This is a genomic window from Paenibacillus sp. FSL K6-3182 (assembly GCF_037976325.1).
GTDB lineage: Bacteria > Bacillota > Bacilli > Paenibacillales > Paenibacillaceae > Pristimantibacillus.
Genome location: NZ_CP150265.1, coordinates 3,970,861 through 4,028,531 on the forward strand (window position 1 = coordinate 3,970,861; position 57,671 = coordinate 4,028,531).

51 protein-coding genes (2 of these 51 only partly in view) are annotated in these 57,671 nt (G+C 44.7%); 14 read left to right on the plus strand and 37 right to left on the minus strand.

Annotated features, from left to right (window positions below; all coding sequences use genetic code 11):
- Both araA and MHH56_RS17475 read right to left on the minus strand, forming a co-directional pair.
- Positions 1–1,343, minus strand: the 5' portion of a protein-coding gene (araA, locus tag MHH56_RS17470; RefSeq protein WP_339202805.1) for an L-arabinose isomerase. Its footprint begins 148 nt before the window's first position; only the first 1,343 of its 1,491 coding nucleotides appear in the window; the start codon lies at positions 1,341–1,343; its stop codon lies beyond the left edge, outside the window.
- A 308-nt stretch (positions 1,344–1,651) separates the two neighbouring features.
- Positions 1,652–1,837 carry a hypothetical protein gene (locus MHH56_RS17475; protein ID WP_339202807.1) on the minus strand — a complete coding sequence of 62 codons (186 nt, stop codon included), beginning with the start codon at positions 1,835–1,837 and terminating at the stop codon, positions 1,652–1,654.
- A gap of 241 nt (positions 1,838–2,078) precedes the next feature.
- Here MHH56_RS17475 and MHH56_RS17480 point away from each other — a divergent pair, with 241 nt between their 5' ends.
- Both MHH56_RS17480 and MHH56_RS17485 read left to right on the plus strand, forming a co-directional pair.
- Entirely contained in the window at positions 2,079–2,945 is an 867-nt protein-coding gene (locus tag MHH56_RS17480) for a class I SAM-dependent methyltransferase (protein ID WP_339202809.1), read from the plus strand.
- The gene (locus tag MHH56_RS17485; RefSeq protein WP_339202810.1) at positions 2,945–3,658 is read left to right on the plus strand and encodes an RluA family pseudouridine synthase; all 714 of its coding nucleotides are present in this window, start codon (positions 2,945–2,947) and stop codon (positions 3,656–3,658) included. Before MHH56_RS17480 ends, MHH56_RS17485 begins: the two co-directional genes overlap by 1 nt.
- A 109-nt stretch (positions 3,659–3,767) precedes the next feature.
- On the opposite strand, the gene MHH56_RS17490 is transcribed toward MHH56_RS17485, so the two are convergent.
- Complete coding sequence (locus MHH56_RS17490) at positions 3,768–3,929, minus strand: hypothetical protein (RefSeq protein WP_339202812.1); 162 nt, start codon at positions 3,927–3,929, stop codon at positions 3,768–3,770.
- Between MHH56_RS17490 and MHH56_RS17495 the strand changes: the two genes are divergently transcribed.
- A complete protein-coding gene (locus MHH56_RS17495) occupies positions 3,928–4,926 on the plus strand; it encodes a CapA family protein (RefSeq protein WP_339202814.1) in 999 nt (332 codons plus the stop codon). The genes MHH56_RS17490 and MHH56_RS17495 overlap by 2 nt on opposite strands.
- Before the next feature lie 21 nt (positions 4,927–4,947).
- Here MHH56_RS17495 and MHH56_RS17500 read toward each other — a convergent pair whose 3' ends face one another.
- Positions 4,948–5,352, minus strand: coding sequence for a MarR family transcriptional regulator (locus tag MHH56_RS17500; RefSeq protein WP_076265740.1), 405 nt, complete (start codon positions 5,350–5,352; stop codon positions 4,948–4,950).
- Positions 5,353–5,556: 204 nt separating this feature from the next.
- Here MHH56_RS17500 and MHH56_RS17505 point away from each other — a divergent pair, with 204 nt between their 5' ends.
- A complete protein-coding gene (locus tag MHH56_RS17505) occupies positions 5,557–5,724 on the plus strand; it encodes a hypothetical protein (protein ID WP_179089723.1) in 168 nt (55 codons plus the stop codon).
- Here MHH56_RS17505 and gyrA read toward each other — a convergent pair.
- The 14 genes from gyrA to leuC form a co-directional block, all read right to left on the minus strand.
- Complete coding sequence (gene gyrA / locus MHH56_RS17510; RefSeq protein ID WP_339202815.1) at positions 5,705–8,167, minus strand: DNA gyrase subunit A; 2,463 nt, start codon at positions 8,165–8,167, stop codon at positions 5,705–5,707. The two genes, MHH56_RS17505 and gyrA, sit on opposite strands and share 20 nt — an antisense overlap.
- A 12-nt stretch (positions 8,168–8,179) precedes the next feature.
- Positions 8,180–10,150: a DNA topoisomerase IV subunit B gene (parE, locus tag MHH56_RS17515; RefSeq protein ID WP_076265738.1), complete on the minus strand. Its 1,971-nt coding sequence runs from the start codon at positions 10,148–10,150 to the stop codon at positions 8,180–8,182.
- 995 nt (positions 10,151–11,145) lie between these two features.
- Positions 11,146–11,433: a YqkE family protein gene (locus MHH56_RS17520; RefSeq protein ID WP_339202817.1), complete on the minus strand. Its 288-nt coding sequence runs from the start codon at positions 11,431–11,433 to the stop codon at positions 11,146–11,148.
- Positions 11,434–11,463: 30 nt separating this feature from the next.
- A complete protein-coding gene (gene purT / locus MHH56_RS17525; protein ID WP_339202818.1) occupies positions 11,464–12,648 on the minus strand; it encodes a formate-dependent phosphoribosylglycinamide formyltransferase in 1,185 nt (394 codons plus the stop codon).
- A 156-nt stretch (positions 12,649–12,804) separates the two neighbouring features.
- Positions 12,805–14,628 (minus strand): ABC transporter ATP-binding protein, encoded by a 1,824-nt coding sequence (locus MHH56_RS17530; protein ID WP_339202820.1) that lies wholly within the window; start codon positions 14,626–14,628, stop codon positions 12,805–12,807.
- The gene (locus MHH56_RS17535; RefSeq protein WP_339209637.1) at positions 14,628–16,415 is read right to left on the minus strand and encodes an ABC transporter ATP-binding protein; all 1,788 of its coding nucleotides are present in this window, start codon (positions 16,413–16,415) and stop codon (positions 14,628–14,630) included. The genes MHH56_RS17530 and MHH56_RS17535 overlap by 1 nt, the downstream gene beginning before the upstream one ends.
- A gap of 295 nt (positions 16,416–16,710) precedes the next feature.
- Positions 16,711–20,430, minus strand: a complete 3,720-nt coding sequence (locus MHH56_RS17540) for a dynamin family protein (RefSeq protein ID WP_339202823.1) — start codon at positions 20,428–20,430, stop codon at positions 16,711–16,713.
- Positions 20,378–20,650 (minus strand): NAD/NADP transhydrogenase alpha subunit, encoded by a 273-nt coding sequence (locus tag MHH56_RS17545; protein ID WP_076265731.1) that lies wholly within the window; start codon positions 20,648–20,650, stop codon positions 20,378–20,380. The genes MHH56_RS17540 and MHH56_RS17545 overlap by 53 nt, the downstream gene beginning before the upstream one ends.
- A 5-nt stretch (positions 20,651–20,655) precedes the next feature.
- Positions 20,656–21,351 carry an endonuclease III gene (nth, locus tag MHH56_RS17550; protein WP_076265730.1) on the minus strand — a complete coding sequence of 232 codons (696 nt, stop codon included), beginning with the start codon at positions 21,349–21,351 and terminating at the stop codon, positions 20,656–20,658.
- Between the two features lie 163 nt (positions 21,352–21,514).
- Entirely contained in the window at positions 21,515–23,998 is a 2,484-nt protein-coding gene (locus MHH56_RS17555; RefSeq protein WP_339202826.1) for an S-layer homology domain-containing protein, read from the minus strand.
- A gap of 96 nt (positions 23,999–24,094) precedes the next feature.
- Positions 24,095–24,640 carry a GerMN domain-containing protein gene (locus tag MHH56_RS17560; protein WP_339202827.1) on the minus strand — a complete coding sequence of 182 codons (546 nt, stop codon included), beginning with the start codon at positions 24,638–24,640 and terminating at the stop codon, positions 24,095–24,097.
- Positions 24,641–24,659: 19 nt separating this feature from the next.
- Complete coding sequence (locus MHH56_RS17565; RefSeq protein WP_339202828.1) at positions 24,660–26,045, minus strand: N-acetylmuramoyl-L-alanine amidase; 1,386 nt, start codon at positions 26,043–26,045, stop codon at positions 24,660–24,662.
- 188 nt (positions 26,046–26,233) lie between these two features.
- A complete protein-coding gene (leuD, locus tag MHH56_RS17570; protein WP_339202830.1) occupies positions 26,234–26,833 on the minus strand; it encodes a 3-isopropylmalate dehydratase small subunit in 600 nt (199 codons plus the stop codon).
- A gap of 32 nt (positions 26,834–26,865) precedes the next feature.
- On the minus strand, positions 26,866–28,275 hold the full coding sequence (gene leuC, locus MHH56_RS17575; RefSeq protein WP_339202832.1) for a 3-isopropylmalate dehydratase large subunit: 1,410 nt from the start codon (positions 28,273–28,275) through the stop codon (positions 26,866–26,868).
- A 162-nt stretch (positions 28,276–28,437) separates the two neighbouring features.
- On the opposite strand from leuC, the gene MHH56_RS17580 reads away from it, so the two are divergent.
- Entirely contained in the window at positions 28,438–29,331 is an 894-nt protein-coding gene (locus MHH56_RS17580) for a LysR family transcriptional regulator (protein WP_076265724.1), read from the plus strand.
- Here the strand turns inward: MHH56_RS17580 and MHH56_RS17585 are convergent, their stop codons facing one another.
- Entirely contained in the window at positions 29,332–30,132 is an 801-nt protein-coding gene (locus tag MHH56_RS17585) for a carbon-nitrogen family hydrolase (RefSeq protein ID WP_339202834.1), read from the minus strand.
- Between the two features lie 122 nt (positions 30,133–30,254).
- Here MHH56_RS17585 and MHH56_RS17590 point away from each other — a divergent pair, with 122 nt between their 5' ends.
- The 8 genes from MHH56_RS17590 (at position 30,255) to mtnB (ending at position 38,182) form a co-directional block, all read left to right on the plus strand.
- Positions 30,255–30,719, plus strand: coding sequence for a hypothetical protein (locus MHH56_RS17590; protein WP_339202835.1), 465 nt, complete (start codon positions 30,255–30,257; stop codon positions 30,717–30,719).
- An 86-nt stretch (positions 30,720–30,805) separates the two neighbouring features.
- A complete protein-coding gene (locus MHH56_RS17595) occupies positions 30,806–31,996 on the plus strand; it encodes a pyridoxal phosphate-dependent aminotransferase (protein WP_339202836.1) in 1,191 nt (396 codons plus the stop codon).
- Positions 31,997–32,332: 336 nt separating this feature from the next.
- Positions 32,333–33,439, plus strand: coding sequence for a glutamate 5-kinase (proB, locus tag MHH56_RS17600; RefSeq protein WP_339209638.1), 1,107 nt, complete (start codon positions 32,333–32,335; stop codon positions 33,437–33,439).
- 16 nt (positions 33,440–33,455) lie between these two features.
- Complete coding sequence (locus MHH56_RS17605; RefSeq protein WP_339202837.1) at positions 33,456–34,706, plus strand: glutamate-5-semialdehyde dehydrogenase; 1,251 nt, start codon at positions 33,456–33,458, stop codon at positions 34,704–34,706.
- A gap of 47 nt (positions 34,707–34,753) precedes the next feature.
- A complete protein-coding gene (proC, locus tag MHH56_RS17610; RefSeq protein ID WP_339202838.1) occupies positions 34,754–35,623 on the plus strand; it encodes a pyrroline-5-carboxylate reductase in 870 nt (289 codons plus the stop codon).
- Positions 35,620–36,849, plus strand: a complete 1,230-nt coding sequence (locus tag MHH56_RS17615; protein ID WP_339202839.1) for a 2,3-diketo-5-methylthiopentyl-1-phosphate enolase — start codon at positions 35,620–35,622, stop codon at positions 36,847–36,849. The genes proC and MHH56_RS17615 overlap by 4 nt, the downstream gene beginning before the upstream one ends.
- 8 nt (positions 36,850–36,857) lie before the next feature.
- Entirely contained in the window at positions 36,858–37,532 is a 675-nt protein-coding gene (locus tag MHH56_RS17620; protein ID WP_339209639.1) for a 2-hydroxy-3-keto-5-methylthiopentenyl-1-phosphate phosphatase, read from the plus strand.
- The gene (gene mtnB / locus MHH56_RS17625; protein ID WP_339202841.1) at positions 37,529–38,182 is read left to right on the plus strand and encodes a methylthioribulose 1-phosphate dehydratase; all 654 of its coding nucleotides are present in this window, start codon (positions 37,529–37,531) and stop codon (positions 38,180–38,182) included. The genes MHH56_RS17620 and mtnB overlap by 4 nt, the downstream gene beginning before the upstream one ends.
- Positions 38,183–38,372: 190 nt before the next feature.
- Here the strand turns inward: mtnB and MHH56_RS17630 are convergent, their stop codons facing one another.
- Entirely contained in the window at positions 38,373–38,723 is a 351-nt protein-coding gene (locus MHH56_RS17630) for a helix-turn-helix domain-containing protein (protein ID WP_339202842.1), read from the minus strand.
- A gap of 57 nt (positions 38,724–38,780) precedes the next feature.
- A complete protein-coding gene (locus MHH56_RS17635; protein WP_339202843.1) occupies positions 38,781–39,416 on the minus strand; it encodes a Type 1 glutamine amidotransferase-like domain-containing protein in 636 nt (211 codons plus the stop codon).
- A gap of 246 nt (positions 39,417–39,662) precedes the next feature.
- On the opposite strand from MHH56_RS17635, the gene MHH56_RS17640 reads away from it, so the two are divergent.
- Positions 39,663–40,694 carry a MerR family transcriptional regulator gene (locus MHH56_RS17640; protein ID WP_339209640.1) on the plus strand — a complete coding sequence of 344 codons (1,032 nt, stop codon included), beginning with the start codon at positions 39,663–39,665 and terminating at the stop codon, positions 40,692–40,694.
- Between the two features lie 54 nt (positions 40,695–40,748).
- Here MHH56_RS17640 and MHH56_RS17645 read toward each other — a convergent pair whose 3' ends face one another.
- The 16 genes from MHH56_RS17645 to bshA all read right to left on the minus strand — a co-directional run.
- Positions 40,749–41,429 carry a DnaD domain protein gene (locus MHH56_RS17645; protein WP_339202845.1) on the minus strand — a complete coding sequence of 227 codons (681 nt, stop codon included), beginning with the start codon at positions 41,427–41,429 and terminating at the stop codon, positions 40,749–40,751.
- Between the two features lie 21 nt (positions 41,430–41,450).
- The gene (locus MHH56_RS17650) at positions 41,451–42,671 is read right to left on the minus strand and encodes an acetate kinase (RefSeq protein WP_339202846.1); all 1,221 of its coding nucleotides are present in this window, start codon (positions 42,669–42,671) and stop codon (positions 41,451–41,453) included.
- Entirely contained in the window at positions 42,672–43,607 is a 936-nt protein-coding gene (locus tag MHH56_RS17655) for a 3-hydroxyacyl-CoA dehydrogenase NAD-binding domain-containing protein (protein ID WP_339202848.1), read from the minus strand. It abuts the gene before it with no gap.
- Between the two features lie 87 nt (positions 43,608–43,694).
- The gene (locus tag MHH56_RS17660; protein WP_339202850.1) at positions 43,695–45,188 is read right to left on the minus strand and encodes an AAA family ATPase; all 1,494 of its coding nucleotides are present in this window, start codon (positions 45,186–45,188) and stop codon (positions 43,695–43,697) included.
- A 1-nt stretch (position 45,189) separates the two neighbouring features.
- Positions 45,190–45,720, minus strand: a complete 531-nt coding sequence (locus tag MHH56_RS17665) for a hypothetical protein (RefSeq protein ID WP_339202852.1) — start codon at positions 45,718–45,720, stop codon at positions 45,190–45,192.
- Positions 45,721–45,834: 114 nt separating this feature from the next.
- Positions 45,835–46,332 carry a DUF5590 domain-containing protein gene (locus MHH56_RS17670; RefSeq protein ID WP_339202853.1) on the minus strand — a complete coding sequence of 166 codons (498 nt, stop codon included), beginning with the start codon at positions 46,330–46,332 and terminating at the stop codon, positions 45,835–45,837.
- A gap of 32 nt (positions 46,333–46,364) precedes the next feature.
- Positions 46,365–47,627 (minus strand): amidohydrolase, encoded by a 1,263-nt coding sequence (locus MHH56_RS17675; protein ID WP_339209642.1) that lies wholly within the window; start codon positions 47,625–47,627, stop codon positions 46,365–46,367.
- 19 nt (positions 47,628–47,646) lie between these two features.
- On the minus strand, positions 47,647–48,303 hold the full coding sequence (locus tag MHH56_RS17680; protein WP_076265706.1) for a redox-sensing transcriptional repressor Rex: 657 nt from the start codon (positions 48,301–48,303) through the stop codon (positions 47,647–47,649).
- On the minus strand, positions 48,300–51,206 hold the full coding sequence (gene dinG / locus MHH56_RS17685; RefSeq protein WP_339202854.1) for an ATP-dependent DNA helicase DinG: 2,907 nt from the start codon (positions 51,204–51,206) through the stop codon (positions 48,300–48,302). The genes MHH56_RS17680 and dinG overlap by 4 nt, the downstream gene beginning before the upstream one ends.
- Before the next feature lie 16 nt (positions 51,207–51,222).
- Positions 51,223–51,981: a hypothetical protein gene (locus MHH56_RS17690; RefSeq protein WP_339202855.1), complete on the minus strand. Its 759-nt coding sequence runs from the start codon at positions 51,979–51,981 to the stop codon at positions 51,223–51,225.
- A 77-nt stretch (positions 51,982–52,058) separates the two neighbouring features.
- On the minus strand, positions 52,059–52,442 hold the full coding sequence (gene panD / locus MHH56_RS17695; RefSeq protein ID WP_339202856.1) for an aspartate 1-decarboxylase: 384 nt from the start codon (positions 52,440–52,442) through the stop codon (positions 52,059–52,061).
- Positions 52,369–53,319, minus strand: a complete 951-nt coding sequence (gene panC / locus MHH56_RS17700) for a pantoate--beta-alanine ligase (RefSeq protein ID WP_339202857.1) — start codon at positions 53,317–53,319, stop codon at positions 52,369–52,371. Before panC ends, panD begins: the two co-directional genes overlap by 74 nt.
- Complete coding sequence (panB, locus tag MHH56_RS17705; RefSeq protein WP_339202859.1) at positions 53,316–54,227, minus strand: 3-methyl-2-oxobutanoate hydroxymethyltransferase; 912 nt, start codon at positions 54,225–54,227, stop codon at positions 53,316–53,318. The genes panC and panB overlap by 4 nt, the downstream gene beginning before the upstream one ends.
- A 255-nt stretch (positions 54,228–54,482) precedes the next feature.
- Entirely contained in the window at positions 54,483–55,457 is a 975-nt protein-coding gene (locus tag MHH56_RS17710) for a biotin--[acetyl-CoA-carboxylase] ligase (protein ID WP_339202860.1), read from the minus strand.
- Between the two features lie 52 nt (positions 55,458–55,509).
- On the minus strand, positions 55,510–56,787 hold the full coding sequence (locus MHH56_RS17715; protein ID WP_339202862.1) for a CCA tRNA nucleotidyltransferase: 1,278 nt from the start codon (positions 56,785–56,787) through the stop codon (positions 55,510–55,512).
- 30 nt (positions 56,788–56,817) lie between these two features.
- Positions 56,818–57,671: the 3' portion of an N-acetyl-alpha-D-glucosaminyl L-malate synthase BshA gene (bshA, locus tag MHH56_RS17720; RefSeq protein ID WP_339202863.1), read on the minus strand. 313 nt of this gene lie beyond the right edge of the window; 854 of the gene's 1,167 nt are visible here — the last part of the coding sequence; its start codon lies off the right edge, out of view; it ends in the stop codon at positions 56,818–56,820.

Below are 57,671 nucleotides of genomic sequence, written 5' to 3' on the forward strand. Positions count from 1 at the left end.
GTGTGATGAGCGCCGCCAGCGTAAATCCAGCTCTCTGCTGCATCTCGAAGCGATGGTTCTGGTTTCCACAACACACGAGCTACTGGAAGCTTCGGCATTTCATGAGTAGGCTTCACTGCATCCACTTGGTTAATGATCAAGCGGAAACGATTGCCTAGATCGATGAGTGAAGCATTAAGCGCAGCACCAGAGCGTCCATCGAATACAATCCGTGCTGGATCCGCTTTGCCGCCGATGCCAAGCGGATGAACTTCGATTTTTGGACGGCTATCCGCTATTGTAGGACATACCTCAAGCATATGTGATCCAAGTACGAGCTCGTTGCCTTCTTCTAGATGATAAGTATAGTCCTCCATAAATGAAGTACCTTTGTTATTGGCAATCAGCTTCATCATGCGAGTAAGTGCAGATGTTTTCCAGTCGCCCTCGCCACCAAAGCCGTATCCTTGCTCCATCAAGCGCTGAACTGCAAGACCTGGAAGCTGCTTCATGCCATGCAAATCTTCAAATGACGTAGTAAATGCGGAGAAACCGCCCTCTTGTAAAAATGCTTTTAGGCCAAGCTCAATACGAGCCTGCTCGCCAATGGAAGCCCATGAAGCTGCATTGCCGCGTGTCTCGGACGAAATATCGTACTGCTCGTTGTATTCCTCAAGCAGCTGTTTTACTTCTGAATCTGAAACCTCATTCATACGAGCAACAAGATCACCAATGCCATAACCATTAATCGACCATCCGAATTTGATTTGCGCTTCAACTTTGTCGCCTTCCGTAACCGAAACTTGACGCATATTGTCTCCGAAGCGAGCAACCTTAAGATGACGGCCTTCATTAACTGCAATTGCCGTTCCCATCCAGCTGGCAATGCGGGAACGAGTAACGCCATCCTCCCAGTGACCCGTAACGACTTTGCGCTCAAGGCCTAGTCGGGCGAAAATATGGCCGTATTCTCGGTCGCCATGCGCGGATTGATTCGTATTCATAAAGTCCATATCAATCGTTTCCCAAGGAATATCACGGTTGAATTGAGTATGAAGGTGTAGTAATGGCTTACGCAGCTCAGACAACCCATGAATCCACATTTTTGCAGGTGAGAAGGTATGCATCCAAGTGATGATGCCTGCACAGTTCTCATCCGCTTTCGCTTCTAAGCAAAGCTTGTAAATTTCTTCTGGAGTTGTTACTACAGGTTTAAATACAATTTCGGATGAAATAACAGAATCATCATTCAACGCCGCAGCAATAATACGTGAATGCTGTGCAACCTCTTCTAATGTTTCTGGTCCGTACAAGTGCTGGCTTCCGGTAACAAACCAAAATTGATAGGGCTTAACTTGTAACATGGAATGGTTCCTCCTCAAGTTTTGCGAATGCAAAACAGCTTCGTAAGCATTCGCTTCAAGTTTTGCGAATGCAAAACAGCTTCGTAAGCATTCGCTTTAAGTTTTGCGAATGCAAAACAGCTATGTAAGCATTCACCGAGTATTAAACGTATTTTTAGAAATAACGCCTCTTCTCAACTTGTACGGACATTAGTGCTAGTTATCACTGGTATGACGATGCACTTGTACATACAACTTGACTCACGTTTATCATACTCCGAACCATTAATGTTTTCAATATGCAGCTCCTATAAAATTTCTTAAGTGATTCAAATTTGTTCCAGTCGGTATGTATAGCCGCAAAATGAACAACGAAATAATACGCTTTTATCGCCAACTTTGATAGTAAGCCTCTCATCGTCCTCTATTTCAATAAACTCTCTGCCCTGCTCGTCCCGATCTCCCGTAGCAAACATTACTGTTTTATTCCCGCACTCGCACTCAAAACTCATCATGATATTGTTGCTCCTCTATTATTGTAGATTTACTAAATTATGCTCTTTTTTACACTGATTTTTGCTCTGTCAGCAACAGCATTTACTTATTTGCTGTAATAAACAGCCATTTTCATAACTTACGAATAAATACCAGCCTCTAAATGCGTCGGTTTCATTGCTTCATTGTGTTAGCTTCGATATAATTATCGTTGACATTATTATATTACAAAAACAAGGTCAAGGAAGGGTTACGAATAACATGTACATAGCAGATAAATGGGTAGACTACGAGGTTATAGATACAGGAGACGGAGATAAGCTCGAACGTTGGGGCAATTATACACTCCGCCGTCCAGATCCACAAATTATTTGGCCGATCACAAATGAAACAGGTCTTTGGAAAAAAGCCGATGGCCATTACCATAGAAGCAATTCCGGTGGCGGTCAATGGTCGATGAGCGAATCATTGCCTGAACGCTGGACAATTTCTTATGGCGAACTAAACTTCCATATCAAGCCGACAAACTTCAAGCATACAGGATTATTTCCTGAGCAAGCCGTTAACTGGAGCTGGATGATGGACAAAATCCGTAATGCTGGACGTCCTATTCGTGTCTTGAATCTCTTTGCCTATTCGGGCGGTGCCACTGTTGCAGCCGCAGCAGCAGGTGCTGAAGTATGCCACGTTGACGCAGCTAAGGGTATGGTCCAATGGGCAAAAGATAACGCCCAGCTGTCTGGACTTGAGTCCGCTCCAATTCGCTATATTACGGATGACGTGTTCAAATTCGTTCAACGCGAGCAGCGCCGCGGCAAGCAGTATGATGCGATTATTATGGATCCACCTTCTTATGGACGTGGCACGAATGGTGAAACATGGAAGCTCGAAGAAAATTTGTTTCCATTCTTACAATCCTGTACATCGATTTTGTCTGACAATCCATTGTTCCTACTCATCAACTCCTATACAACTGGATTATCGCAATCTGTTCTGCACAACCTGCTGCATATGACAATGAATGCCAAATACGGTGGCGAAATCAATTGTGGAGAAATCGGATTGCCGATTACGAAGTCCGGCCTTAATTTGCCGTGCGGAATACTGGGACGTTGGGAGTCTAAGTAATGTCGATCAAGGTTCTGTTCGAGGACAATCATGTAATAGCTGTCGTTAAGCCGCCTGGCGTCCTCTCACAAGAGGATGACACCGGCGATGCTGATATGCTTACCCTGCTTAAGCAGGATATAAAGGAACGATATAACAAGCCGGGAAACGTCTTTCTCGGCCTCGTTCACCGTCTTGACCGTATGGTTGGCGGCGTTATGATTTTTGCCAAAACCTCAAAAGCTGCGTCCAGATTATCCGAATCGGTTCGCAGTAGACATTTTGGCAAAACTTATGTTTGTGTTGTACAAGGTACGCCAAAACAATCTCAAGCGCGTTTAACTCATTTTATTGTTAAGAACAGTAAACAAAATCAAGTAACCGTCTATAACAAACCCACGAATGAGGCGAAAGAAGCGATTTTGGATTACGAGGTAGCAGCTGTATCTGGCCGTTATTCATTGATTGCGGTGAAGCTGCATACCGGAAGACCTCATCAAATCCGTGCACAGCTGGCTCATATCGGCTGTCCGCTCGTAGGCGACCTGAAATACGGCGCGAAACCAACAAGCGGCATATCCGAAATTGCGTTATGGTCAACCTCGGTTTCAGCCCCTCATCCTATAACAAAGGAATGGATGAGTTTTCGTTCCGTTCCAACAGGCTCTGATGTTTGGAATTGGTGGACTAGTTCGCAGCTTGAAGACGCCTCCAGTATGCTGAGCAATACGTAACAAGGAAGGACGAAATACTAATGCGCCGTAAAAGGCACCGAAAAACAAATTCAATACTATTATTACTAAGTTTACTTGGCTTACTGGTTATATTTTTAATGCCCTCCATTTACGAGAGGGCTTCTGCACCTGCCAGCTCGCTTCCTACAGCTTCAATTGACCCCACTCCTACTGAGCAAGCAGTCGTAACCCCATCACCATCTCCTGAACCGACAGCACCACCAGAGCCTGTTTTTGCCGATGCCGTATGGATGGCCGTAGGCGACATCATGATGCATACGCCCCAGCTGCCCGGAGCTTTTGACAAGAAAACGAATCGATATGACTTCAAGCCGTTTTTTGCAGAGGTTAAACCGATTTTGGAGCAAGGAGATTGGGTTATTGCCAACCTAGAAACACCAATTGCTGGTGTGGAATATGGCTATACTGGATATCCAACGTTTAATGCGCCAACCGAACTTGGAGAGGCGATCAAGGATGCTGGATTTAACTTAATAACAAATGCCAACAATCATTCACTTGATAAAGGTGAGTCAGGTGTGCTTCGCACTCTCGAGAACTTAAAGAAGCTTGGTCTTCCAAGCAAGGGAACAGCCGCATCGCAAGAAGAAGCAGACCAAGCTGTCCTATCCGAGAAAAATGGCATCGTTATGGGATTGTTAGCTTACACCTATGGAACAAATGGCATTCCAATTCCAGAAGGCAAACCTTACCTCGTTTCGCTTATTGATGAAGAGAAGATTAAAGCAGACATCATTCGGCTGCGTGAAGCAGGTGCTGACTTTATTACCGTTTCTCTGCATTTCGGAACTGAATATCAGATTATACCAAATGAAGAACAAAAACGTCTCGCTCGTTCGCTTGTCGCTGCGGGAGCTGATATTATTGCCGGTTCGCATCCCCATGTTGTCCAGCCCTATGAAGTGCTTGAAACAACCGATGAGAAAGGTCATGTAAAAAAGGGACTTATTATTTATTCTATGGGAAATTTTATTTCTAATCAGCGGGGCGAATCGAAGGATTACGGAGTTATTTTTAAAGTTAATGTTCGTAAAAATATGACAGACGGCACAGTTACTATAACTGATGTTGAATCCATTCCGACATGGGTGCATCGCTACAAGCCTGATCGTTCCTTTCGCTATCGCATCTTGCCAATCGAAGAAACATTAGCTGCTTCAAATGATACCTTGCTAACGCAAGCCGACTACGAGGTGCTCCAAAAAAATTACGATATGCTGCGCAATCGGCTCGATTCTATGAAATAAGCGTTGAATGGCGAAATCAGATTACAAATTTGCTACTTTACCCAACAAGTAAACCAGCAGCTGCTGGTTATGAGAGGAAATGCGGTCCAGCGATTGTTCGATCATTTGAGTCCGAATCGTTGTACCGCGCTCCGCCTCAGCTTTGCCCTTCTCCGATACAGAAACCCAAACAATTCTTCGATCATGATCATCTCTTGTACGTTCAATGAGCTCATTTCTTTCCATTCGATCCAACAGTGTTGTAATTGCAGCAGGTGTAGTCGCTAAATATTGGAGCAGATCAGATGGCTTCATCGGTTGGTGCTGAAGCATCAGCTCTAATACATTCAGCTGCCCTTCTGTCAAAGGAGCAAGCGATTGTTCCAAGTTGTTTTTCCATTCACGCGAAAGCTTCGTCCATAATCGAGTAAATTCTCCAGACACCATACTCCCACACTCGCTCTCTGTCAATTTCCATCTATTTGCTATTTATTATAGCAGTCTTTATTGTCGAATAAAAGATTAACCCAATTAATAATTTGCGCTATTAATCGATATATTGTTGAACATTATGACAGCGTTAGACATACAATAAGGCGAAAGCCCAGCGCTATGTCTATTCATGCTTAAATAGTAAGGAGCGTGCACCCAGTGGAAGAAAGAAAAGCTGTAATCATTCAAAAAATTAAAAATTATGGCATTATAAAAGACCCACAATGGCTGGACCGCCCGGATGAGCTGGTACCATTGTGGGTCATGCTTGAAGCTATTTTGGAAGTCATTGAACGGTTTGATCCGCCTAATCGACCTTTTGATTAGTGTCTGTTATGGAACGTGCAAGCGTGCTCGTAATAACGTCGGTTTTCTCTACTGGGAATATGAGTTTGCCTATCGATTTACGATCTTCAATTGGTGCTTTCTCCGATGTAGCAGAAAGCTTCGCTCCAGATGAGGTAATCGCTACGATCTCTTTGGCTGCCTTACAATAATAAGCCCCAATCAGTGACGAACCATTTGGACGCACTCGTTTGCCTTCTTTAAATTCGAACGTTTGTACACCCTTGCCGCCTCTGCCCTGAATTGGATAATCCAGCAGCAATGTACGTTTGGCGTAACCGATATCGGTAATGACGAGTAATTCGCCTTCATCCTCAGCAACCCATTCCGCGGTGACAAGCTCGTCTCCATCCTTAAGCTGAATACCTCTTACGCCTGTTGCAACTCTACCCATCGAATTAACTTCGGATTCTGTAAACCGAATGCTCATTCCCTGCTTAGTTATAAGCATGATTTGTTTCGAACCATCACTCAAAACAACCCGAATGACTTCGTCGCCCTCTGAAACCTTGCAGGCTGCAACCGCAGTGGATCTTGTAGTTGCGTATTCCTTAAGCTCCGTACGCTTGACTTGGCCACGTTTCGTTACGAAAACAAGTGATGCTGTAGATGCCAAAATATCTTTAATTGGAATGACGCTTACGATCGAATCATCCTTCGGAATAGGTACAACATTCACTATCGCTGTTCCGGTATCCTTCCATTTGAATTCTGGAATCTGATGGACCGGCAGCAAATAATATTGACCTTTGCGTGTAAAGAGCAGCAAATTGTCAATCGTATTGACTTCAAGCAACTCTCGTACGAAGTCACCTTCCTTGACACCTGCGTTTTGCAGCTCGCCTCCCGATCTCGTAAACGAGAGCATGCTTGTCCGTTTTACATAACCATCCTGGCTTAATGTAACTAGAACATCCTCCGGTGTAACAAGAACTTCGAGGTTAACTTTCAGCTCTTCGATTTCACCGCGCAGAACAGAACGGCGATCAATGCCATATTTGGTTTGAATCTCAAGCAGTTCATCCCTAATAACACCAATCAGCTTCTTCTCGCTAGCCAAGATCGATTTCAAGTAAGCAATCTTCTTCATCGCTTCCTTAAGCTCTTTCTCAAGTGTCGTAATTTCCAAGTTCGTTAAGCGATAAAGCTGCAAAGTAAGGATGGCATCTGCTTGACGAGCGGAGAAATCGAACTTCGCAACCAAGTTGTCTTGTGCATCCCCGCGATTTTTGGATGCTTTGATCGTCGCTATAACTTCGTCTAATATGTTGAGCGCTTTTACAAGCCCTTCTACAACATGAGCGCGATCTTCCGCCTTCTCAAGATCATATTTCGTGCGGAAAGTTACTACTTCCTTCTGGTGATCGATATACGCCGACAATATTTGTTTAAGACCAAGCTGCATCGGTGTTTTGTTCACGATTGCGACCATATTGAAGCTGTAAGCTACCTGCAGATCCGTTTTCTTGAACAAATAAGCCAAAATACCTTGTGCATCGGCATCCTTCTTAAACTCAATGACGATGCGCAGACCATTGCGTCCGCTCTCATCACGCACCTCCGCAATGCCTTCGACCTTCTTCTCTAGCCGAATGTTTTCCATTGCGGTAACCAACCGTGATTTAACGACCTGATATGGAATTTCAGTAATGACAAGCTGCTGCTTGCCTCCGCGCATATCCTCGATAGCCGTCTTAGCACGAATGTATATGCGGCCTTTACCTGTAGCATATGCGTCTCGAATGCCTTCTTCGCCCATAATAATGCCGCCAGTAGGGAAATCCGGACCTTTCACATAAGTCATAAGTTCTTCTTGCGTCAGCTCTGGGCTTCCCATAAGGGCGATACACGCATCAATAACCTCACGCAGGTTATGAGGCGGGATTTCCGTGGCAAAGCCGGCAGAGATGCCGCTGGTCCCGTTTACGAGCAAGTTGGGGTACCGCGACGGCAGCACAACCGGCTCCTTCGTTGTATTATCGAAATTATCCTTGAATTGTACCGTTCTTTTCTCTATGTCACGAAGCAGCTCCATCGCAATTGGCGATAGACGCGCTTCCGTATAACGCATAGCTGCTGCTGGATCATCATCCTGAGAACCCCAGTTTCCGTGTCCATCAACGAGCGGATGTCCCATTTTCCAAGGCTGTGCCATCCGAACCATACCCTCATAAATGGATGAGTCACCATGCGGATGGTAATTACCCATAACGTCACCGACAGTTTTGGCCGATTTGCGATATTGCTTGTCCGGTGTGTTTCCTGAATCATACATCGCATATAGAATACGACGCTGCACGGGCTTCAAACCATCGCGAACGTCAGGAATGGCACGGTCCTGAATTATATACTTTGAATAGCGTCCGAAGCGGTCGCCTACCACTTCCTCCAAAAACGCCGGTAAAAACTGTTCCAGCATACTCATGCAGAAATCCCCCTATTCCTCATATTCCATAAAATCGACATTCTCGACAATCCAACGTTTACGCGGATCTACCTTATCACCCATAAGCGTCGATACTCTGCGTTCTGCTTTGGCTGCATCCTCGATTTGAACCTGAAGAAGCGTTCTTTTCTCTGGATCCATCGTCGTTTCCCACAATTGATCAGGATTCATCTCACCAAGCCCTTTATAACGCTGAAGCTCATAATTTTTACCGTATTCCTTCAAATAGTTTTGAAGCTGCTCATCTGTCCACGCATATCGAATCGTTTCCAGCTTGCCAGATTTACGTGTAATTTTGTAAAGCGGCGGCTGAGCGATATAAACGCGTCCCAAATCGATTAACGGCTTCATATAGCGATAGAAAAAAGTAAGAAGCAGCACTTGAATATGAGCGCCGTCTGTATCCGCATCGGTCATAATAATAATTTTATTATAGTTGCATTCCTCAGCGACAAACTCAGAACCCACACCTGCCCCTATTGCAGAAATGATGGCCTTGTACTCGTCGTTTTTCAAAATATCGATGAGCTTGGCTTTCTCCGGATTCATTGGTTTTCCCTTAAGTGGCAGCAGCGCTTGATATTTCGAGTCACGGCCCTGCTTAGCTGAACCTCCTGCTGAATCCCCTTCCACAATAAACAATTCCGTGCGAGTAATATCTTTTGACTGCGCAGGAGTTAGTTTGCCATTTAGATTGGAGCTCTCGCTCCGCTTCTTGCCGCTGCGGATTTCCTCACGCGCTTTGCGCGCTGCTTCTCTCGCTTTCGAGGCTTGAAGTGATTTTTTTAACAGCATTTGTGCGATTTGAGGGTTTTCCTCAAGAAACACCTGCATCTTCTCCGAAACAATTGCGTCAACAGCGCTTCGCGCGGACGAGCTTCCGAGCTGGTCTTTTGTTTGTCCGACAAACTCAACCTCAGACATTTTGATATTAATAACGACCATCATGCCTTCGCGCAAATCGTTGCCTTCAAGGTTTTTGTCTTTCTCCTTAAGCATCGCTGCTTTACGGGCATAGTCGTTCATGACGCGAGTATAAGCGGTTTTAAAACCGGTTTCATGCGTACCGCCGCCGCGTGTTGGAATGGAATTGACGAAGGAAGCGATCGTCTCCGTGTATCCGTCATTATATTGGAGGGCTACCTCCACCTCAATATCATCGCGCTCACTAGCAAAGTGAATAACATCGTGCAGTACGGTCTTTTCTTCATTCAAAAACTGAACGAATTGACGAGCTCCGCCTTCATAATGAAACACATCCTGCTTGCCGCTGCGGTCGTCTTTAATTGTTACCTTTAATCCAGAGTTTAGAAAAGCAATCTCTTGCAAACGCTCTGCCAGCGTATCATAACTTAATGTTGTGCCATTCTGGAACACGCGGCCATCCGGCTTAAAAGTAACCTTAGTGCCTGTCCGATTCGTAGTGCCAATAATCTCAAGTCCGCGTACGGGCTCACCAACATGCTCACGTCCCGCTTCATCGATCCAATATTCAAAGCGTTGTCTGTGAATTTTGCCGTCTCGGTAAATATCAACCTCAAGCCATTCTGACAAAGCATTTGTAACAGATGCGCCAACGCCGTGCAGACCGCCGGATTTCTTATATCCGCCGCCGCCAAATTTACCGCCCGCATGCAAAATCGTAAATACGACCTGCGGTGTAGGAATACCGGTCTTATGCATGCCGGTAGGAATACCACGCCCGTTATCGTGTACCGTTACTGCTCCGTTCTTGTGCAGCGTCACTTCAATGGCCGAACAAAATTTAGCCAAATGCTCATCGACTGCATTATCGACAATTTCCCAAACGAGATGATGCAAACCCGAACTGCTTGTACTTCCTATGTACATGCCCGGTCTTTTACGAACTGCTGTTAACCCTTCAAGCACCTGTATATCATCGGCCTCATAATTTCGGTCTGCGGCCGCTGTATTTGCGAAGAGATCTGTTTGCTCAGACATGAGCGTCCCCCTATCTTTAATCACGTTTCCGTATCTTCAAGCTATTTTAATTCAATTTGTCATGTTTCGTAAAGTCTCCAAAAAAAAACGATTAGTGCAATTACACGATCTTCAAGCCTTATTTTGCTAATGGTCATAAGAGATACATATAAGGATAACACACTATCCTTGCTTAACAGAACCTTCCATCGATTAGTTTGGAGGGGTTCTATAGTTTCCTGTCTTGTTTCAACAGCAGCACTACTTATTCATAACCTACAGCTCAGCGTATGTAATAATCGGAATAAGCGCAAGCATAATTAACACAATAACAAAAAAACTTTTTTTGTTCCACAAATTCTACAACTCATTTTCAATAAAACGCTTAAAGTTATTCGTGTGTATCCACTGTTCGAGCGTTTCTACCAGCTTCGACCACTAAACATTGCGTTATACGCTTGTCGTACATGTAGAATTTACTGCAATGACATTAGCTAAATCCTTCGAAAATAAAATGGAATGCACACATCGCTTTAATAACTGTTGTTAGCATGTTTTGCAGAATCAATAGATTTATGTATGCGTGGTAACAATTTGTATTAAAAAAAGCGATTGTGAGGCTCAGCCTTGCCTAATTAATCGATTAGGATTGACTTTAATGCTCAACCTTCGTAATATGGTTTACGATTCAAATCTACACCCAAAATCATATTCGAGGTAGCAGAATGAATACGAATGAACGCATTGATTGTTTGAAATGCAAACATTATTTTATTACATGGGAGCCAAGTGCACCTAAAGGCTGCAGAGCTTTTGGATTTAAAACAAGCGTACTGCCGAGCATAATGGTTTTTCGCTCATCTGGCAAACCCTGCATGCATTTTGAAACAAAAGAAAATCATAAAAAATAAGATTATATCAAAAGTTTTGAAATTAGTGTATTAGGGATATCCCGAACAAAAAAAGCACCCTAAGGTGCTTTTTTGAGAACAATGCGAACTACGACTTTCTTCCTATTACTTATGCTTCGACCAGTTAGGGTCGCTATTCTCAAGCAAATAAGAAAAATCGTTTTCCAAACGCTTTTGCTCCTGCTTCTTCTTTTCTTCTTCCTGTTTGCGAAGTTCTTCTTTACGTGATGCTTCAGCCTGCTTCATATCATCCGCTTGTGCTTTTAGCTTGCCAAGCACCTCATTGCTTAATAAATCCTTGAGCGTCAAGCCGTTTTCCGACTCATTTTTTGGAGCATTTTTTGATGATGATCTAGGAGCTGAAGACGTTATTTTTTTCTGTTTTTTACCCATAGCTGCTGCACCTGCCTTAAAATAAACTTTCTATTCGTTAGTATACGATACGTAAAGAGCTTCTGCAGCTTTTCGAGCTAAATCTCGTGCTTGCTCTACATCAGGAGCAGTGCTCAGCGCAACGGCCATCCTTCGTCCAACCTTCGTTTCTGGTTTTCCAAAAACGCGAACCTGTGTATTAGGAACCGACAAAGCCTCTTCAATACCGCCAATGCGGAAATCGGAAGATTCACGGTCTGCTTTCAACGTATGTGATGCACCATGTGACAGCAACCGAATTGTTGGAATTGGAAATCCTAAAATAGCTCTTACATGCAGGGCAAACTCTGAAAGATCCTGAGTCGCCATCGTTACCATGCCTGTATCATGTGGACGCGGCGATACTTCACTAAACAAGACGCCATCCTTTGTAATGAATAGCTCCACTCCGTAAATACCAAAACCGCCCAGCTCATCGGTGATGCGTTGCGCTATGGACTCCGCTTGAGCAATTTGTGCCTCAGTCATATGATGCGGCTGCCAGGACTCGATATAATCGCCATCCTTCTGCACATGACCAATTGGCGGACAATAGCTTGTACCCGAAACTGATCGTACAGTAAGCAATGTAATTTCAGATTCAAATGTTACAAAGCCCTCCACGATAACACGCTGCTTCTTGGCACGTCCACCTTCCATCGCATAGCTCCAGCATGCTTCAAGCTCCGCTTCAGATCGGCAAACGCTTTGTCCTTTGCCTGAGGAGCTCATAATTGGTTTGATGACACATGGGAAACCAAGCGTTTCGGCCGCAAGAGCAAGCTCTTCAAACGTATCTGCAAATCGATATGGCGCGGTAGGCAGCTCCAATGTCTCAGCAGCTAAGCGGCGAATGCCTTCGCGGTCCATCGTCAGCCAAGCTGCGCGTGCTGTAGGAATAACGCGATGTCCTTCCTTCTCAAGTTCAAGCAGCGTTTCTGTAGCTATTGCTTCAATTTCCGGAACAATATAGTCAGGCTGCTCCTTCTCAATAATACGGCGAAGCTCAGCCCCATCCAGCATATCCGTTGTATAACTGCGATGTGCAACCTGCATAGCTGGTGCTTGATCATAGCGATCTACTGCAATGGTCTCGATGCCAAGCCGCTGAGCCTCCAATACAACCTCTTTACCAAGCTCACCAGAGCCTAGCAGGAGCAACTTGCGAGCATTCGTTGTTAAGGGTGATCCATACATAAAGAAAAAGAACCTCCTGGAAGCAAATCGAATCGTCAGCTCTGTCCTAAAGGCAGAGACTAGCGTTTCGGTTCGTTTTTTCTTCCATTGTGGAGGTTCTAAGCTTAAAAATCAACTATTTTATAAGCATTTGCTGAAATGAATGATGCTCACGTTTTAAAGAAAACGGTACTGTGCTTCGATCAAGCCGTTGTAAACGCCGCGCTTTGCAAGCAACGCTTCGTGATTGCCTTGTTCAACGATTTCACCGTGGTCTAGCACGATAATTTCATCCGCGTGACGAATCGTCGACAATCGGTGAGCAATCATAAAGGATGTACGTCCTGCTAGAAGAATTTTAAGAGCTTCTTGAATTTTCAGCTCCGTTTCAGTGTCAATGCTGGCTGTTGCTTCATCCAAAATTAGAATTTGCGGATCAGCTAGCAATGCTCTGGCGAACGATAGCAGCTGACGCTGACCCATGGAAAGTACATTGCCTCGCTCCTCAACCTGCGTATCATAGCCATCTGGCAGCCCCATAATGAAATCATGCGCGTTAACGGCTTGAGCTGCTGTTACGATCTCCGCATCGGTTGCATCCAAGCGTCCATAACGAATATTGTCACGAATCGTGCCTGCAAAAATAAACGTATCCTGGAGCACAATGCCAACCTGTGAGCGCAGGCTTTCAATCGTCACATCACGAATATCGATGCCGTCAATAAGGACACGGCCTTCAACCGGATCATAGAAACGGCATAATAGATTGATGATTGTACTTTTTCCTGAACCCGTATGCCCTACGAGCGCTATCGATTGGCCTGCTTTTACATCGATGGTGATGCCTTTGAGTGCTGGCCTTCCCTGCTCGTATTCGAACACGATATTGTCGAACTTTACGGCGCCAACAATTTTCGGAAGTGGCTTTGCAACCTTTAGTTCCGCTACCGTCGGTTCTTCATCAATAAATTCAAAAATCCGTTCTGATGAAGCCATCGCAATAAGCAGCTGGGAGTACATTTGTCCTAGTCGGTTGATCGGGTCCCAGAAGTTGCCGATATAGTTGGCATAACCAACAAGCAATCCAACGGTAATCGCACCTACTTGAATGAGGTGGGAGCCATACCAGAATAGAATAAAAGTACCGATTGCTGAAGTGATCTCGATCACAGGGCCGAACGTTTGGTTAAGCGATGACGCTCGGTTCCATGATTTATTGTTGATCGTATTCATATGATCGAAGAAGCTCATATTGTCTTTCTCTTGCACGTATGCTTGCGTTACCTTCATCCCTTGAATACTCTCATTTAAATGTGAGTTAATACGGGATTGCTTAATGCGCACATCCTGCCATGCAAAACGAATCTTTTTGCGCAGAGTCGTTGATACAATAAACATTAACGGTACGGTTATCATTACCGCAAGGCCAAGCTTAAAGTTCCATACGAGCAAAATAATGACGATACCGAACAATTGCACACAGTCCATCAATAAGTTGACGACACCGTTTGTAAACAAATCCTGCAGTGCATTTACGTCATTCGTGACACGAACGAGTACTGAGCCTGCTGGGCGCTTGTCGTAAAAACGGAAGCTTAGCTTTTGAATATGCTGGAATAAATGATTTCTGAGATCATAAATAACTTTTTGCCCAATGATATTCGTATATTTGATCCGGTACGTATTGGATGCCCATTGAATAACATATAAGACCAGCATGATGCTTGCGATTGTAATCAACTTCGGAACACTTGTTTCACCTTGCTCAGGAGCAATCGCTTCGTCAATTGCCAGAATGACGAGCGCCGGCACGCCTAGGCGTGTCAATGTACCAAGAATCATCATAACGATGACAGGCATTAATTGTTTTGTGTAAGGCTTCATATATCCGAATAGGCGGCGCAATTGGCCCCAGTTAAAGGGTTTTTCAATCAGCTCATCGTCTTGGTATATGAATCGTTCATTTTTATTGCTAGCTTTTGCTTTGGCACTCGTACTCATTATACGGTACTCCCTTTCCGCTCATTCGCTTGCGCAGCTATAGCAGCATCATCAAGCGGATAGTCAGCATATTGAATGTTGTAGGTGTCGCGGTATGGTCCTTGCTGCTTAATCAGCTCTGCGTGTTTACCACGCTGAACGACATGGCCCTTGTCTAACACGATGATTTCATCGGCATGTCTAAGCGAAGAAATCCGATGTGCAATAATAAAGGTCGTGCGGCCAGCCATCAGCTCCTTGAAGCCCGCTTGAATTTCATGCTCGGTTTCCATATCTACCGCGCTTGTTGCGTCATCCAAAATTAAAATTCTAGGATTTTTTATAAGTGCTCTAGCAATGGCAATCCGTTGTTTTTGTCCACCGGACAAGCCCATTCCTCTTTCGCCGACAATCGTATCGTAGCCTAGCGGCAGCTCCAAAATGAAGTCATGCGCTTTAGCCAGCTTAGCTGCGTGCTCGATTTGCTCTGGTGTTACATCCCGCACGCCATAAGCGATATTATCGCGAATCGATGCCGAGAATAAGAACGTTTCTTGAAACACGGGAGCTATTAATGAACGAAGGCTTGCGACATCCAAATTTTTAATATCGATGCCGTCTAACGTAATTGAACCTGTTTTTACATTATAGGCTCTCATTAACAATTGAATAATCGTTGATTTCCCTGAGCCTGTCGCACCAAGAAACCCAATGACAGAGCCTGCTGGCGCATCAATGACCAAATCGGTTACCGCCGGCGTTTTGTCAGGATAACTGAACGTAACATGATCGAAGCGTACATGACCTTTTACAGTATCGCTGCTAACCTCAATCGCGTGCTCAATATTTTTTACATGAACATGTTCATTCAGCAGTCCTAGTACACGCTCGCCTGAAGCTTTGAACTGCGTGTAGTTGTTAATATGGAACCCTAGGCCCCACATCGGACCGATAATGTACCAAATCAAGCTGAAAAATGCGACAAATTCACCGAGCTGCAGTGATCCGTTAATGACAAGAATACCGCCTGTTACAAGCAGGATTACTGCGCTTAAGTTCGCTACAAGCTCCATTACAGGGAAAAATTTCGCCCAAATCTTTGCTGCGCCAACCTGATTCGTTTGATAGGCTTCACTGCGTATGGAAAATTTAGATACCTCATGCGATTCACGTGCAAAAGATTTAACCGTGCGTACGCCCGTAATATTCTCTTGAACCGCTGTCGTTAAATTACTCATCGCTTGACGCATTTCGCGGAACGCTGGATGAATATTGCGTTCAAAACGAATGGCTGCGAAGCCTAGCAGCGGTATCGTTACTAATGTAATCAAAGTTAGCTGCCAATGAATAGAGAGCATCATTGCGCCGCCGAACAAGATCATCAACACCATATTCAAGATTTGTGCAAAGCCGAAACCGATAAAGTTGCGAATCGCCTCTAAATCAGCCGTTAAACGTGACATCAAATCGCCTGTTTTCGCTTTGTCATAATATTGAAATGACAGCGTCTGCAGCTTGTCGTACAGAGCATTCCGCATGTGGAACGCCACTTTGTTACCAAGTCGTGCACCAAAAAAACCATGTAAATACTGCATGCATCCTTTAATGATAATGACTCCGACTACTGTAAAAGCAAGCGTCGGCACTAACTCGAATTTTTTTGGCGTAATGACATCATCAATCAAGTATCTCAGTAAATTCGGATAGACAAGTCCGAGCGCCGTAGCGCACATTAAGCAAAATATCGAGGTGAACATAAACTTTCGTTCCGCCCAATAAAATGCTTTCAACTGCCTTAGTACGTCCAAGTAAATCCATCTCCCCGTATCTATTTTGTAAGCATGAATGAATATTATCAGCATCATCAAATGCGAGCAAACAGTATAAATATGCATATACCTGTTATAAACCGCTTATTGACTCGTTATCTAAATTGGAAACGGTTAATACTCCCAATTGGTCGCAAATCATGACAAATATGTGCCTATTACTCAATTTTTGCACAAAAACACACTAAATAAAAAAAAGCTTTTGCAAGCGTTTTACACGCTCGCAAAAGCATTCAGCTGTTAATGCGATAGAACAATCCGTATTCATTGACAATTAGATATGAATCAATTGATTATACAGCTGCTTCAGCTCAGCCGTGTCCGCACTGCCGGACAACGAGATTCGTTTGCCGCTTTCATAAGCAAGCATATCGTCTTGCAGCTGTTTACCAGCTTGATCAGCCGCTTTCTGCCAAATTTGCTCGTAAAGCGATGTCCACAAGAGCGTTTGCTCGGACATCCAACCATTTAATGAAGGAGCAAGTAGCGCATCAAGCTCTTTGCGAAGAATCGACTTGCCCTCGCCTTCAAAAAATTGACGCGGTGATTTGAAACGGCTCCAAAGCAGCTTCGCATCAACGTTATCCGCTTCCCAAGCGGCCGGCTCATCTGGCGTTGGCAAAGAAGCTGGCGCATAAGGAACAGCACTATATGCGGAAATTGAATTTTCTAAACGCTGCGCAGTATGAATATATTGCTTTTGCAGCTGAGTATGAATGCCTCGTTCCATTCGAAGCGAGGTTGCCAGCATCTCCTGTGACAGCTCCAGTTGGACGAGCCGCTGCAGCTCCAGCCAAGATGTCCAAATGGCTTTGCGCAAGTCACGTCCATCATCCTGCAAGGAGGCCGGATTAAAGGCTAAGTTATAAAACTCACCAAAACGGTATTGGATACGCTGAACGACATAATACAATAGCTCACTAAGCTCCTGCTTTAGCTGCTCAGGGATCGTTCCGGTTTGAAGTGCTGATATTTCGATCTTCGCTTCGTTCACCGCTTGCAGCAGTGCTATAAGCTCAGCTTCACGCCCAGCTGCGTCGCCCTCTGCACTTTGAAGCCAGCCTGCAACTGTCGCTGCCGCTCGTTTCAAGTCCTGCTCTGCGGCATCAATAGCTAGCCGTCCGAGATCGTTCTGAATAAAGGAAAGGAATGATTGCTCGAAAGCTTCAATGCCGGAGCGTTGCAGCAGCTCTGCATTTTCATCTAATTTACCATCCAGTGCCTGCAAGCTCGATACAGGAAATAAACGAGGCGAGCGAATCGCATGCTGCAGCAGATTCGTCTCAACATGCTTTAACACACCTGTAAGCTCCTCCTGATCTGCCGCCAAATCGGCAGCGTTAACAAGGAAAAACATTTTATCAAGCTCAAACTGATCCTTCACCCTACCAAGCTGCATCAGAAATTGACGATCAGCTTGCGAGAAGGCGTGGTTGTAATACGTGACAAACAAAACAGCATCAGCGTTTTTAATATAATTGAAGGCTACGCCCGTATGTCTAGCATTTACAGAATCCGCTCCTGGCGTGTCAACGAGCACGATACCCTGCGCCGTCAACGCGCAGTCATAATGCAGCTCGATTTCACTCACGAAACAGGAACGAGATTCCTCAGCGACGTACTTTTCATATTCCGCTTGATCGACCGACAGCTGTTGACCGAGCAGTGGTTCATGCTCTGCCCAGCCTGCGCGGGCTGCGCGCAGGAAGCTGAAATGCGGGCGTCCGCCAGCTCCGATGGAATCCGGAGATAGGCGATCGATCGCCCGCATGAGAGCAGCGTCATCAGACTGCTGCTCTTTTTCACCGAGGAGCGCTAGGGAATAGCGCACATCATCAATAATGGCAGCGCGCGTCTTCATGACAATGCGCGCTGTACCATGACCGTGCTCTGCCGTAGGGGGCACGAGTCGGTTGATCGCTGCCGTCGTCGGATTAGGAGAAACCGGCAGCACCGGTTCTCCGATCAGCGCGTTCGCAAGCGATGATTTGCCGGCGCTGAAGGCGCCGAATAATGCGATGGTGAAGCGGCTGTCCTGCAGCCGCTTCGCCTTATCGCTCATCGCTTGCGCAGCAGCCGCAAGCGCAGCATGCGGCGCCAGCAGCTCCGCGGCGCTGGCTAAGCGCGCTGCAGCGCTGTGCTGCTGCGCCAAAGCTGCTCCGCCAGCTAGGGCGCTTCGCCCCGCTGCCGCATGATGCTGCCCCTCTCGCGCGCTTCGCCCGCCCTCGCTCGCAAGCACGCCCCGCGCTTCAGCAGCGTCGCCGCCAGCTTGCGCGGAAGTGCCACCACCAGCCACAGCTATACGCGGTGCTGGCAATGCCGGCCTTGCCGGCGCCTCAGGCAGCGCTGTAGTTAGCCGCGCCTTATGCTCCTCGGCGCGCTTCGCCAGCGCCGTGAGCGCATGAAGTGCACCAGCCTGCGCGCGAAGCGCAGCAAGCTGTGACTCTGCCTCAGCGGCGGCGGCTTCGCCTACCGCCGCTGCATGGTCTGCCAGCGCATCGATGATCTCAAGCGCGCGCTGGCGATAAACGGCCTTCACATCCGCGGCTAGATCGCGGCTAAACGTCATCGTATATTCGTTGCTGATGACGGCGCCGGGTTTCACCCTCGCGATAAGCCACTCCGAATCCGGCAGCCAAGCCAAGTTCCGCGCGAGCTCCGATTCCAGCAGCTCGCCATCGTATGATATACGCTCTGCTTCCGTACGGAGCAAATGCTTCACATGCCAGTCGATCGAAGCGCTGATTAAACTGTTTAATTCCATGCTGAACGCCAGCAAGCGCCGTTCCTGCTCAGCAGCAGTCTTAGCTGCCGCAAAAAGCAGCCCCGCTTTAAAACCAGGCTTACGGCTCTCCAGAAACGTTTGAGCCAAATCACGCAGTCCCGCTGGCGTAATATTCGCATTATCCAGAAGCGTTTGCAGTTCTTTGCGAAGCTGCGCCCGGTAAACCTCTTTCTGCTCCGAAACTTGCCTGATCTTCTGTTTCAGCTGATCCATTTGTGTTGTGACAAGGGCAACAGCCTCAACGCCGCCTGCCTCAGCAAGAAGCCGTTCACGCTCAGGCTCCGCTTGCTGCTCACTCCATTTCAAATGTCCATCAGCTACATGGCGCAATGACGCATCTACACTGTACACACAAAGCGGCTTGCGGATCGTTTGTAGTTTATCTAGCAGCTCAAGCAGCTGCTCCCACTCTTGATGCGGGTGCTCTGGCTCGCGCAACGACAAATAAACGATCCCCGCCGGCTCCAAGTGCCAAGCGTGAAACGCATCCTCAACGCTTTGACGATAGCTTGCGAAAGAAAGCTCGCGATCACGATGCTTATCAATCTGATTCACAATAAAATATAAGGGCTTTCCCCAATCCTTCAATTGCTTCGCAAAAGAAAAATTGATTTCAGACTGCACATGATTATAATCCATAACATAAAAAACAACATCTGCAAGATGCAATGCGGATTCGGTTGCCATCCGGTGCGCATCATCAGTTGAATCAATGCCAGGCGTATCGAGGAGCACGGTATGATCTCCTAAAAGCTCGGACGGATACACGATCGATACAGAAGTAAATTGCTCGCCATCGACACAATAGCGGTCAAGCTGGTCGATCGGAACTTCCGCTTTGGAAGCAACACCATTCTTTACGGTTTCAACAGCTGCATAAGCCCGATCCCCGCCGCGAATAGACACAACGTTCGCGCTTGTTGGAATTGGACTTGATGGAAGCAGCTTAGTCCCGCATAAACGATTAATGAGAGTTGATTTGCCAGCTGAAAAATGTCCACAAAAAGCGACAGTAAGCCGACCATCGGTCAGCTTACTGTTTAGCTCCTGTGCTTGCTTGGCATGTAATGTATCTCCTGCAGCTGACATTAAACCAGCTGCTTCGGATATAGCTCCTGCTATGCTTTGCACGGTTGTTTCTGTCATTTGCTTCTCCTTAAACGGCTTGCTCTTCTTCAGACGGCAAACAAATTTCAAATACGTTGCCATGTTGCAAGATCATAATGTTGCGCTCTTTATCTCTCATCACAACTACCTCAGGTTTAATGCGCATACGCTCGATGTATTGATCAGGCACATCGCCTGAGCCGCTAACTGTAATGCCTTCTACAAGGATATCCTCGTGCTCCTCTGGCGGAGACTCAAGCACTTGCTCATAAATATCAGAAAAAAGCTCAAAATTGTTTGTGTACACGGAAATACAGTTCATGTTCATCATCCTTCACTGGCTATTTTAGGTTTTATACTCTTATTTTTGGTTTTAAAACCTGGCTTCATACGTTGTTTACCTTCTTTGCACAAATCAAGCAGCGGACAAATGGGACACTGCGGGCTTTGCGCTTTACAGTGATAGCGGCCGAAAAAGATGAGTCTGTGGTGGGTTAATGTCCACTCCTCGCGCGGAACGAGTTTCATCAGCTTCTTCTCTACCTCTAGGACACTGTCTTCGGCCTTAGCGAATCCCAGTCGCTTCGTTACACGATCCACATGCGTATCGACAGCGATGGCAGGCACACCAAATGCATTAGACATAACGACGTTAGCCGTCTTCCGCCCTACGCCTGGCAGCTCGGTCAGACCTTCATGACTTTCAGGCACTTTCCCGTCATATTTATCTATGACAATACGGCAAAGCTTTTGTATATTTGATGCTTTACTTCGAAACAAGCCGATGCGGCGAATGTCCTGCTCTAGTTCTTCCAGCGGTACGCTCAAATAATCCTCGGGGCACTTATACTTTTGAAATAAGTTTACCGTTACCTTATTGACCGTCTCATCCGTACATTGCGCAGACAGCAGTACTGCTATTGTAAGCTCAAACGGATTGCTGTGATTAAGCTCACAGTGTGCATCTGGAAACATGTCCGCAATAATGTCTAGCACATGACGCATTTTTTGTTTCGCAACCATCGTCCTCTCCCCTAATCAAACACTATCGTTCAAAGTGTAGCGAAATTTGTCACGCTTCGCAACCGTAAACAAGCATATTCTATAAAAAAACTGCCCCTAAGGGCAGTTTTTTCACAAAAAATGAATATCTCAGCCTATAATTGATGAAAATTTCGTTAAAAAGCTACTTGACGATTGCAATTGCATAGTTTCTAAAGCCATAGATTGTAATTGTGTCGCCTGACTTGAAAGCTGTAACTGAAACCGAATTTCCATTTAAAATGTATTTGGTCTGGCTGTTTACATTAAAATAATTCCGGTTATCCGCATCTGTTGTTTTTTCCGTCCACACTTGTGATGCAGTCGCATTGAAGTTCGTAAATACGCGGCTCTCGCCAACAGCTACAGTCAGTTGTGTTTTGTTGCCTTCCAGCTTCTGAACCTCAACATAGTCCCCCACAGTAAGCAGGCTCGTTGCTGTTCCTTGCGTGGCTCCTTTTACGATTACGAACCCAGCATCGCCATTATAAGCAACAGTTTGACCTACAAGGTCTACAATAGTGACACTATTTGCTGATATGGATTGTACCTTGCCATAAGTAACAGCTAAAGTACGGGCTCCCACTACTTGTCTACCTATATAACTTACGCTTATAAGGGAACCTGGTGTAATTTGATCAATTGAAATCTTAGCCCCAGCTTCGTTTGTAAGCTCTGTGTCCATCATGTTTATTTCAAGTGGGGATGTCATTGCATTTTTAACTCGAATTTTTTTGCTGTTTACATCAACAGAAATTACTTCATATTGTGCATTCGAATGCACCTTGATCGTCGAAACTCGATCTTGGTTAGCATTTAAATCCAACGTAAGCTTATCGCCTGTCCTAAGATCGCTTGTTGTTGCATTCGCAATCGTGGAGTGCTCTACAGATGCAGTATTATAAGGCAGTGACAATGTAGCTCCGTTATCTAGTCGAATGTTCATCAAATTGCCAGATGAGTTCATTGATACGAGCGTACCCGTATATTTAGTTAGGAACTGCAAAGATACGATAGTATTACCAGTATAACTAATTACTATTTTTCGGTTTGCTGTCAAAAGGTTAGTAGCAGACGCAAGTGATAATGTGTTACCGCTGAATTCAATGCGAGTTTTATCCGTAAAATAAAGTGCCTCGCCATTGTTGCCATTGGCATCAACAATAGTCAACAGCTTTTTGTCGTAAACGTAGCCGACTATCTGTGCACCAGCTAACATTTTGACATTTCGGTTAACCACTTTCACTTTTGTTACAACATCTTCAGCATTAAGTGTCAATTCTACTTGGTCAGCTTCTTTAATCAATTCATTAACTGTAGCACCGACAAAGCCATCAATTTCCACGTTTACCGTTTCTGACATTAATTTAGTAACAAGACTTGTTCCTTCTTTAATTGTGATCAAATCACCGCTCGCACCATAAAACGTACCCTTTAAGCTCGTTGCCGACGCCTGCGTCGATGCAATAATTTTTAATGTTGCCGGCGCATCACGGAAGCTGTCTTGTACGATGCTTATTTGGCTGTCTCTCTTAATTGAGGTTAATGCTAGCGGTTTGCCATCCGTATCAACGACTACTACTGAATCATTATAGAAAAATTCTACAGGCTTATTGTTAATCCATACATATAACTTCTTCTCATCTGCGATAACACGATCCAACGTTCCAGACGTCGTTTTAGTGTAAGTCTTATCGCCTTTCACTTCAACGTAAAGCGCCTTTCCATCCTTCGCAATGACCGTTACATCTCCATATTCAAGAAGCTGCTGTCTCGTAATCGGTGTTTCTGTATTGTAGTGATAAAATAAAGTATCTGAATTAATGGTATAGTTGATTTCCTTCTTGTCGCTGTAAACAGTAATTTGAGTATCTGTTATTTTAGTTGCAATCCCGTTTACTTGACCTTCGTATGCAACCGGGAACAGCTTCTCGGCACGGCTGAACATCGTAGCAAGACTCGCACGATCCACATTCGCTTTAGGAACAAATTTGTCAGCCGTTACACCCTTTACGAGCTCAAGCTTGGAAGCGGCATTCACATAACCTTTATAAATAGAAGTGATTTGCGCTGCATCCGCGAAAGTCGAGGCTGTATTTTGCAAACGTACCGCTTCTTCCTCTTGCTGAATTGCACGAACCATAAGCTTCGTTACCCATTCACGGGTAGCTGGCTTAGTCCCCCAAGCGATTTTAGGATCTTTAGCTGCGAGTCCGAACTCTTCCACCTGATCAAGCAAGCCTTCTTGGAAAGCCAACGTTACATAAGGTTTAAAATAAGTGCTTACGGAAAAAGAATTAGGAAAACCGATAATTGCATCTTTATCTGCTTTTTTATCCAATCCAGCGAATCGAAGAGCCATAAGCACAGCCTCTTGCTGACTCACATTTTCTTTCGGACGGAATATTGCAGCTCCGCTTGATGTCTTATTTCCTTCAATAATTCCTTGCAATGCAAGCTTAGCTATATGCTTCTCTGCCCAATGACCACTGCTTACATCGGTAAATGGTGTTGTATATCCGGAGGCTGCTGAGGCATATGAAGCAGGTATGATTACACCGCTTCCTGCAACCAGTGAAAACGCTAGCGCTCCAATCAAAATCTTTTTGCTCGCAAATTGCATTGTCATAAGTAGATATTCCCCCTGATTAGTATGTAATAACTCATGCAGAACGGCTTCGTCAACCTATTGCTAGGATGGAACGAAGCCATTCATAATTTTTGCTTATTGCTTGTTCATTGGATATTCGAGCTCGACATGACCCATTAGCGTTTCAACCTTTTGTCCATCGACAAGCAGATCGATTGATTTTACAGCATCGAATTGAAACAATGTTTTTTGAAGCGTCTGAATGACAAACGTCTCGCCTGGCGCGCCAAGCCGCGCTTCATCAGGCAAATGAATATCCAGTGTAACAAGCCCGTCTGATAGTTGTACGGATTTAACCTCAATTCGTTTCCATAAAGATAATTTATTCTCGTCAGCATCTTTTTGCAGTTCAGCAATTGCTGCTTTGACCAGATCAATATCCGTTTCATAGGTTAGCTTGACTGGATGCTCTACTGTTTCAGTTAGCTCAGCATCGGTTAAATAAATAATAGCATCTAGTTCGTTTAATACGGGAGTTGGCTCAGGTGAAGGCGATGGTGAAATTGTAGGCGATACCGTGCTGCCTGGTTGATTTCCCTGCTTATCCTGAACTCCGCATCCTGCAAGCGCAGCGGATAATATAATGACAGCAAGCAGCCCGCGTGCTTTGAAAGTTTTCATAACACTGAACACCTGCTTTCTATTTAACATTTAAGTACTCTTTGATGCCTGCAACCAGTTCAGCAGCTATTTTGTTTTGTGCCGCATCATCAAATAACAGTTTTGCATCGTTTGCGTTGGATAGGAAGCCTGCTTCGATTAGTACGGCTGGCATCGTTGTTTGTTTGATCACTTTATAAGCTTCTTTCTTGACACCGCGGTCTTTAAGACCGGTTGCTGCAATTAGATGCTTGTGAATAACACTAGCAAACGCTTTGCTGTTATCACGATAATAGTAGGTTTCAGTTCCTGTTGCAGAGCTGACACCACTATTGGCATGAATAGACATAAATAAATCAGCTTTTATGCTTTCTGCAAACTTGACGCGATCATCTAAAGTCGGGTAAGTATCCCCCGTTCTAGTTAAATGAACTTTAATTTTGCTTTCTTTGTCAAGCAACGCCTTCATCTTAAGTGCGATACTAAGCGTAAATTCTTTCTCCGGTTTCTTCAATACACTCGCTGCACCCGGATCTGAGCCGCCATGTCCCGCATCAAGAACAACGTTGTATACTTTGGATGATGGAGGAGTTACTGGATCTGTAATAGGCGGAGTACCAGGAACGTCTGCAGCAGACATTAAGCTAAACTGAATTTTTCCTGCTTCCTCAGTCATCACATACCCGGTATTATCGCCAATAAGAATGACTAAGCGAGCGGTAGCTGGCGTGTTCGAAAATAAGGAATAACGATAACCTTGCAAATAAGTGCTGTCTGTTACATTAACCTCAACTTGTCCATTCAAAAACTGTGAAGATAGGTTCGATGAATAGTTAGCATTCGGAAAATCGAACACAATGCGCTTTGGATTCTCGAGCAGCATTGGTTTGTTGGCCTTAACTGTGCCTTCATAATTAAGGGTCATGCTGCTTCCGCCAGAGTAATAAATGTCTGTTATCTGGCCTGCTGCTTCCACAGGAAGATTCGGGTCTGGATCAATTGGTTCTGTCGGATCTGTTGGTTCTTTGTTCTGCTCGTACATATGTACTTCTTTCTCAACAGCTTTCCATTCAAAATCCAATCCAAACTGTTCACCAATAAAGCGAAGTGGAACTAAAGTGTAGCCTTTAATGATAGAAACTGACGTGTCCATTTTAACCTTTTTGTCATTGACTACTGCCATATTGTCATTCAGCTTTAGCTTTATGACATTATTGGCATGTGTTACTGTCGCTGTTTTGGTCGTGTTATCCCAATCAATCAGGTAGCCTAATCCTTCTGATACCGTCCGCACAGGTACAACGGTTGCATTATTAATAATTTGCGGATTAACATCAGATTTCAATTGCTGACCATTCAAGAAAAGCTTGGGTACGACCTCTGCAGCTTGTCCTACTGCGGAGAACATCGTGAAAAAAATCGACATAAACATTAATACGGATACAAATCTTTTCATTTCCCACCTCGATGACTGAAATTGCCCGCATCGAATGAGTGCATTCGACTTTAACAGACGCAAATATAGACGCAGCTTGTCAGAAAAAGTTGCGTTTAAAGGAAAAAAGAGGACGAATCATCCGGAGTGGCTGATTCGTCCTCTTCATTTCGTTTTAATTACACAAGACGAGCAATATGTTTTTGCTCATAAGCTGTAATTTTGTCTTCATGTTGAAGAGTCAAACCGATATCGTCAAGACCTTGCAGCAAAAATTGACGACGGTGCTCATCGAGATCAAATGCGATCGTTAGACCATATTCATCCGAAAGCTGTTTGTTTTCCAAATCAACAGTAAGCTTGTAGCCGTCATGCTTCGCTGTACGCTTAAATAGATCTTCCACTTGCTCTTCGCTAAGCTTGATAGGCAAAATACCGTTTTTGAAACAGTTGTTATAGAAAATATCCGCATAAGACGGAGCGATAATAACTTTGTATCCATAATCAAGAATAGCCCAAGGAGCATGCTCACGTGATGAGCCGCAGCCAAAGTTAGCGCGGGATACGAGTACAGATGCGCCCTCGTAACGCGGCTTGTTTGGTTCGAAATCAACGTTCACTTCACCATTTTCGTGAAAACGCCATTCGAAGAAAAGAAATTGACCAAAACCGCTGCGCTCAATACGCTTCAAAAATTGTTTCGGTATAATTGCATCAGTGTCGACATTGACCCGGTCGACCGGGGCTACGATGCCTGTAAGTTGTTTAAACGGTTCCATATCTTATATACCCCTCTCGCGTTCAATTCGTTCTACACTACGGATTTAATTTCCCAATCGCGTACATCAGTGAAATGACCTTTTACTGCTGCTGCAACTGCCATCGCAGGCGATACAAGATGCGTGCGTCCGCCGCGGCCTTGACGTCCCTCGAAGTTACGGTTAGATGTTGATGCACAACGCTCGCCCGGTTTCAATACGTCAGGGTTCATTGCAAGACACATCGAGCAGCCAGCATCACGCCATTCAAAGCCCGCTTCTGTGAAAATTTTGTCCAAGCCTTCTTTTTCGGCTTGAATTTTTACGCGGCCTGAACCTGGTACGACGATAGCCGTTACACGATCGCTAACTTTGTAGCCTCTAGCGATTTCAGCAGCAGCGCGCAAATCTTCGATACGGCCATTTGTACATGAACCGATGAATACATAATCAATTGCGATTTCGTTCATAGGTGTTCCAGGCTTAAGATCCATATATTCAAGTGCTGCTTCAGCAGCTTTACGCTCGTTCTCCGTTGGAAGATCAGCAGGAAAAGGAACTTTAGCTGTAATGTTGGTACCCATGCCTGGGCTAGTTCCCCAAGTCACTTGCGGGATTAGAGCGTCAACGTCGAAGTGAACGACTGTGTCATACTCTGCACCTTCATCCGTAGTAAGTTGTTTCCAAGCTTCAACTGCTTCCTCGTAGTTAGCTGGCGCATATTGACGGCCGCGAAGATAGTTGAATGTTGTTTCATCTGGAGCGATGAGACCAGCGCGTGCGCCTGCTTCGATTGACATATTACAAACTGTCATCCGCTCTTCCATAGTCAAGCTTGTGATGGCTTCGCCAGTAAACTCAATAACATAACCAGTTGCGAAATCTGTTCCGTACTGAGCAATAACGCCAAGAATCAAATCCTTTGCTGTTACGCCTGGCTTGCGAGTGCCGTTAAAGCGAACCTCAAGCGTTTTTGCTTTCGATTGCTGCAAGCATTGAGTAGCCATAACGTGCTCAACCTCACTTGTACCAATGCCGAACGCCAATGCGCCGAAAGCACCGTGAGTAGATGTGTGGCTGTCTCCACAAACGATTGTTTTACCTGGATGCGTTAGACCCAGCTCAGGACCCATTACGTGAACAACACCTTGGTCAATGCTGTCAAGATCAAACAACGTTACGCCGAAGTCTTTACAGTTTTGTGTAAGCGTGTCAATTTGTTGTTTGGAAATTGGATCTGTAATGTTGAAGCGATCTTTCGTTGGTACGTTGTGATCCATCGTTGCGAAAGTAAGATCAGGACGACGCACTTTGCGGCCTGATAGACGCAAGCCTTCAAACGCTTGCGGAGATGTTACTTCGTGTACAAGCTGCAAATCGATATAAATGACGCTTGGCTTGCCTTCTTCTTGATTAATGACGTGATTATCCCAGATCTTTTCAAACATTGTCTTTTTCGTCATTATGTTCACCCCACCGTTTCATTGAATCTTCTGCTTTTCTTAACTGAAACTACTATAACATTTCTTTCTTCATTGATCCAAGATATAATATCTATAACGTCTATAGGTAATAACTATAATAGTAGATTCCTTACATAATAAACAATTGAAAGGAAAATTTATATGGAATTGAGACAATTAAATTATGTTATTCAAATCGCCTCAGAGAAAAACTTCTCAAGAGCAGCGGAAAAGCTTCATATCGCTCAGCCCTCGCTAAGTCAGCAGCTCTCCAAGCTTGAGCAAGAAATCGGCGTACTTCTATTCCGGCGAACAACAAATTCTGTAGAACTAACGCAAGCTGGACAAGTATTCGTTCATAAATCACAAGCAATTCTTGACGCTGTTGAGCAGTTAAAGCAGGAAATGGACGATATGGCGCAAATGCGGCGCGGACGACTTGTTGTCGGTACATTGCCGCTAACTGGCTCACATATACTGCCGCTTGTTTTGCCGGTATTCGGTGAACAATATCCGCAGATTGAAGTCGTTCTAGTTGAAGAAACAACTGCAAAGCTTGAGCAGCTTACTGCGAGCGGCGGTACCGATTTAAGTCTGCTCTCGCTGCCGCTCATTGACAACTCTCTCGCATGGGAACCATTCTTGGAGGAAGAAATCTGCTTAGCCGTCCCTCCACAGCACCCTCTTGCACTAAGAGAAGGCTCAATCTCGATTTCCGAACTAGATAAAGAGCCGTTTATTGGACTTAAGCGCGGACAAGGCTTTCGGCAAATTACAGTTGAACTGTGTGAGCAATCAGGTTTCACTCCGCAAATCGTATTCGAGAGCAGCAATATGGAAACCATTCAATCCTTAGTGGCAGGCGGAATGGGAATAGCCTTTGTCCCGCAAATGCTGACGCGAGTCAAAGGCTCTGATTTTATGCCTGTTTACCTTCCCTTGTCGTCCAAGCCTACAAGAACTTTAGTCGTGGCGAGCCGCAAAGGCAGATATTTATCCAAAGCTGCTGAAGCATTTATCCGTACACTCAATATGACTATTAGCAGTTATCGGTAATTAAGCTTCATAAATAGAAGGTCTGCGATCTTCAAAAACAGGAATTTTTGTACGTACAGCATCAACTAAATCCAAATCGATGTCTGCGTATATAATCGTTTCCTCTTCGCCAGCTTCCGCTATCGTCTCTCCCCAAGGATCAAGCACGAGCGAGTGACCAAAGAAATTAGTGTCACCGCTCGAGCCCATACGGTTGCACGCGATCACGAACATTTGGTTTTCAATTGCACGTGCAGTAAGCAAAGTACGCCAATGATGAAGTCTTGGATGCGGCCATTCTGCTGGAACGAATAGCAATTTGGCTCCATCCAGCGCAAGCTTGCGAGCTAGCTCAGGGAAGCGGATGTCATAACAAATCATCATACCTGCTTTTGTCCCTTCTATCTCAAGCTTGCCAAGCTTATCTCCTGCAGCCAAATATTTTTCTTCATCCATAAGACGGAATAAATGAATTTTTGAATAATCGGATACAACATTGCCCGAGCGATCGAAGGCATACATCGTATTCAGCACTTTATCTTCCTTTAGTTCCGCGATTGATCCTCCAATAATATGAACGTTGTGCTTCTTGCTGAAATCAGATAAAAAAGCACGAGTGCGTTCGCCTTCACGATCTGCAATCGTTTTTATTTCAGTTAAAGCGTAACCTGTGTTCCACATTTCCGGAAACATAATGACATCCGGTTTATTCGTTTGGCTCACCGCTTCTTCAAGCATGCTCGCCAGCTTAGTGAAGTTAGCTTCTGGATTTCCTGCTTCTATATGCATTTGCAGCAATGCGAGCCGCAATGGTTTACTCATATGCCGTTCCTCCTGTTGATCCTTTTTTCACCTAATGATACCCTGTCATGGTTCTGTGTCAAGATGGGAAACGTAACAACGAGGGATTTACTACTTTACGAACATAAAGGAGAATGTCTGTTATGCTTCCAAAACGAATAGCTGCAATGCTTCTTGCTTGCTGCTCGATTTTCCTGTTTGCCAACTTCGCTTCTGCTCATCAAGCACTTAGCGGCGCTCCCAACCCAGAAACAGGGCTTAAGCCAGTTCAAGTATTCGATGTAGCCGCCGGTAAAGTAACAAAGACAATCCCAAATGACGCCAAATATCAAGAGATGGCTTCTTCATGGGTTGGTTCCATCACTGGTCTTGCACCGCAAATGACAAATGATTCAAGCTGCAGCTATGTGTATCGTGTTCCTCTTGAGAAGGCCGTTACCATCAAAGCAAATGACGTTTCTGTTTCATCCGATGATCTTTTTCTCTTTTATTGTAAGGAAAAGCCTCCTCTCTTGCTCGTGTTTGATGAGAAGCGCAGACCTTTTTTATTCCTGTTCAAAGCCGATATTAAACCCTTTATTGACAGGGTAGGCATTCCGACTGCATAACCAGCCGCTTCTCATCTCCCGCTATTCATGCTACATTAAAGCTATTGCCTAAATAGATAGCGATTTTGTCATGTGGAGTGTGAGGTATGGAAACACAAATCGGTCAACACCTTATTCAACCTGCGGAACGGATGAATGTACTTCCGACGCAATTTTTTGCCAAGCTGGTCGCCAAAGCAAATGCTCAAACGGCCAAAGGACGCGATGTCATCAATTTGGGACAAGGCAATCCGGATCAACCGACTCCTCCCCATATTGTTGCGAAGCTACAGGAAGCTGCAGCTAATCCTTTGTACCATAAATATCCACCCTTTAGCGGCTACCCTTTTCTAAAGGAAGCTGTGGCGAAGCGGTACAAAGAGGATTATAACGTAGATATAGATCCCACTACTGAAGTCGCAATCCTCTTTGGAGGAAAAACTGGCCTTGTCGAAATTAGCCAATGCCTGCTTAATCCCGGCGATGTCTGTCTCGTGCCGGACCCTGGTTATCCTGACTATTGGTCTGGGGTGGCGCTTGCAGGTGCCGAGATGTCATTTATGCCGTTAACAGAACAAAACAGCTATTTGCCGGATTATAATGCCATTAGTCCAGAAATAGCCGAGCGTGCAAAGCTAATGTTCATGAATTATCCGAACAATCCAACAGGTGCTGTTGCTAATGCGGCATTTTATGCACAAACGGTGGAATACGCAAAAAAGCACGGTATCGTTGTTGCAAGTGATTTCGCTTATGGCGCAATTGGCTTCGATGATAATCAACCGATCAGCTTCTTGCAGACGCCAGGCGCCAAAGAAGTAGGCGTTGAGTTTTATACGCTGTCCAAAACCTATAACATGGCTGGCTGGCGTGTTGGCTTTGCGATCGGAAATGCTCAAATCGTCAAGCTAATCAATTTAATCCAAGATCATTATTATTGCAGCCTATTCGGTGGCATTCAGGAAGCAGCCGCACTTGCACTGACGGGGCCACAGCAATGTGTCGCCGAACTTACAGCAATGTACGAAAGCCGTCGCAATGCCCTGTTTACAGCCCTTGACCAAATTGGTTGGAAAGCCGCTCGACCAGGAGGATCTTTTTTCTGCTGGCTGCCTGTACCTGAAGGCTATACATCAGAATCGTTTGCGGACCTTCTGCTTTATGAGGCTGATGTTGTTGTTGCTCCCGGCGTAGGGTTTGGTACCCATGGTGAAGGCTTTGTTCGGCTTGGTCTTCTTACAAGTGAAGAACGCCTGCAAGAAGCGATTGAACGGATTGGAAAACTAAATTTATTTTAGAATATATCCGTCATTCACCTTGCTTTACAGCAGCATGGGATCGTGATATGCTTGTAGGAATTGAACATGAAACGTGATGACGGGACAATTAAGCAAGATGGGTCGCGATCAGAGAGTAAATTCCATGGGCTGCAAGAATTTACCGAAGGCCGCTTGCTGAACCTACCTCCGAGCGGCCGGCTATGAACCGGACAGCGCCTTCTGTTATAGGCTTAAGCTGGATAATTCTATTTAAGGATTATCAACAAAGGTGGTACCGCGGAAGCAAAGACTTTCGTCCTTTATGGACGAAAGTCTTTTTTGTTGTCACCAAACAAGCATAGGATGGGATTAATGATGACGGAACGTATAGTCGTAAAGATTGGCAGCAGCTCGCTTACCTCGGAAGAAGGCGGTCTAAACCGCGAGCGTATTCAATATTTCGCATCAGAGCTCGCTTCCTTGCATAAAAAAGGAAATGGCGTGATGCTCGTAACTTCAGGTGCTGTTGCAGCTGGCTTTCGTCAAATCGGTTATGCTGCAAAGCCAAAAATCGTTCATGAAAAACAAGCAGCCGCTGCTGTAGGGCAAGCGCTGCTTATGCAAGCCTATCAAGAAGCCTTCAACGGTTATGGCATAGTAGCTGCACAAATTTTGCTTACGCGTGCGGATTTCTCCAATCGCCGCCGTATTCAAAATGCACTTATGACAATCGAAGAGCTTCTGCGGCTTGGCATCATACCGATTATTAACGAAAACGATACGGTGGCAACCGACGAGCTTGTTCCTAAATTCGGAGATAACGACAGCTTATCAGCGCTTGTCGCTGCGATGACGAAAGCTTCACAGCTGATCATCATTACCGATATGGACGGCTTATACACAGAGGACCCTCGTAAAAATCCGCAAGCGGTCAAGATCGAGCGCGTCGATCAAATATCTGAAGATATTATGAAGCTCGCAGGCGGAGCTGGCTCTTCCGTCGGAACAGGCGGCATGCGTTCCAAAATCGAAGCAGCACGCATCGCCATGCGCGGCGGCGTACATGCTTTTATCGGTAAGGTGCAGCAAGAAGGCGATCTGAAGCTAGCTGTGGAAGGCAATGGCCGCGGTACATATTTTGATACGAAGCTGAACAGCCTTCCGATGAAGAAGCAATGGCTTGGCTTTCACTCTATGCCGCTAGGCAAGGTTTTTGTAGATGAAGGCGCTGTTCAAGCCTTGCTGGAAGGCGGCAAAAGCCTCCTCCCTGCCGGCGTAAAAGAAATTCAAGGCGATTTCCATTCCGGAGATGTCGTCGAAGTCATTGATCCACAAGGCCAAACCATTGGCAGAGGCGTTGTCAATTATGCAGCATGGCAAATTCAAGCTGTGGCTGGCCTTACTACTGAAGAAGTTAAACGTAGAGTCGATGTATCCCGTATCGAATTTATTCATCGAGACGAATGGATTACATTAAAATAATAAGGGGGATTCCGCTATGATCAGTGAAGTGAGAACAAAAGCAACTTTAGCTCAAGATGCAACTGCCATTATGAATCGTTTGTCCACAGAACAAAAAAATACTGCTCTATCTCGTATGGCTGATGCATTAATCGCCGAGACTAACGCAATTATTACTGCGAATGAGCTTGACCTGCAACGAGGTCGCGAGCAAGGCACAAGCCCTTCCATGCTCGATCGCCTTGCCTTAAATAAAGATCGTGTAGCATCCATTGCTGAGGGACTTAGACAAATTGTTGAGCTTCCGGACCCTGTTGGTGAGCTGCTTGAGCATTTCGATCGTCCTAACGGACTAAAAGTAAATAAGATCAGAGTTCCAATCGGCGTCATTGGCATGATCTATGAAGCTCGTCCCAATGTTACTGTCGATGCGGCTGGATTATGTTTAAAAACTGGCAACTGCGTCGTGCTTCGTGGCGGATCAGCTGCTATCGAGTCAAATCGTAAAATCGTAGAGGTATTAAAAAATGCTCTTTCAGATACGGCAATGCCAGCTGATGCCATTCAGTTAATAGAGGATTCAGATCGTGCCTCGGTTAACGAAATGCTGAAGCTTAATGGCTTGCTTGATGTTGTCATTCCTCGTGGAGGCGCATCGCTAATTAGAAATGTCGTAGAAAATGCAACTGTACCGGTCATCGAAACAGGAGCTGGTATTTGCCATACCTTCATAGATGCCAGCGCTGACTATACGATGGCTGTCGAGATTGCCTTTAACGCCAAAGTACAACGGCCATCGGTTTGCAATTCCATGGAAACCTTGCTCGTTCACGAAGCTTTTGCAGAACAGCATTTGGCTGCACTTGCTGATCGTTTTGTTCAAGCAGGCGTTGAGCTCCGCGGCTGCGAAAGAACAGCTTCCCTTCTCACAGGCATCAAACCAGCAACAGATGAGGACTATAGTACAGAATACAATGATTATATTATGAATATCCGCGTCGTTTCTGATCTTGACGCCGCGCTTGCACATATCCGCCGTTTCAGTACAAAACATTCCGAATGTATTGTGACTGAAAACTCTGAGAACGCTGAGCGATTTATTCAAGATGTAGATGCGGCTGCCGTTTATCATAACGCCTCTACTCGCTTTACCGACGGATTTGAATTCGGGTTCGGAGCTGAAATCGGCATTAGTACACAAAAGCTTCATGCACGCGGTCCAATGGGTTTGCCTGCATTGACGTCTACTAAATATCTTGTTTATGGAACTGGACAAATACGGGGCTAACAGGACAAATTTAGTCCAATATCAATGGAACAACGGAGGAATACTTCATGACACAGCTTACACAAACTGCAATTGCCAGTCAGCAAATTTGCTTCTATGGTGCTGGATCGATGGCGGAAGCCATTGCGCGAGGTCTAATTAACAAAAACCTCATTGCACCTAATCAGATTTCAATGCTCAATCGACAAAATAAAGATCGGCTCTCTGAACTAAATGAGCTATACGGTATACAAACCATCGTGCAAGGCTCCTCTAATGAAGCTTATTTAAAAGAGGCAGACATTATTTTTCTAGCCATGAAACCTAAGGATGCTGCTGAAGCGATCGCATCCATTAAGCCGTTCATTTCTTCTAAACAGCTTATTATATCGGTCATTGCCGGGTTATCGATCAAAGCAATCGAGCAGCTGCTTGGTGGTCAGGCGTCTGTCGTACGTGCTATGCCGAACACATCCAGCACAATTGGGCTTGGAGCAACTGGAATTAGTTATTCAGATATTGTGACCACTTCGCAAAAAGCACTTACAGAAGCGATTTTCAGCTCTGTTGGCATAAATGCAATCGTAGACGAATCACTTCAGCAAGCAGTCACAGGCGTATCAGGCAGCGGACCAGCTTATGTCTATTACTTTATGGAGTCGATGATCGATACCGCAATCCAACTAGGCTTTTCGGAGACAGCAGCAAAGGAGCTTGTCGTTCAAACGGTTCTTGGTGCAGCGGAAATGGTTCGTCATACTGGCGAAGAGCCAGCAGAGCTTCGGCGCAAGGTCACATCGCCAAATGGGACGACGCAGGCAGCTCTTGAGCTGATGGCCGAAAATCATTTTTCAGAAACAATCAAGAAAGCTATCCATCGCTCAGCAGAACGTGCAGGCGAGCTTGGAGAAGCTATCGAGAGGAGCATTAACGAATGATTGGAGTTTGTATTGCAACGTATCGTTCTTATGATGATCGAGCGGATTTCAATAAAAAGGCTTTTTCGATTGCTGTTGGCTTAACCGTCGGCAGCTGGACTGAGCTTCCTGAAGCGCAAAAGGCGAATATGGAAAAGCATCTTGGAAAAGTATTGTCCGTTACTGTCCATGAGCCAGAAAATGCAGAGCCCGGTGAACGCTATGCCGACATTCGAATTGCTTACCCAGACATCAACTTCAGCCGAGACCTCCCTGCTTTGCTAGTAACTGTATTCGGCAAGCTGTCCATGGACGGCAAAATCAAGCTTATGGATCTCGACGTTTCCGAAGATTTTGCATCTGCTTTCCCTGGTCCTAAGTTTGGACTAAACGGTGTTCGCGATTTGCTTGGCGTTCATGATCGTCCGCTGCTAATGAGTATTTTCAAATCGGTTGTCGGATATGATCTAGCCAATCTTCAAGATCAGTTCTATAAGCAAGCGCTTGGCGGTGTAGACTTAATCAAGGATGATGAAATCCTATTTGAGAATCCACTTACCCCTCTTGAGAAACGTGTCGAAGCTTGTATGGATGCAGCGCGTCGCGCTGAAGCAGAGACCGGCCAAAAGCTGCTTTATGCCGTTAACTTGACAGGGCCTACCTCAGCTCTTGCTGCGAATGCTCGAAAAGCGATTAACGCAGGCGCCAACGCACTTCTATTTAACGTTCTTGCTTATGGCTATGATGTGCTTCATGAGCTTAGCAGTGACAAATCCATTAATATCCCTATAGCAGCTCACCCTGCAATGGCTGGAGCGATGTACCCATCGCCTCATTATGGCATTAGCGCTTCTCTTCTTCTTGGGAAGTTAATGCGTCTTGCTGGTGCCGATCTTGTGCTCTTCCCTTCACCTTACGGCTCGGTTGTTATGCCAAAAGAAGAGAATTTAGCGGTTAAGGAAGCTTTGCTTGCGCCGCTTCACGGGCTGAAAACGAGCTTCCCTGTACCATCGGCGGGCATTCATCCTGGACTGGTGCCTCTGATTCTAAAAGATTTCGGTACCGACGTGGTTGTAAACGCTGGCGGGGGTATTCATGGTCATGCCATGGGAACTGCAGCTGGCGGACAAGCATTCCGTCAAGCGATTACTGCTACACTAAATGGAGTTCCTCTTCGCAATGCCGCTGAGCAACCGGGCAATGAAGCGCTATTGGCAGCAATTGAAGCATGGGGGATCAAAGAATAATGACTGAAATGAATACAACTAAGAAACGCATCGTGTTTTGTGATTTTGATGGAACGATTACCGTTAATGACAACATTATCGCAATTATTAAACATTTTAATCCAGCAGGCTGGGAAAACATTGCAGAGCGAACGATTGCGCAAGAGATTTCAATTATGGATGGCGTTGGACAAATGTTCCGCCTCCTTCCTGCTTCTATGCAGAAAGAAGTTATCGATTTCAGTATTTCCAATGTACGCATTCGCGAAGGCTTCGCTGAATTTCTAAACTATTGCAAAGAGCAGCAGATTGATTTTTTTGTAACTAGCGGCGGCATTGATTTTTTTGTTTATCCTATTCTTGAAGCTTTCGACATACCAAAAGATCATATTTATTGCAACGGCAGTGATTTCAGCGGTGAGCAAATTGAGATTTTGTGGCCAAATCCGTGTGATGCTCATTGCACCAACAACTGCGGCATGTGTAAAACAACCATTATGCGTCGCTTCCCTGAAGAGCAATTCGAACGCATCATTATTGGCGACAGCGTAACCGACTTTGAAGGCGCTAAGCTTGCTGATATCGTCTATTCCCGCTCCCACCTTACGGTGAAATGCAAGGAGCTCGGACTGCCGCATCACGAATACGAAACATTCCACGATATTATCAACACTATGAATGCTGAAAGGAAGTCAACAAAATGAGTTTTGAGCAAATTGCTTTAGAAGACAAACAACGCGCTTTATCTGAACTTCGCGACGTTAAGGAGCTGTTCGCTTCACGCGGCTGGTTTCCTGGCACAAGTGGCAATTTATCGATCCGTGTAGGCGATTATAACCCCGATGAATTTCAATTTGCTATTACGGCAAGTGGTAAGGACAAAACGATTCATACACCAGAGGATTATTTGTTTGTTGATCAAGATGGGAAGCCATGCGAAACAACACGCTTAAAGCCATCCGCTGAAACACTGATCCATTGTGAAATTTACAAATTAACTGGGGCTGGCGCTATTTTCCACGTGCATACCGTATTTAACAGCGTAATCTCAGAGTATTTCTGGGATCGCAAGTCTGTGCCGGTAGATGGCGTTGAGCTGATCAAAGGGTTTAACATTTGGGACGAGGAAGCACACATTGATATTCCAATCGTTTCGAACTTTGCACATATCCCTTCTATCGTACCGGAAATAACGGAGCGTATCGTGAAAAGCATACCTGGCATCGTGCTGCGCAAGCATGGCATTTACGCTTGGGGAGCAAACGCATTTGAGGCAAAACGCCACCTTGAAGCATTTGAATTTATTTTTGAATACGTATATCGTTTGGAATTGCTGCAGCGTGGTAAAGCTTAAGCATTTTCCAGCTTGATCATTTCATTTTTTAGAAGGACTTTCTCCCGTTAATCAGCATTTTTTACGTTTCAAAGTACTGATTAGCGGGAGTTTTCCAGCTAACTTATAACCCACCTAAAAACATGTCCATCAAAATGATAACTCCTCCTGAACGATAGGCAATCCTCGCTCTTCCCTTCCCGATCAACTGTTATTGGATAACTGATCCTGCAGCATACTCCCGCCTTTCTCTCGACGTTTCATTAATCCAAACCATTAACTCATTTTTGCTAATATAAAATTTCTCACCAACTTTTATGTAGGGGAACATAACGCCAGAAAAGGACCCTGCTGTAGTCAGCTGAATTTGCTCAGTATGAATGATTTGTTTAATTTCATTTTCCGATAAATGCAAATAATTTGCTGCCTCTTCTATCGTTAGCAAAGGTTTTTCCACGCTTATTGTGATGTCGGACTGTTCTTTATTAGGCACTTCGTTTTTCTCCAAAAACATACAACCCACTATATAAGATACACCTAGAATAAAGCTTGCTGCTATCATTGATTTACCGTTTGAAATAACAATCTTCCTCCTTCGTTGTAAACACCCTCACTCTTTTCAACAATAAAAATAAATCTGCCCCGCCGTCTCTGATATCCGTTCGTTTTTAAAATAAATGCCAGAAGCATCATCTATCCCATAACCCGTTGACAAGTTGGTTTTGGAGAGTGCAGCCAATAAGTTCTTTTCTTCATCCCATTTTGAGAAATGCGCACTAATGACGCAATGATTTATTAATCCAAGACCTTTGAGAAAAAGGTGTTCATTCGCTCTGTTGTCGATGGGTGGAATTACACATACATTAGGACTAATTAAGGCGCCAGCCGAAAAACCTGCAACTGGCACGCCTTCTGTGTATAATGCTTTTATTATTGTGCCGAGCTTTGTTTCCACGATATAATCTCGATAAAGCTCAGTATCACCGCCGCTTATAATCACTCCTGTAGCTGATTGAAGCTGTTCTAATAAATCGCTTGAAGGTGATGCATCCAAGGCGAAATATACAAACTGATCAACATCATGAAAACCTATTTGATCGGTATATTTCGTCATGTATTCTTGCCAACCCTCTTGCTCAATAAATAAGATTACAACTTTGCTTAACCCTTTTGATGCCAGAGCTCCAAATTTTTTTGCTAAGCTTTCATTGAACGGTGCTCCACCGCCAAACATAAATAAATGTTTATCTGACATAAATATCCTCCTTGTAGTTAATGCCTCAGCGAGATTTAATCGAATCACTTTTATCGTAACCTAACTATAAACTTTTTTTTAAATGTTTTACCATATTTATCTGCTTATATGAGTAAACTCGAAACAATTTGTTGTCTTTAACAATCATGTTAAATTTCTCATTTAACATGAAAAACGGAATCTACTATATTGACTTTAACGTAACGTAAACGTTCATAATGGCAAGAGGAGGTGGCTCTATTGAAGGTGCATGAAGCAGCAAAACAACTCGGTGTCACGCCGCGTACACTGCGTTTTTATGAAGAAAAAGGTCTAATTCATCCATATAAAGCAATAGAGAACAAGTATCGCGACTATTCCATTGAGGACATCATTCGGCTCCGCTGGATCATATCGCTAAGAGAATTGGGCTTATCCGTATCTGCAATACAGGATGCTCTAAACGTGATCAATGAGCCGGACGCTTTTATTCGAAGTGTGGATGGCGCTCGAGCATTGCTGTATGAGCAATGGATCACAGCAACAAAAGCGCTGCAAGCGCTTGATGAAACGATTTCGGCATGGCACAGAAAAGGAGCAGCTGAATTGACACAAGCAGAGCTGGCCGCTGAAGAAATTAAACAAAACCGGCTATCGCGAGCCTCTTGGAGCGATCAATGGAATTACGATGAGATAGCGATTCAGCACGGATACAAAGCACCTATCATTACACTTAGCGGTATTCTATCGGAGGAGCAATACAATATGGCACTGCTGCGAACCGTTGAATGGCTTGATCCGCGGTTTGATGAGCTTGGCTTAGAAATAGGAGCAGGTAGCGGCAATCTCTCCAGCATGCTAGCTGCGGCCGGTACGAAGCTTACCGTTGTCGAGCAATCGACTGAAATGCTCTCGATCATAAGAGAAAGGCTCCCTGCCATTGATGCAAAACAAGGCAATTTGCTCGCACTGCCTCTCGCACCATCCAGTTATTCTTTTATAGGCTGCAGCTTTGCTATGCATCACTTGAATCGTTCACAACAGCTTCTGGCACTAGAAGAAATGGACCGCGTTTTAATAAATGGGGGACGGCTTGTGATTACGGGGTTAATGGATGAGGACGTGGTTGACGATGATAAAATACTTTCTGAAGAGTTAGAAACAAAGCTTGTCATACCGCCTAACTGGCATCTTTCCTCTGTATCCGAACATCTGAACTGGTTCAACAAACGTGGATATTCCACTGTCATCAACCGGCTTACCCCTTATGTTGGATTACTCTACGCGATCAAACCTTAGCTATATATAATAATGTGACCCTTTTACATAAAAAAAAGAGCTAAGCCGCATGGCTTAGCCTCTTCCTCCACGAAATTTTTGCGCATGTGCGCGAGCCTCATCTGCATTCGTTACTCGATTGCGGCTCCACTCGATAAGTATCCGATCAATATAACGCAAGCTAAGCTTGCCCGCAAAAACGGCTTCTTTTAGAGCAAAACGAATAATTTCGTCTGTATATCGATCATGATCAAGCCAACCTGAAATCGTCTCGCATTCTATAGGAGATAATAAGCGTCCAAACTCTTGCTCGAATACACTGAATAAGTCCGATGACGGCGCGGCTTGCTGCTTGACTGGCTGACGCTCTGCCTTTCGCGATTCACGCTTCTGCTCCGCGGTTAACGCAGCTGCCTTAAGCAGCCAGCCTGTCCAGTTATAACGCTCTGACTGCATCCCCGTAGAACTGTCAACGTACTCGTCAATTGTAAGAAAATCTTCTTTCATCAGCCGGCCAAGGGTTTGTCCAACTTCTCTAACACTCAGGCCCATCCGCTCAGCCAATTGCTCTGGCGTCGGGAAATCATTCATGTCCGCTTCCATATAGACCATGATTTGCAGAAGCAGCATCGCTTCTGTATCCGACAACTCCAGCTGACGGTAAGTTCGCAGCAGCATCGCCGATACATAAACGCCGCCTTCCTGCAACGCAGCAGCCATACCATGCGAGTAAGCTTTCCATATCTCGTTGTTCACTGCCAGCTGCCTCCTATACGACTACGCCTGTGCAGACGTATCCTTTTGCTTAACTAAGTTATACGTGTCTCTTGCAATGAGGAGCTCCTCATTCGTAGGAACAACTAAAACTTTAATACGTGAGCTGTCCGTCGTAATCTCACGAATATCTTTGCGACGCTCTGAATTGCGCTCTTCATCTAGCTCAATACCCAAGAATGAAATGCCCTCGCATATCGCTTTGCGTAGAGCGACAGAATTTTCACCTACTCCAGCAGTGAACACAATCGTATCTACGCCGTTCATCGCCGCGGCATATGCGCCAATATATTTTCTAACTCGGTAAGCATACATGTCAAAAGCAAGCTTTGCGTTTTTGTCGCCTTCAAGCATCGCCTCTGTCACCTCGCGCATATCGCTGCTAATACCGGAAATCGCCAACATACCGCTATGTTTGTTCAGCATAGAATTAACTTCATTTAAAGTCAATTCCTCTTTATTCATAACAAATGGCACGATCGCTGGATCAATATCTCCACTCCGGGTACCCATCATAAGACCTTCAAGTGGAGTCATTCCCATACTTGTATCAAAGGACTTGCCATTCAAAATGGCTGTACAGCTTGCACCGTTTCCAATGTGGCAAGTAATCATTTTGATTGATTCCAATGGTTTTTGCAAATACTCTGCTGCATGAGCGCTCACATAGGAATGAGACGTTCCATGAAAACCATATCTGCGAACCTTGTGACGACGGTATAGCACAGTAGGAATTGGATATAAATACGATGTGTTCGGCATGCTTTGATGGAATGCCGTATCAAATACTACCGCTTGAGGTACATCAGGCAAATTTGTTTCTACCGCCAAAATACCCATCATATGAGCTGGGTTATGAAGCGGCGCCAAATCAAACAATCGACGAATCTCAAGCTTAACCTCTTGTGTTACAAGCACTGAACTGCTAAATGCCTCGCCGCCATGAACGATACGATGGCCAACAGCTTCGATTTCGTTCAGATTAGCGATCGCTCCGAACTCCGGGTTGGTAAGCATATTGATAACCTGTTTAACAGCAGCAACATGATCCAATATTTCACTAACTTTACGAACCTCGGGCTTGTCAACTGGTTCATGAGTAACAATCGAAGAATCCATTCCGATCCGTTCCACGCGTCCGCTTGCCAGAACTGATTCGTCACGCATGTTGTAAAGCTGATATTTTAAAGAGGAGCTTCCTGCATTAATTACGAGTACTTTCATTTAAATCCGATCCCCATCCGTATCATATTTGAAGAAGCCGATTCCTGATTTGGCTCCGAGATGTCCAGCGCGCACCATTTTTTTCAGCACGATCGAAGGACGATATTTCAGCTCGCCATACTCGCGGAACATTCTCTCAAGAGCTGCCAACACGGAATCAAGACCGAAACGGTCACACATCTCGAAAGGTCCATGCTGGAAGGAGTAGCCGATACGCATTGCGCTGTCAATATCCTCAGCCGACGCGACCCCTTCCTCGAGTACATGCAAGGCTTCGTTTATAAATAAGCAAATGAGTCGTGTAGTTACGAAACCAGGAGATTCAAATACCATAACTCCTTTTTTGTGAATAACCTCTTCCACAAAATGTTTCGTACGCAAAAATGTTTCCTCTGATGTCTTAAGGCCGCGAACAATTTCCACCAGATCAATTTTGAATACTGGATAAATAAAATGCATGCCGATTACGCGGCTCGGCTGCTTCGTAAAGCTAGCTAGCTCTGTTAAGCTTAGAGTAGATGTATTGCTCGCTAAAATAACATTTGGACCGCAAATTTGATCAATCTTTTCAAATACAGCTTTTTTCAATTCCAAATCTTCAGTTATCGTTTCAATAACAAGCTCACAATCCGCTAACTTCTCGTAGCTTGTTGTCGCCTCTATTCTATTCATAATCAGCTTCTTCTCGGAATTCGTGAGCGCCCACTTCTCGATTTGTTTATCCAAGCTTACTTCAATCATTTGTTTACCATAATCTAGGCGATCATCCGAACGCTCGATAATGATAACATCCAATCCTTTGGAGGCCAGCATTTCCGCGATCCCTTGACCCATCGTGCCTACTCCTACAACTCCAACCGTTTTGATATGCAATGTATTAGCTCCTTTAGTGTGGGGAGAATTCTTCTTAAAACATAATAGAAGTTTTCTCTGCAAAGATAGTTCAATCTTATTATAACGAATTTCATCAAAAAAAGAAGGCGGACGACAACTCCGCCTTCAAATTGTAATATTGTAAACGCTTCATGCTGCTGTATTGGAAGAAAAGAGCTTTCTAAACTCATCTCCGCTCAATGTTTCCTCACGCAGAAGCGTCTGAAGAGACTTGATAAACACTTCTCTATTCGACTCAAGCAGACCTTTTGTTTGCAGCATCAGCTCATCCAAAATGGTTCGATTGATGCTTGCCCATCCATCTTTTGTCATCATCGAAGAATCAATAATGCCAAGATCAGTCAATCCCGATTCCACTAATGTTTTGACTATATTCATCGATTGTTCGAAGTCACCTCTTGATCCAGTGCTCCGATCACCATAGAACATTTCTTCAGCAGCAGCTCCGCCTAGCGCAATCATAATTTGACCGTTAAGGAACTGTTTTGTGTACAAATATTGATCCTGCTGCGGATTGTGACGAACATAACCTAACGCTTGACCGCGCGGAGACAATGCAACCTGTGACACGCTGCCTGGACGCATCAGTTCAGCCATAATTGCATGTCCAAGCTCATGAAGCGCAATCCGTTCACGCTCTTCTTTTGATGCCTCACGATCCGTTTTTTCACCCATCATAACCTTATCAATAGCCATCGATAAATGTTGTTCAGCGATGGTTTCACTGCTCTCACGCATCGCATAAATCGCCGCTTCATTCATGACGCTCTCCAGCTGCGCACCGGAGAAACCAAAAGATTCACTTGCAATACGTTCTAAGTTCACTCCTGGGCGGATAGGTTTATTTTTCGCATGGATGTTCAAAATATGCAATCTGCCCTTTTTATCAGGAAGCTCAACACCGATGTGCCTGTCAAATCGGCCTGGACGGAGCAATGCGCTATCGAGCATTTCCTTACGGTTAGTAGCTGCAATTAACAAAATACGCGGTGATTCATTTGCATAAATACCATCCATCTCGGTTAAAAGCTGATTCAAGGTTTGATCATACTCGCGCTGCTGACCCCCATCTCTTTTGCCGCCAATGACTTCAATCTCATCAATAAAAATAACAGCGCTGCTTTTTTTCGCTTTATTCGCTTTTGTACGCGCCTCTTTGAATAGGTCGCGAATACGTCCTGCGCCTACACCCACATACATTTCAACAAACTCACTGCCGGATGCAGCCAAATAAATCGAATCTGTATATTGAGCAGCTGCCTTAGCAAGCAGCGTCTTTCCTGTTCCTGGCGGGCCTGACAGCAAGATGCCTTTTAGCGGCCGAATGCCAAGCTTAGCAATTTGTTCTTGATGAACGAGAAAATCAAGTGCCTCTACAAGCTCCTGCTTGGCACGCTCCTGACCTCCAATTTCCTCAAAGGTGAGTGGTGTCATTTTCTCTTCAGAACGCCGCTTCTGGCTAGACAAAGCGGTCAGCTTGCCTCTACCTCGTGCTGCATAAACTACGGCAAAGCCTAACATGCCCAGCAATACGATGGGAACAACATTTTGTCCAATATATATAAAAAAAGCAATAATTACAGGAAGTAAGCCTATAGCAATTTCTTTACCATATTTCATCATATTACCATGCCTCCAATTGGTTTGGCGTGCGTGGCAGGACGATATATTTCACCGCTTCATTATTTTTAATCGTAATATACACATTCGTATCATCCATTTCAGTCGTCACGGTGACATCTTTCATGGATTTTGCAGCTTCTTTCATCGCATCTGGAATATGAGAGTAGGTTTTGCGCTCCATCGCCTCTGCAACTTCAAACATGGAAGCATACCACAGATCTTCAAGCTGCTTATTCGATTTTTCTTCTATATTAAGCTCAAGCTTACGGTCGCCAACTACATCTTTTCCGTTAGCCGCAATACTTTCATAGATGTCCCGGAGATTCGCATCCGGCGTTAATTCAAGAGAAATAGCTACTTTATTTCGATCCATAACTGGTTTTTCTGAAGAAACAATACCTTGAATGCCTTTTGTAACTTTCTCTAATGGAGCTGCTACAGCCACTTGATTATATACAGCCCAGCCTCCGAACAAAACGGAAGCGGAAATTGCAGCAGTAATCACGATTGGTATCACACGTGGTCTCATCATTATGAAAATCCCTCCTGCAATAAATTTATGAACAATCCGTATATCAACTCCGCTATACGAAAGTATATCATGAAATTATGCAAGAATCGTCCATCAATAAAAGGAAACGGAGCCTTATGGCCCCGTTTTTGCTGGTAACGTATAAGAATCAATAAATGCACCATCATCAAAACGGTAGAAATCATATCGGTAATGATCAGGCTTTTCACCGTCATTATAATAGATCTCCCACACCGTTTTGTCATCAAGCAGACCCGGCTGAATTCTCTTTATTTCTGCCAATGGTCTCTTGCTGATGAAATCTTCTTTGAGTGACTTCTCAGAAATGCCTTCCGTCGCTTTCATGATAACTGGTTGTTGCTTCTCAGTCAGCCATACATATACATGTTCATCCTGTTGATTAATGCCTTCAACGACCCAACTGTTTTTTTGCCATATATGATGATGTACCTTTTCTATCTCCGTAAGATCAGCTGCTTTAGTCGCTTGTTGCTTCGCCGCATTAATTGCTGTCCACTCAGGCGACTGAACTTCACGGAAATAGATAAAAGAAACGGTTAGAAGCAGCAAGAGGAATGCTGTAATTAACAATAACCATCGCTTAAGTGTCATAAACGGCTTTCGTTTCCTTGCTGTTGCTCGCATTAAGCTTGCAGCAAGCGATCAAAGCTCGCTTGTGCCTCGTAACGAATTTTCTCCTCATCAAGCCAAGTGCATTCGCCGTTTTTCAATACTTGTCTTCCATCAATCCATACATGCCGCACATCGCGGCCTGAACCTGAGTAGACCAAATGTGATACGATATCCGTCTGAGGGTAGAAATGCGGCTGTTCAATATCAATAGCGATGAAATCTGCCTTCATGCCTACTTTTAGACTACCAAGGCTCTTCTCTTGCCAAATGGATTTTGCCCCATTCACTGTACCAAGCTTCAATGCTTCCAAAGCAGGGATAGCTGTAGGATCTCCAGATACACCCTTGTGAAGCAAAGCTGCAAATCGAATTTCCTCAAATAAATCAAGATTGTTGTTGCTTGCCACACTATCTGTTCCAAGCGATACCGTAACACCTGCGCGAATCAAATCAGGAACGCGTGCAATGCCGCTAGCAAGCTTAAGATTACTTACAGGATTATGTGAAACCGCAACTCCTTTAGCAGCAAGCAGCTCGATCTCAGCATCATTCAGATGTACAGCATGTGCTACAAGTGCAGGACGTGAGAAAAAGCCTAACCGATCCAAATGCTCAACCGGACGAAGTCCATAATCACGCACGTTTTGCTCAACTTCCGCTATCGTTTCCGACATATGCGTGTGCAAAGGCAAATCAAAATCATGAGCTGCTTGTACAAAACGTTCTATATACGCTGGTGGACATGTATAAGGCGCGTGTGGAGAAATCATCGTGGTTATGCGTCCATCGGCTTTCCCGTTCCAATCACGAGCGAAAGCAATTGCTTCAGCAAGCTTTGCTTCTTGTACATCGGGAGGACATAGTCCGATAACACCTCTGGTCAAAACTCCTCGGATCCCGCTTTGCTCAACCATTTGAGCAACTTGATCCATACGATCATACATATCAACAAAGGCTGTTGTACCTGATTTCAGCATTTCAACGATCGCTAGAGCACTTCCTGCACGTGTATCTTGATCAACATATTTGCCTTCCATTGGCCACATTTTCTGTTCCAGCCAAACCTGCAAATTTTGATCATCGGAATATCCGCGAAGCAAGCTCATCGCCGCATGTCCGTGAGTATTAATAAGTCCTGGCATAAAAGCCAGCTTGCTGCCGTCTATTTTTTGCACCGTATCAGAAAGCTGTTCAGGAACAGCCGTACCTATATAACTAATCCGATCATCGGATACAACCATATGTCCTCTAAATGATGGATTTTCGTCATCCATCGTTATAAACAAACCATTTTCAATCCAAATCTGACTCATCCTGCGTCTCTCCCTCTTTGGCTAAATAATAGGCTAAGCTAAGCAATTCCCTTGTGAAATCAGCATTATGTATTCGCATTTCATCCGGTACTCGTAGAATAGCAGGGGCAAAATTCAATATTCCTTCTATGCCTGCTTCGACAAATTGATTAGCTACATTTTGTGCTTCAAATGCTGGAACGGTAATGATGCCGATCCGAATATTTTGCTCTGCAACCGTTGCAGCAAGCTCACTCATCGGCATGACAATCAAATTATTAATGCTCGTTCCGATTTTGCTCGGATGTACATCGAACACGGCGGTAATCTGCATATTATCCTTGGAGTATTTATTGTAATTGCATAGGGCATGACCTAGATTGCCCGCTCCAACCAACGCAACCTTTATCGTCTGATCAACCTTCAAAATTTGACGTATCTTCTCAATTAAATATACAACATCGTAGCCTACGCCTTTCCGTCCAAACTCTCCGAAATAAGCGAGATCTTTACGAATTTGAGCAGGATTTAAATCAAGCTTAGTGCCTAAATCCTGCGAAGAAATGGTCTGAATCTCACGATTAAGCATTTCATTTAGTACTTGCAAATAAACGGGAAGCCTTCTGACGACAGCCTCCGATATTTTCGTTTGCTTCATCGTTTTTCCTCCTCTTCGCTAGACACAGCTTTATTTTCCTGCGGCAATGCTGCATTTTCATCCGTTAACCATTCTCTCATTCGCACTACCATTTGATCCATATGCATCGTTTCGATTTTTGGTCCTGGCAGTGAATATAAGAAGTGTTTACCGTAGTAAGTGTCGATTACCCTAGTATCATATATGATTACGATCCCTTTGTCTTGTGAAGTCCTTACTAGACGGCCAAAGCCTTGTTTAAAGCGAATAACGGCTTGGGGAATCGACAATTTCATAAAAGGATTTTGTTTCTGCCGCTGCAGCATCTCGGCTTTTGCTTCCACTAAGGGATGGTTAGGCGGTTGGAATGGCAAACGAACGATGGCAAGGCAAATCAGAGCTTCTCCGGGTATATCTACACCTTCCCAGAAGCTGCTCGTGCCAAGTAAAACGGACTCTGGCGTTTGACGGAAACGTCTTGTAAGCTTCGTGCGATTCCCGCTGTCTATTCCTTGTCCGAGCACTTGAATACCTGCAACGCTTAAAAGCTCTTTAAGCGGCTCGTAGACCTGCCTCAGCATGCGATAGGACGTAAACAGCACTAGCATTCTGCCCTTCGTTTCCTTTGCAGCATCAGAAAGCGATTTTACAAGCATATCCAAATAGGTGTCATCTACAGCTGCTCCCTTGAGTACTGGGAAGTTGCGTGGAATGACAACTAATGCCTGCTCCCGGTAATTAAACGGAGAAGGCAATTGAACGGTTTTAAGCCTGCCCTGCTGTTCGTATCCAGTTAACCCAAGCTGCTCCTCCGCGTATTGAAAAGATTTTTGCACAGATAACGTTGCAGAGGTTAATACGATACTTTCTTTGACATCAAAAAAATATTTTTGCAGCTGAGCGCTTACATCTACTGGGACACCGTATAGCTGCACAGATCTGTAGCGGTATACGCTGCTTGCTTCAATCCAAAACACAGAGTCCGCAAGCTCTAAGGTGATAAACGTTCTAAGCTCATCCTTAAGTCGAGACAAATCACGTACCGCGCCATTTAAATCCGTTATTATCGCTTGAACACCGGAATCGTCAACACGGTCTTTAATATCGGTAACCATTTTATCGACGGTTCGAATGACTCGGTTAAGTTCAGTGTGGATATTTCCTTCAACCGTAACACCGTCCTCCCAGCCTGCTGGAAGCTCGTTTTTCTTAAGGCGGCATACCGACTGACCATTCTCAGTTGGTCCATCCGATGAAGTTGAAGTAAAGCTATAAAACATTTCAAACAGCTTATCCCAGTGCTCCTTAATTTCTTGGAAAATAGGAATAACGGTATCAATCGTCTCTAACCAGGAAGCTTGATGTGCGTCATCCTCATACATTAGCTTCTGGCGAAGCCCAGGCAATAATCCAGAGCGCGCATCTTTATAAAGCCGAAGAACAGCCTGCGTCAAAGAGAAGTAGTTAATTTGCATACCTAGATGCTTGCCGGCAACCTCTTCCACATGATGTGCTTCATCAATAATGAGATGAGTATAGGAAGGCAATAAACGATGATCAGCTTGAACATCAGTAAATAACATGGAATGATTTGTTATCGTAACATCAGCAATGTTTGCTTCATGCTTCGCGCGATGATAAAAACATCTTTTGAACCAAGGACAAGCTCGATTTAGGCATGAATCCGTATCGCTCGCTACTGTAGACCAAAACTCAGCACCCTTGTTGCCGAAGTTAAGCTCCTCCTGATCGCCAGTTTCCGTTTCTCCAAGCCATACGACCATTTGAGCAGCTGTAACCGTATCCTCAATCGGCGATACAAGATCTTTTGTGTTGATTTTACCTTCAAATTTGCGCAAGCATAAATAATTCCCTCTGCCTTTAAAGATCGAAGCTCTAAACTCAAATGGCAGTATTTCCTCAAGCAATGGCAAATCGCGTTGACGAAGCTGCTCCTGCAAATTGATTGTATGCGTACTAACGACAACTTTTTTGCCGTTCTGAATGCCATAATAAAGCGCAGGAATTAAATAACCAAGTGACTTTCCTGTTCCTGTCCCTGCTTCTATAAGTAAATGCTGATTCTGATTTAGAGCGCTGTATACCTCTTGAAACATGGCTACCTGCGCTTCTCTTTCCTCATAATTCTCGAATTTCTGTTCGAAGCGTTGTCTTACTTCAGCTAAATAATTGTCAAATGAAACATCCGTTAATGGCAGCACACTTGTGCCGCCTGAACGCGGAGGCTGTTCATCGCTCCATTCGCGAACCTTCAATGCAAATTGATTAAAATAGTCATATTCATTCGATTCGAATACAGTACTATATTCCATCTGCTGCCCAGTATGCTTAATAAACCAGCTCAAATCGCTGCCGTCATCTACAAGCGTGGAAAGCCGCTGCAAAGTAAGCAGCGGCAATTTGCGAAGCTTTTTTACCGTTTCAATTAGTAATAGCGCAGTTGCATTTGCATCGCTGTCCGCGCGGTGATGTTGATCATGCGGTATTCCAAAGAGCTCAGAAACAGCTCCAAGCTGATACGTATTAATTGTAGGATATAAAATTCGTAATAATTCAATGGTATCCAGCCTGCGTCCTGCAAAAGGGCGCCGACCGCATCGTGCTAATGCTTGGTTTAAAAAACCGGCGTCAAAGCCAACGTTATGAGCGACCAAAACGGCATCATCCAATAATGGAACTAACCCTGCAATAACCTCTTTGAGAGTTGGGGCATCCGCAACGACCGTTTCATCTATGCCTGTTAATTGTGTAATGAAGGCCGGTATCGGGATATTAGGTCGAACAAAGGAGCTATACGTATCGATAATTTCAAGCTCCTCTGAAACGATGACTAGCCCAACCTGCAAAATATCATCATCCGAGCTGTGTCCCGTCGTTTCTAAATCCAATACTGCAAATTTCATTTATTCCCCGATCCTCTCACAAACAGCACAGCTCCGTGCTTCCGAAATATAACGATAAGTGCTTGGGTGTTTCTTGACATGATTTCAAATTGTTTAACGGATCCTTGAAGCTGGGACAGACCTCATAAGCTTTCATAAATAATTGTTCTGCTTGTGCCAAATTCATTTGCACCGCTTGAATGCATCCTAGCGCATTATAGCCCATTGCAAGCCATTTGGGGAAGTCCGTCAATACAATCAGCAATTGAAAATGCCGCTGAGCTTCACTCCAGTTCTGGAGGTGCATCTGAGTCATGCCCAAAAACAGTCTAGCCAAATTACATTCCGGCGATTGTAAAATAGCCGCTTGAAATTGCACTGCTGCTTGCGAAAACATAAATAGCTTGTAGTAGCCCTGTCCTTTGGAGATGACCGCAGCAAGCTCGTCCGAGATTTCAAAATCTGAAGCTGGACTGCTGACTGCGATACTTACAGGTACACTTGATTGAACCGCCCCTTCTGGGGATTGTTCCTGAACTTGCGATACTGCTGCTTGATCGCCTTGCTGCTCCTTGAACTCAGAAAACTTCTCTTCAAATTCAAGCCATTGTTCAATAAATGTGTCACTTACTTTTTTGAGCTCAAGCATTTGCTGTTCGAACTGCTGCTTTTCACTTGCACCTGCACCATCGTACTGTTCAATAATTTGATCAAGCATTTCGTTCATGGATGAAAACATATGCTGGAACATACCGCATCCCGCCTTCGCCAAAGAATTAAGGAGTGTTATGTTCATTTTTTGTTTCAACGCCGCTTTTCATACAGCATCCCATTCGTTACATAATACAGGGATTAACGTAGTGAAAGATCAAATTACAGGATTGTTGCGTGCAGCTCTTCGTTTAAAATGGTCAAGGGACGATTGTTCGCATCCAAAATCGTTACAATCGGTTTGTGTACTTTAGCATCAGCGTCAGTCATCATCGCATAAGAAATGATAATCACCTGGTCACCTGGCTGAACTTGTCTAGCGGCTGCGCCATTCAAGCAAATTACGCCAGATCCGCGTTCACCTGTTATGACATAAGTCTCAAAGCGAGCACCATTATTATTGTTAACGATTTGAACCTTTTCATTTTCCCATATGTTAGCTGCATCCATCAAATCTTCATCTATTGTAATGCTACCGACATAATTCAGGTTCGCTTCCGTTACTGTTGCCCGGTGCAACTTGGATTTCATCATCGTTCTGAACATGCTGGTTCACCTCCGCTATCTGTAATATCCGATTATCTATAAGCCTTGTTGCGCCAAACTTAACTGCTAATGCCAAAATTAGCGGTTGCTGAATCGTATTTAATAAAACTTTTGCATCCAGCACCTGCAGGGATGGATAGTGAAGCAGCTCCACATAATCAATTACAGCTTCACTCGCTTTCACCAATTGCAGCTTAACTTTAGCCTCCAGCCGCTCAGCGGTCATATCAGGCTCATTCATCCAGTCAGAAGCCTGCTGCAGCGTTTTGGACAATACGACTGCCTGCTCACGCTGCTCCGCATTAAGAAAAACGTTTCTTGAGCTTAAAGCAAGACCATCCGGTTCACGAACGATTGGACTTGGCACAATTTCCACTGGAAAATTAAGATCTCCAACCATTTGCTGAATGACAGCAACCTGCTGAGCATCCTTCATGCCAAAATAAGCACGATCAGGAGCAACCAAATGAAACAGCTTGCTAACTACCGTTCCCACTCCGTCAAAATGTCCAGGTCTGGAAGCGCCGCATAAACGATCCGTTACCTGATTGACAATGACCATTGTCAGCGGCTTATTCGGATACATTTCTTGAACGGAAGGAATAAACACGATGTCGATCCCGCATTCTTCTGCAAGCGCAAAATCACGCTTCTCATCTCGTGGATACCGATCCAAATCTTCATTAGGTCCAAATTGTAGTGGATTAACAAATATGCTAAGCACAGCGGTATCATTTTCGGCATGTGCTTGGCGCATTAAGGAAGCGTGACCTTCATGCAAATAACCCATAGTTGGCACAAAACCAATGCTTTTATTTTCCTTGCGAACAGCAGTTAACTGCTGCTTTAGCTCAGCTTTCGTGCGGCAAATGATCATTTCAATTTGACCTCCTTATTCGCGAGGTCCTTATTTTCAGTTATGTTAAGATTGCTGCTCTCAGAGGAGCCGCCATACAAAGAAGGAATATGGGCTGGTTGTGCATTAAACACATGCTCTTCTTCAGGAAACTGGCCTGTTTTCACATCGTCTACATAAGATTGAATCGCATTTCTAATGGTTGTTCCAATATCTGCATAGGTTTTTACGAATTTTTTCTCAAAATAAGGAGATGAATATTGCAAAATATCATGATATACAAGCACTTGGCCATCGCAGCCGCGTCCTGCACCAATTCCGATAATCGGAATGGAAAGCATTTCGCTGATCATTGTAGCGATTGGTTCAGTTACTAGTTCAAGAACGATACTAAAAGCACCTGCTTCTTCCAGCGCCTTCGCATCTTTCACTAGCTGCTCCACTTCGGCATCTAATTTACCTTGCACTTTGTACCCGCCAAGCTGATGAACCGATTGTGGCGTCAGGCCGATATGTCCCATAACAGGGATGCCTGCTTTGACAAGCGCGGATACATCAGCTGCAATTTCAACGCCACCCTCCAGCTTTACAGCCTGAGCACCGCCTTCTTGCATAATTTTCGCAGCATTGCGCAGTGTTGCTTCACGTCCAATACCATAAGTCATAAAGGGCATATCAGCAACGATAAACGTTTGCTGCGCACCCCTAGCAACTGATCTTGTATGATAAACAATGTCATCAATGGTTACCGGGATGGTAGTCTCATATCCAAGTACAACGTTCCCGAGTGAATCTCCAACCAAAATGACATCAATTCCAGCTTCTTCAGCAAGCTTGGCTGAAGGATAATCGTAAGCTGTCAAAACGGAAATCGCATTGCGGTCCTGCTTCATCTTCTTCATTTTTGTAATCGTCAGTCGTTTCCTCATCAGCTTTCATCCTCCCGTTCAATGATAGGATAAACACAAAAAAACCTTTTAGCCGCTGCCAAAAAGGTCCCCAAACTGAAAAGGAAACGTTTGCTTGTTGTGCTTCCTTCTGTCTCGGTCCCTACGGCTCAGAGCAGAGTGTGCATTCCCAACCATTTACATCGTATTTTTATCATCAGTGCAGCTTCCTTAGAATACCGCCTGATGACTTTAGTTTACCAAACTTTCTTCATTACGTAAACGACTAGTAATGCGTTATAAAGGTTCGCCCATCTCTGCAGAGAAAACAGGCTTAATGGAGCCGTCCTCCAGTTGAATGCGAATAGCGCCGCTCTCTTCTAATCCAATCGGAATTCCAACCAATTCGCCTTGTGGTGTTGTAAGGCGCACCGTTTTGCCCAAAGATACGGACAAAGCTTCCCATAACGTTACAATCGGGCTAAAGCCTTGCTCCTGATAGAGGAAATACAACTGCTCCCATTCCTTCAGAAAATCAGCAATAACTTCTTCTCTTGACCATTTCTGCTGGCCGCTGATGCGAAGTGATGTTGCTTTCTCCAGCAATTCCGCTGGGTAATCAGCTTCTTCTAGATTTACGCTAATGCCTATCCCTGCAATAACATATCGAAGTCTTTCGTCTTCTGCTGCTGATTCAAGCAAAATACCGCTAATTTTTTTACCTTCAATTAGCAAATCATTTGGCCATTTAATTCCAATTGGCAGCCCAGTTAAACGCTTCAGGCTGCGGCATAACGCTACCGCTGTCAATAAGGTAAGCTGCGGTGCAAAATGAATCGGTACGGAAGGACGCAGCACCATGCTCATCCAAATGCCTTTGCCGCGCGGCGAGATCCATCCTCGTCCCATACGGCCGCGGCCTTTAACCTGCTGCTCAGCAACAAATAAGGTACCCTCCAAGGCGCCTTCTTCTGCTGCAGCACGTGCAAGATTTTGAGTGGATTCCACCGTTTCAAAATAATGAATATGCTGTCCAAATATGTTGCCCTGCAGCTGATTTTCAAGTTTCACTACAGACAGCATGTCCGGTATGCTTAGAAGTCGATAACCAAGACGTCTTGAAGCTTCAAATTGATAACCAGCCGCTTCAAGCTTGCGAATATGCTTCCATATCGCCGTTCTGCTGACGCCGAGCTCTTGGCTAATGTTTTCTCCCGACACATATTCACCTGGTTTGTCTATAAACAATTGAAGCAAGAGCTCCTGATTCATCTGCGCGTGCCTCCTAAAATAATGCAAAACAATCTGCTGTGAATGTTATTGTTCATCGCTCGAGCGACGCTTGCTCAAGCAAAACATTTCGTTCATTCTCAATCTCACCGAGTGCTGTTAGCAATAGTAATTTGCTTAATGTTTCACTAACCCATGGACCAGCATCTCGTTGCAAATGATTTGTTAGATCCTTGCCGGTCACTTTAAGCTGCTTAAGTGATGAAACGGTCAATAAATCACTCCAGTTCTCCAAACGTCTTAGAAACGCAGCAGTGAAGGCTAGCTCTTGCTTCTCTAGCGTTCGCATAACATGAATCCATTCGCCGCAAATCCCTTTTCCATAACGAATGACAAGGCTTAACCAGCTCGAGTGAAGCTCACGCTCATTAGTTTGCGTCGAGACAACTAGCATTTCTTTATGTATCGCTACAATTGTACTTATGGTCTTACTGCGCGTATTTGAAAATTTCAACACTTGCAGCGCCTGCTGCGCTGCCTCAACAGATAAATGCAACCCTATTGCCAGTGCCGCCCAGCGAGAATCAACAGCTGTCAGCTCATGCAAGCGAGAATAAATCGTTTGTGCTTGGTCTCCGTGTCCCATCTCTTTCAGCGATAACAATGTTTCTTCATGGAAGGACTCCTTCAAATGAAACAAAAGTCCGCTTGCGGCAACAAAATGCAGCGCTCTTTGCGGAGCAGTTCCAGCTACCATTTTATCTAGCTCGACTTGCACACGCTCCATCGCAATATAATTTAACAGCTCGCGATAACGAATGACTGCTTTCCATGTTCGGAGCGAAGGAGTGAGCCTGTAGACGCCAATAAATCTGACCGCTCTTAACATACGAAGCGCATCCTCTTGAAAACGTGCGTTCGGATCGCCGACTGAGCGAAGCCTCTTGGATTGCAAATCATAAATTCCGCCATATGGATCATAAAGCGTACCATCGCTATAAAGCGCCATCGCGTTCATCGTAAAATCACGGCGCAGCAAATCACCGTCAAGTTCGGTAATATAAAGGACACTTTCTGGCTTGCGATGATCCTCATATGCAGATTCTTGCCTAAACGTCGTCACTTCATATGTGATGTTGTCTTGTATAACCGTTATCGTGCCATGCTGCAAGCCCGTTGGTATGCATCGCTCAAACAGCTCAAGCACCTGCTCTGGACGAGCAGATGTAGCGATATCAACGTCTTTGATTGGTATATCTAAATACGTATCACGAACTGCGCCTCCCACAAAAACGGCTTCGAAATGATGCTCTCGAAGCCGCTCAATGATAGGCAATGCAGCTATGATCGGTGTTGATAATGAAAGCTGCATGTCATACACCTCTTCTTGCAGGGGAAATGATTAGCTATCGCTGCAAACAGCGATTGGCAAATCTGCCTCTATGCCGAGTACCCGATAATAGATCTGCTCATATTGTGTTGTAATTACGTCATTACAAAACTCGTTTCTTGCTCTAAACATACAAGCCTGCTTAAACTGCTCATGCAGCTTCTCATTCGTAAGCAGCCTCTCCGTATTTTTAGCCATATCTTCGACATCGCCGATCTCTGACAAAAATCCAGTTTCTCCATGGGTAACAAGCTCCGGAATACCACCAGCGTTAGAACCAATAGTTGGAACGCCGCAAGCCATTGCCTCAAGCGCAACAAGCCCGAAGCTTTCTTTCTCTGATGGAAGCAACAGCACATCTGCCATTGAAATGACTTGTGCAACATCCTCTTGCTTGCCCAGAAAATGGACACGGTCTTCAAGGCCAAGCTGGCGAATGCGGCATTGAATTTTTGAGAGCTCAGGTCCTTCACCAACTAAGAGAAGTTTCGAAGGAACCTTTTCGGAAACGCGAGCAAATATTTCAACTACATCCCCAACTCGTTTAACCGGACGGAAATTAGAAATATGCATCAAAATTTTCTCATTAGGAGCCGCATAATCAGCTCGCAAGGAAACGGCATCGCGTGGATAATAAACACGTTTATCAACAAAATTATAGGTTAAATCAATTGGTGTCGTAATATCAAGCAGTTGTCTAGTCTCTTGAATCAGATCCCTTGAAACGGCAGTTACAGCGTCGCTTTGATGGATCGCAAGACGAATTAAAGCTTTTAACGATTCATCCTGAGCCAGCACCGTTATGTCCGTGCCATGCAGCGTTGTGACCGTTTTTAAGCCATCGCCATTCATCTGCTTCGCCAAAT

Coding starts and splice junctions, on each gene's coding strand:
- MHH56_RS17475 (WP_339202807.1), bottom strand. CDS start 1,837: ATGATGAGTTTTGAGTGCGAGTGCGGGAATAAAACAGTAATGTTTGCT.
- MHH56_RS17480 (WP_339202809.1), top strand. CDS start 2,079: ATGTACATAGCAGATAAATGGGTAGACTACGAGGTTATAGATACAGGA.
- MHH56_RS17485 (WP_339202810.1), top strand. CDS start 2,945: ATGTCGATCAAGGTTCTGTTCGAGGACAATCATGTAATAGCTGTCGTT.
- MHH56_RS17495 (WP_339202814.1), top strand. CDS start 3,928: ATGATGCATACGCCCCAGCTGCCCGGAGCTTTTGACAAGAAAACGAAT.
- MHH56_RS17490 (WP_339202812.1), bottom strand. CDS start 3,929: ATGATGTCGCCTACGGCCATCCATACGGCATCGGCAAAAACAGGCTCT.
- MHH56_RS17500 (WP_076265740.1), bottom strand. CDS start 5,352: ATGGTGTCTGGAGAATTTACTCGATTATGGACGAAGCTTTCGCGTGAA.
- gyrA (WP_339202815.1), bottom strand. CDS start 8,167: ATGAGTATGCTGGAACAGTTTTTACCGGCGTTTTTGGAGGAAGTGGTA.
- parE (WP_076265738.1), bottom strand. CDS start 10,150: ATGTCTGAGCAAACAGATCTCTTCGCAAATACAGCGGCCGCAGACCGA.
- MHH56_RS17520 (WP_339202817.1), bottom strand. CDS start 11,433: ATGGGTAAAAAACAGAAAAAAATAACGTCTTCAGCTCCTAGATCATCA.
- purT (WP_339202818.1), bottom strand. CDS start 12,648: ATGTATGGATCACCCTTAACAACGAATGCTCGCAAGTTGCTCCTGCTA.
- MHH56_RS17530 (WP_339202820.1), bottom strand. CDS start 14,628: ATGAGTACGAGTGCCAAAGCAAAAGCTAGCAATAAAAATGAACGATTC.
- MHH56_RS17540 (WP_339202823.1), bottom strand. CDS start 20,430: ATGGCAACGTATTTGAAATTTGTTTGCCGTCTGAAGAAGAGCAAGCCG.
- MHH56_RS17545 (WP_076265731.1), bottom strand. CDS start 20,650: ATGAACTGTATTTCCGTGTACACAAACAATTTTGAGCTTTTTTCTGAT.
- nth (WP_076265730.1), bottom strand. CDS start 21,351: ATGGTTGCGAAACAAAAAATGCGTCATGTGCTAGACATTATTGCGGAC.
- MHH56_RS17555 (WP_339202826.1), bottom strand. CDS start 23,998: ATGACAATGCAATTTGCGAGCAAAAAGATTTTGATTGGAGCGCTAGCG.
- MHH56_RS17560 (WP_339202827.1), bottom strand. CDS start 24,640: ATGAAAACTTTCAAAGCACGCGGGCTGCTTGCTGTCATTATATTATCC.
- MHH56_RS17565 (WP_339202828.1), bottom strand. CDS start 26,045: ATGTCGATTTTTTTCACGATGTTCTCCGCAGTAGGACAAGCTGCAGAG.
- leuD (WP_339202830.1), bottom strand. CDS start 26,833: ATGGAACCGTTTAAACAACTTACAGGCATCGTAGCCCCGGTCGACCGG.
- leuC (WP_339202832.1), bottom strand. CDS start 28,275: ATGACGAAAAAGACAATGTTTGAAAAGATCTGGGATAATCACGTCATT.
- MHH56_RS17580 (WP_076265724.1), top strand. CDS start 28,438: ATGGAATTGAGACAATTAAATTATGTTATTCAAATCGCCTCAGAGAAA.
- MHH56_RS17585 (WP_339202834.1), bottom strand. CDS start 30,132: ATGAGTAAACCATTGCGGCTCGCATTGCTGCAAATGCATATAGAAGCA.
- MHH56_RS17590 (WP_339202835.1), top strand. CDS start 30,255: ATGCTTCCAAAACGAATAGCTGCAATGCTTCTTGCTTGCTGCTCGATT.
- MHH56_RS17595 (WP_339202836.1), top strand. CDS start 30,806: ATGGAAACACAAATCGGTCAACACCTTATTCAACCTGCGGAACGGATG.
- proB (WP_339209638.1), top strand. CDS start 32,333: ATGACGGAACGTATAGTCGTAAAGATTGGCAGCAGCTCGCTTACCTCG.
- MHH56_RS17605 (WP_339202837.1), top strand. CDS start 33,456: ATGATCAGTGAAGTGAGAACAAAAGCAACTTTAGCTCAAGATGCAACT.
- proC (WP_339202838.1), top strand. CDS start 34,754: ATGACACAGCTTACACAAACTGCAATTGCCAGTCAGCAAATTTGCTTC.
- MHH56_RS17615 (WP_339202839.1), top strand. CDS start 35,620: ATGATTGGAGTTTGTATTGCAACGTATCGTTCTTATGATGATCGAGCG.
- MHH56_RS17620 (WP_339209639.1), top strand. CDS start 36,858: ATGAATACAACTAAGAAACGCATCGTGTTTTGTGATTTTGATGGAACG.
- mtnB (WP_339202841.1), top strand. CDS start 37,529: ATGAGTTTTGAGCAAATTGCTTTAGAAGACAAACAACGCGCTTTATCT.
- MHH56_RS17630 (WP_339202842.1), bottom strand. CDS start 38,723: ATGATAGCAGCAAGCTTTATTCTAGGTGTATCTTATATAGTGGGTTGT.
- MHH56_RS17635 (WP_339202843.1), bottom strand. CDS start 39,416: ATGTCAGATAAACATTTATTTATGTTTGGCGGTGGAGCACCGTTCAAT.
- MHH56_RS17650 (WP_339202846.1), bottom strand. CDS start 42,671: ATGAAAGTACTCGTAATTAATGCAGGAAGCTCCTCTTTAAAATATCAG.
- MHH56_RS17660 (WP_339202850.1), bottom strand. CDS start 45,188: ATGATGAAATATGGTAAAGAAATTGCTATAGGCTTACTTCCTGTAATT.
- MHH56_RS17665 (WP_339202852.1), bottom strand. CDS start 45,720: ATGATGAGACCACGTGTGATACCAATCGTGATTACTGCTGCAATTTCC.
- MHH56_RS17670 (WP_339202853.1), bottom strand. CDS start 46,332: ATGACACTTAAGCGATGGTTATTGTTAATTACAGCATTCCTCTTGCTG.
- MHH56_RS17675 (WP_339209642.1), bottom strand. CDS start 47,627: ATGGATGACGAAAATCCATCATTTAGAGGACATATGGTTGTATCCGAT.
- MHH56_RS17680 (WP_076265706.1), bottom strand. CDS start 48,303: ATGAAGCAAACGAAAATATCGGAGGCTGTCGTCAGAAGGCTTCCCGTT.
- dinG (WP_339202854.1), bottom strand. CDS start 51,206: ATGAAATTTGCAGTATTGGATTTAGAAACGACGGGACACAGCTCGGAT.
- MHH56_RS17690 (WP_339202855.1), bottom strand. CDS start 51,981: ATGAACATAACACTCCTTAATTCTTTGGCGAAGGCGGGATGCGGTATG.
- panD (WP_339202856.1), bottom strand. CDS start 52,442: ATGTTCAGAACGATGATGAAATCCAAGTTGCACCGGGCAACAGTAACG.
- panC (WP_339202857.1), bottom strand. CDS start 53,319: ATGATCATTTGCCGCACGAAAGCTGAGCTAAAGCAGCAGTTAACTGCT.
- panB (WP_339202859.1), bottom strand. CDS start 54,227: ATGAGGAAACGACTGACGATTACAAAAATGAAGAAGATGAAGCAGGAC.
- MHH56_RS17710 (WP_339202860.1), bottom strand. CDS start 55,457: ATGAATCAGGAGCTCTTGCTTCAATTGTTTATAGACAAACCAGGTGAA.
- MHH56_RS17715 (WP_339202862.1), bottom strand. CDS start 56,787: ATGCAGCTTTCATTATCAACACCGATCATAGCTGCATTGCCTATCATT.